This is a genomic window from Nesterenkonia salmonea (assembly GCF_005771525.1).
In the GTDB taxonomy this organism is placed as follows: domain Bacteria; phylum Actinomycetota; class Actinomycetes; order Actinomycetales; family Micrococcaceae; genus Nesterenkonia; species Nesterenkonia salmonea.
Map to the genome: position 1 here is coordinate 1 of NZ_VAVZ01000004.1, position 57,344 is coordinate 57,344.

At 60.6% G+C, this 57,344-nt stretch carries 54 protein-coding genes and 1 pseudogene (1 of these 55 running past the window's edge); 18 read left to right on the forward strand and 37 right to left on the reverse strand.

The annotated features are described in order from the left end of the window. Both FEF26_RS01930 and FEF26_RS01935 read left to right on the forward strand, forming a co-directional pair. The coding region (locus FEF26_RS01930) for a DMT family transporter (protein ID WP_138251857.1) at window positions 1–270 on the forward strand (270 nt) is incomplete at its 5' end. 10 nt (window positions 271–280) lie between these two features. Continuing rightward, window positions 281–904, forward strand: a complete 624-nt coding sequence (locus FEF26_RS01935) for a LysE family translocator (RefSeq protein ID WP_138251858.1) — start codon at window positions 281–283, stop codon at window positions 902–904. On the opposite strand, the gene FEF26_RS16305 is transcribed toward FEF26_RS01935, so the two are convergent. Then, window positions 897–2,270, reverse strand: coding sequence for an NUDIX domain-containing protein (locus tag FEF26_RS16305; protein ID WP_138251859.1), 1,374 nt, complete (start codon window positions 2,268–2,270; stop codon window positions 897–899). The genes FEF26_RS01935 and FEF26_RS16305 overlap by 8 nt on opposite strands. A 68-nt stretch (window positions 2,271–2,338) precedes the next feature. On the opposite strand from FEF26_RS16305, the gene FEF26_RS01945 reads away from it, so the two are divergent. Continuing rightward, window positions 2,339–3,184 (forward strand): LysR family transcriptional regulator, encoded by an 846-nt coding sequence (locus FEF26_RS01945; protein ID WP_138251860.1) that lies wholly within the window; start codon window positions 2,339–2,341, stop codon window positions 3,182–3,184. 25 nt (window positions 3,185–3,209) lie between these two features. On the opposite strand, the gene FEF26_RS01950 is transcribed toward FEF26_RS01945, so the two are convergent. The 6 genes from FEF26_RS01950 to FEF26_RS01975 form a co-directional block, all read right to left on the reverse strand. Further along, entirely contained in the window at window positions 3,210–3,713 is a 504-nt protein-coding gene (locus FEF26_RS01950) for an RES family NAD+ phosphorylase (RefSeq protein ID WP_138251861.1), read from the reverse strand. A 9-nt stretch (window positions 3,714–3,722) separates the two neighbouring features. Continuing rightward, window positions 3,723–4,610, reverse strand: a complete 888-nt coding sequence (locus FEF26_RS01955) for a DMT family transporter (protein WP_138251862.1) — start codon at window positions 4,608–4,610, stop codon at window positions 3,723–3,725. Window positions 4,611–4,638: 28 nt separating this feature from the next. Continuing rightward, entirely contained in the window at window positions 4,639–6,873 is a 2,235-nt protein-coding gene (locus FEF26_RS01960; RefSeq protein ID WP_138251960.1) for a heavy metal translocating P-type ATPase, read from the reverse strand. Between the two features lie 68 nt (window positions 6,874–6,941). After that, window positions 6,942–7,163, reverse strand: a complete 222-nt coding sequence (locus tag FEF26_RS01965) for a heavy-metal-associated domain-containing protein (protein ID WP_138251863.1) — start codon at window positions 7,161–7,163, stop codon at window positions 6,942–6,944. A 195-nt stretch (window positions 7,164–7,358) separates the two neighbouring features. Beyond that, the gene (locus FEF26_RS01970) at window positions 7,359–8,858 is read right to left on the reverse strand and encodes a hypothetical protein (protein WP_208012821.1); all 1,500 of its coding nucleotides are present in this window, start codon (window positions 8,856–8,858) and stop codon (window positions 7,359–7,361) included. 80 nt (window positions 8,859–8,938) lie between these two features. Then, window positions 8,939–9,862 (reverse strand): hypothetical protein, encoded by a 924-nt coding sequence (locus tag FEF26_RS01975; RefSeq protein WP_138251864.1) that lies wholly within the window; start codon window positions 9,860–9,862, stop codon window positions 8,939–8,941. 238 nt (window positions 9,863–10,100) lie between these two features. Here FEF26_RS01975 and FEF26_RS01980 point away from each other — a divergent pair, with 238 nt between their 5' ends. After that, window positions 10,101–10,424, forward strand: a complete 324-nt coding sequence (locus FEF26_RS01980; protein ID WP_138251865.1) for a winged helix-turn-helix domain-containing protein — start codon at window positions 10,101–10,103, stop codon at window positions 10,422–10,424. A gap of 51 nt (window positions 10,425–10,475) precedes the next feature. Here FEF26_RS01980 and trmB read toward each other — a convergent pair whose 3' ends face one another. The 7 genes from trmB to FEF26_RS02015 all read right to left on the reverse strand — a co-directional run bounded on the left by trmB (window position 10,476) and on the right by FEF26_RS02015 (window position 19,324). Continuing rightward, entirely contained in the window at window positions 10,476–11,309 is an 834-nt protein-coding gene (gene trmB / locus FEF26_RS01985; RefSeq protein WP_138251866.1) for a tRNA (guanosine(46)-N7)-methyltransferase TrmB, read from the reverse strand. An 11-nt stretch (window positions 11,310–11,320) separates the two neighbouring features. After that, the gene (locus FEF26_RS01990) at window positions 11,321–13,246 is read right to left on the reverse strand and encodes a penicillin-binding transpeptidase domain-containing protein (RefSeq protein WP_138251867.1); all 1,926 of its coding nucleotides are present in this window, start codon (window positions 13,244–13,246) and stop codon (window positions 11,321–11,323) included. Window positions 13,247–13,293: 47 nt separating this feature from the next. Next, on the reverse strand, window positions 13,294–13,713 hold the full coding sequence (locus tag FEF26_RS01995; RefSeq protein WP_138251961.1) for a heat shock protein transcriptional repressor HspR: 420 nt from the start codon (window positions 13,711–13,713) through the stop codon (window positions 13,294–13,296). An 82-nt stretch (window positions 13,714–13,795) separates the two neighbouring features. After that, on the reverse strand, window positions 13,796–14,755 hold the full coding sequence (locus FEF26_RS02000) for a DnaJ C-terminal domain-containing protein (RefSeq protein WP_138251868.1): 960 nt from the start codon (window positions 14,753–14,755) through the stop codon (window positions 13,796–13,798). Window positions 14,756–14,809: 54 nt separating this feature from the next. Further along, complete coding sequence (locus FEF26_RS02005) at window positions 14,810–15,634, reverse strand: nucleotide exchange factor GrpE (protein WP_138251869.1); 825 nt, start codon at window positions 15,632–15,634, stop codon at window positions 14,810–14,812. A 13-nt stretch (window positions 15,635–15,647) separates the two neighbouring features. Further along, entirely contained in the window at window positions 15,648–17,513 is a 1,866-nt protein-coding gene (dnaK, locus tag FEF26_RS02010) for a molecular chaperone DnaK (RefSeq protein WP_138251870.1), read from the reverse strand. 338 nt (window positions 17,514–17,851) lie between these two features. Next, entirely contained in the window at window positions 17,852–19,324 is a 1,473-nt protein-coding gene (locus FEF26_RS02015; RefSeq protein WP_138251871.1) for an NAD-dependent succinate-semialdehyde dehydrogenase, read from the reverse strand. 167 nt (window positions 19,325–19,491) lie between these two features. Here FEF26_RS02015 and FEF26_RS02020 point away from each other — a divergent pair, with 167 nt between their 5' ends. Then, entirely contained in the window at window positions 19,492–20,769 is a 1,278-nt protein-coding gene (locus tag FEF26_RS02020) for an aspartate aminotransferase family protein (RefSeq protein ID WP_138251872.1), read from the forward strand. Window positions 20,770–20,776: 7 nt separating this feature from the next. Here FEF26_RS02020 and FEF26_RS02025 read toward each other — a convergent pair whose 3' ends face one another. Together FEF26_RS02025 and FEF26_RS02030 are read right to left on the reverse strand one after the other, a co-directional pair. Continuing rightward, a complete protein-coding gene (locus FEF26_RS02025) occupies window positions 20,777–21,568 on the reverse strand; it encodes an SGNH/GDSL hydrolase family protein (protein ID WP_138251873.1) in 792 nt (263 codons plus the stop codon). A 129-nt stretch (window positions 21,569–21,697) separates the two neighbouring features. Continuing rightward, window positions 21,698–22,822, reverse strand: coding sequence for a glutathione S-transferase family protein (locus FEF26_RS02030; protein ID WP_138251874.1), 1,125 nt, complete (start codon window positions 22,820–22,822; stop codon window positions 21,698–21,700). A 73-nt stretch (window positions 22,823–22,895) separates the two neighbouring features. Here FEF26_RS02030 and FEF26_RS02035 point away from each other — a divergent pair, with 73 nt between their 5' ends. After that, a complete protein-coding gene (locus FEF26_RS02035) occupies window positions 22,896–23,684 on the forward strand; it encodes an MBL fold metallo-hydrolase (RefSeq protein WP_138251875.1) in 789 nt (262 codons plus the stop codon). On the opposite strand, the gene FEF26_RS02040 is transcribed toward FEF26_RS02035, so the two are convergent. After that, the gene (locus tag FEF26_RS02040; RefSeq protein WP_138251876.1) at window positions 23,681–24,103 is read right to left on the reverse strand and encodes a hypothetical protein; all 423 of its coding nucleotides are present in this window, start codon (window positions 24,101–24,103) and stop codon (window positions 23,681–23,683) included. The genes FEF26_RS02035 and FEF26_RS02040 overlap by 4 nt on opposite strands. A gap of 89 nt (window positions 24,104–24,192) precedes the next feature. Between FEF26_RS02040 and FEF26_RS02045 the strand changes: the two genes are divergently transcribed. Continuing rightward, window positions 24,193–25,017, forward strand: a complete 825-nt coding sequence (locus FEF26_RS02045) for an SDR family NAD(P)-dependent oxidoreductase (RefSeq protein ID WP_138251877.1) — start codon at window positions 24,193–24,195, stop codon at window positions 25,015–25,017. Between the two features lie 46 nt (window positions 25,018–25,063). Here the strand turns inward: FEF26_RS02045 and FEF26_RS02050 are convergent, their stop codons facing one another. Both FEF26_RS02050 and FEF26_RS02055 read right to left on the reverse strand, forming a co-directional pair. Then, window positions 25,064–25,834 carry an AMIN-like domain-containing (lipo)protein gene (locus FEF26_RS02050; RefSeq protein WP_138251878.1) on the reverse strand — a complete coding sequence of 257 codons (771 nt, stop codon included), beginning with the start codon at window positions 25,832–25,834 and terminating at the stop codon, window positions 25,064–25,066. A gap of 123 nt (window positions 25,835–25,957) precedes the next feature. Then, window positions 25,958–27,403: a mechanosensitive ion channel family protein gene (locus FEF26_RS02055; protein ID WP_138251879.1), complete on the reverse strand. Its 1,446-nt coding sequence runs from the start codon at window positions 27,401–27,403 to the stop codon at window positions 25,958–25,960. Window positions 27,404–27,505: 102 nt separating this feature from the next. Between FEF26_RS02055 and hisD the strand changes: the two genes are divergently transcribed. Beyond that, window positions 27,506–28,813 (forward strand): histidinol dehydrogenase, encoded by a 1,308-nt coding sequence (hisD, locus tag FEF26_RS02060; RefSeq protein WP_138251880.1) that lies wholly within the window; start codon window positions 27,506–27,508, stop codon window positions 28,811–28,813. Here the strand turns inward: hisD and FEF26_RS16340 are convergent. The 3 genes and pseudogenes from FEF26_RS16340 to FEF26_RS16345 all read right to left on the reverse strand — a co-directional run. After that, a complete protein-coding gene (locus FEF26_RS16340; protein ID WP_424991716.1) occupies window positions 28,810–29,286 on the reverse strand; it encodes a transglycosylase family protein in 477 nt (158 codons plus the stop codon). The two genes, hisD and FEF26_RS16340, sit on opposite strands and share 4 nt — an antisense overlap. Beyond that, window positions 29,273–29,521 carry a hypothetical protein gene (locus FEF26_RS16025; protein WP_243730365.1) on the reverse strand — a complete coding sequence of 83 codons (249 nt, stop codon included), beginning with the start codon at window positions 29,519–29,521 and terminating at the stop codon, window positions 29,273–29,275. Before FEF26_RS16025 ends, FEF26_RS16340 begins: the two co-directional genes overlap by 14 nt. A gap of 44 nt (window positions 29,522–29,565) precedes the next feature. Then, window positions 29,566–31,179: pseudogene (locus FEF26_RS16345) on the reverse strand (SH3 domain-containing protein); the annotation flags it as partial. Between FEF26_RS16345 and FEF26_RS16035 the strand changes: the two are divergent. From FEF26_RS16035 to FEF26_RS02075, 3 genes are all read left to right on the forward strand, one after another. Next, the gene (locus FEF26_RS16035; RefSeq protein WP_243730354.1) at window positions 31,133–31,399 is read left to right on the forward strand and encodes a hypothetical protein; all 267 of its coding nucleotides are present in this window, start codon (window positions 31,133–31,135) and stop codon (window positions 31,397–31,399) included. The pseudogene FEF26_RS16345 and the gene FEF26_RS16035 sit on opposite strands and share 47 nt — an antisense overlap. Before the next feature lie 534 nt (window positions 31,400–31,933). After that, entirely contained in the window at window positions 31,934–32,320 is a 387-nt protein-coding gene (locus FEF26_RS02070) for an RNA-binding S4 domain-containing protein (protein WP_138251882.1), read from the forward strand. A 15-nt stretch (window positions 32,321–32,335) separates the two neighbouring features. Further along, entirely contained in the window at window positions 32,336–32,683 is a 348-nt protein-coding gene (locus FEF26_RS02075) for a non-heme iron oxygenase ferredoxin subunit (RefSeq protein WP_138251883.1), read from the forward strand. 254 nt (window positions 32,684–32,937) lie between these two features. Here the strand turns inward: FEF26_RS02075 and FEF26_RS02080 are convergent, their stop codons facing one another. The 3 genes from FEF26_RS02080 to FEF26_RS02090 form a co-directional block, all read right to left on the reverse strand. After that, window positions 32,938–33,597, reverse strand: a complete 660-nt coding sequence (locus FEF26_RS02080) for a hypothetical protein (RefSeq protein WP_138251884.1) — start codon at window positions 33,595–33,597, stop codon at window positions 32,938–32,940. 128 nt (window positions 33,598–33,725) lie between these two features. Next, entirely contained in the window at window positions 33,726–34,664 is a 939-nt protein-coding gene (locus tag FEF26_RS02085; RefSeq protein ID WP_138251885.1) for an ATP-binding cassette domain-containing protein, read from the reverse strand. Further along, window positions 34,661–35,083 (reverse strand): GntR family transcriptional regulator, encoded by a 423-nt coding sequence (locus tag FEF26_RS02090; RefSeq protein ID WP_138251886.1) that lies wholly within the window; start codon window positions 35,081–35,083, stop codon window positions 34,661–34,663. The genes FEF26_RS02085 and FEF26_RS02090 overlap by 4 nt, the downstream gene beginning before the upstream one ends. A 108-nt stretch (window positions 35,084–35,191) precedes the next feature. Here FEF26_RS02090 and FEF26_RS02095 point away from each other — a divergent pair, with 108 nt between their 5' ends. Then, window positions 35,192–36,004, forward strand: a complete 813-nt coding sequence (locus tag FEF26_RS02095; protein ID WP_138251887.1) for an HAD-IIA family hydrolase — start codon at window positions 35,192–35,194, stop codon at window positions 36,002–36,004. Here the strand turns inward: FEF26_RS02095 and FEF26_RS02100 are convergent. Continuing rightward, window positions 35,956–38,889 carry an FAD-binding and (Fe-S)-binding domain-containing protein gene (locus FEF26_RS02100; RefSeq protein ID WP_243730355.1) on the reverse strand — a complete coding sequence of 978 codons (2,934 nt, stop codon included), beginning with the start codon at window positions 38,887–38,889 and terminating at the stop codon, window positions 35,956–35,958. The genes FEF26_RS02095 and FEF26_RS02100 overlap by 49 nt on opposite strands. Window positions 38,890–38,955: 66 nt before the next feature. Continuing rightward, window positions 38,956–40,338, reverse strand: a complete 1,383-nt coding sequence (locus FEF26_RS02105) for an anthranilate synthase component I family protein (RefSeq protein ID WP_166432875.1) — start codon at window positions 40,336–40,338, stop codon at window positions 38,956–38,958. 12 nt (window positions 40,339–40,350) lie between these two features. Here FEF26_RS02105 and FEF26_RS02110 point away from each other — a divergent pair, with 12 nt between their 5' ends. After that, complete coding sequence (locus FEF26_RS02110) at window positions 40,351–40,974, forward strand: TetR/AcrR family transcriptional regulator (protein ID WP_138251889.1); 624 nt, start codon at window positions 40,351–40,353, stop codon at window positions 40,972–40,974. Window positions 40,975–41,080: 106 nt separating this feature from the next. Next, window positions 41,081–43,855 (forward strand): MMPL family transporter, encoded by a 2,775-nt coding sequence (locus FEF26_RS02115; RefSeq protein WP_138251890.1) that lies wholly within the window; start codon window positions 41,081–41,083, stop codon window positions 43,853–43,855. Between the two features lie 38 nt (window positions 43,856–43,893). On the opposite strand, the gene FEF26_RS02120 is transcribed toward FEF26_RS02115, so the two are convergent. Together FEF26_RS02120 and cls are read right to left on the reverse strand one after the other, a co-directional pair. Next, window positions 43,894–44,775: a hypothetical protein gene (locus tag FEF26_RS02120; RefSeq protein WP_138251891.1), complete on the reverse strand. Its 882-nt coding sequence runs from the start codon at window positions 44,773–44,775 to the stop codon at window positions 43,894–43,896. 48 nt (window positions 44,776–44,823) lie between these two features. Next, window positions 44,824–46,332 (reverse strand): cardiolipin synthase, encoded by a 1,509-nt coding sequence (gene cls / locus FEF26_RS02125; RefSeq protein ID WP_138251892.1) that lies wholly within the window; start codon window positions 46,330–46,332, stop codon window positions 44,824–44,826. 57 nt (window positions 46,333–46,389) lie between these two features. On the opposite strand from cls, the gene FEF26_RS02130 reads away from it, so the two are divergent. The 3 genes from FEF26_RS02130 to FEF26_RS02140 all read left to right on the forward strand — a co-directional run bounded on the left by FEF26_RS02130 (window position 46,390) and on the right by FEF26_RS02140 (window position 50,546). Beyond that, window positions 46,390–47,322, forward strand: a complete 933-nt coding sequence (locus tag FEF26_RS02130; protein WP_138251893.1) for an aminotransferase class IV — start codon at window positions 46,390–46,392, stop codon at window positions 47,320–47,322. 175 nt (window positions 47,323–47,497) lie between these two features. Continuing rightward, window positions 47,498–48,145 carry an ECF transporter S component gene (locus FEF26_RS02135; RefSeq protein WP_138251894.1) on the forward strand — a complete coding sequence of 216 codons (648 nt, stop codon included), beginning with the start codon at window positions 47,498–47,500 and terminating at the stop codon, window positions 48,143–48,145. A gap of 1 nt (window position 48,146) precedes the next feature. Further along, on the forward strand, window positions 48,147–50,546 hold the full coding sequence (locus tag FEF26_RS02140) for an ATP-binding cassette domain-containing protein (RefSeq protein ID WP_138251895.1): 2,400 nt from the start codon (window positions 48,147–48,149) through the stop codon (window positions 50,544–50,546). A 6-nt stretch (window positions 50,547–50,552) separates the two neighbouring features. Here the strand turns inward: FEF26_RS02140 and FEF26_RS02145 are convergent, their stop codons facing one another. Continuing rightward, on the reverse strand, window positions 50,553–51,374 hold the full coding sequence (locus FEF26_RS02145) for a carbon-nitrogen hydrolase family protein (RefSeq protein ID WP_138251896.1): 822 nt from the start codon (window positions 51,372–51,374) through the stop codon (window positions 50,553–50,555). A gap of 91 nt (window positions 51,375–51,465) precedes the next feature. On the opposite strand from FEF26_RS02145, the gene FEF26_RS02150 reads away from it, so the two are divergent. Beyond that, complete coding sequence (locus FEF26_RS02150) at window positions 51,466–51,738, forward strand: DUF4235 domain-containing protein (protein ID WP_166432876.1); 273 nt, start codon at window positions 51,466–51,468, stop codon at window positions 51,736–51,738. A 2-nt stretch (window positions 51,739–51,740) separates the two neighbouring features. On the opposite strand, the gene FEF26_RS15645 is transcribed toward FEF26_RS02150, so the two are convergent. The 7 genes in view from FEF26_RS15645 to FEF26_RS02180 are tightly spaced (at most 9 nt apart) and all read right to left on the reverse strand, a layout consistent with a single transcriptional unit that may run on beyond the window. Continuing rightward, window positions 51,741–51,911, reverse strand: a complete 171-nt coding sequence (locus tag FEF26_RS15645; protein WP_166432877.1) for a hypothetical protein — start codon at window positions 51,909–51,911, stop codon at window positions 51,741–51,743. 9 nt (window positions 51,912–51,920) lie between these two features. Further along, window positions 51,921–52,307, reverse strand: a complete 387-nt coding sequence (mnhG, locus tag FEF26_RS02155) for a monovalent cation/H(+) antiporter subunit G (RefSeq protein WP_138251898.1) — start codon at window positions 52,305–52,307, stop codon at window positions 51,921–51,923. After that, window positions 52,304–52,858 carry an MrpF/PhaF family protein gene (locus FEF26_RS02160; RefSeq protein WP_138251899.1) on the reverse strand — a complete coding sequence of 185 codons (555 nt, stop codon included), beginning with the start codon at window positions 52,856–52,858 and terminating at the stop codon, window positions 52,304–52,306. Before FEF26_RS02160 ends, mnhG begins: the two co-directional genes overlap by 4 nt. Next, window positions 52,855–53,484: a Na+/H+ antiporter subunit E gene (locus FEF26_RS02165; RefSeq protein WP_243730356.1), complete on the reverse strand. Its 630-nt coding sequence runs from the start codon at window positions 53,482–53,484 to the stop codon at window positions 52,855–52,857. Before FEF26_RS02165 ends, FEF26_RS02160 begins: the two co-directional genes overlap by 4 nt. Next, a complete protein-coding gene (locus tag FEF26_RS02170; RefSeq protein ID WP_138251900.1) occupies window positions 53,484–55,238 on the reverse strand; it encodes a Na+/H+ antiporter subunit D in 1,755 nt (584 codons plus the stop codon). Before FEF26_RS02170 ends, FEF26_RS02165 begins: the two co-directional genes overlap by 1 nt. After that, entirely contained in the window at window positions 55,238–55,768 is a 531-nt protein-coding gene (locus FEF26_RS02175; RefSeq protein WP_138251901.1) for a Na(+)/H(+) antiporter subunit C, read from the reverse strand. Before FEF26_RS02175 ends, FEF26_RS02170 begins: the two co-directional genes overlap by 1 nt. After that, window positions 55,765–57,344 carry the 3' portion of a Na+/H+ antiporter subunit A gene (locus FEF26_RS02180; protein ID WP_138251902.1) on the reverse strand. 1,453 nt of this gene lie beyond the right edge of the window, so the window shows 1,580 of its 3,033 coding nt (coding positions 1,454–3,033); the start codon falls outside the window, past its right edge; the stop codon is at window positions 55,765–55,767. Before FEF26_RS02180 ends, FEF26_RS02175 begins: the two co-directional genes overlap by 4 nt.

Here is a 57,344-nt window from a genome sequence, read left to right on the forward strand (position 1 = left end):
TTTCTGGGGTTCTTCGCCTGGTACCGAGGCCTCGGCATCGGCCCCGTTTCCACAGTGAGCCAAGTACAGCTCGTGCAACCGATCATGAGCCTCACCTGGGCTGCGGTGCTGATAGGCGAGACTGTCACATCCGTCACTGTTATCGGCGCCGGCGTCGTCATCTCCTGCGCCGCAGTCGCGGTCAATTCAAGGATGTCGCAGATACCGGCCGGCAAAACACCTGCAGGGCGCCCAGCTGCTGTGCACCGCTCGGCCACAAAGAGGAAGTAGGTTATTCACAGTGACGACATTTCTGCCCATCATTATCTTCTTCGTTGCCGGGGCTGCTACCCCAGGGCCGAACAACACCATCGCGATGGCAGCGGGGGCGAACTATGGATTCAAACGCACCATTCCTTGCATAGCAGGGGTGAATGTAGGTTTTCCTGTCATGCTCATCCTGGTCGGGCTCGGGCTGGGAGGCGCTCTCACCCAATGGCCGTGGGCACTCGATGTCCTGCGCCCCATTGGCGTGCTCTATCTCCTGTGGCTCGCCTGGCATATTGCCACGGCGCCGACCGATGTCACAGCACGCGGGCAGGGCAAACCACCAGGCTTCACACAAATGGCACTTTTCCAGTTCGTCAATCCCAAGGCCTGGACACTTGTGGTCGCGGCCGTATCCACCTATACCGGGTTCTGGAACTCGTTCTTCGCGGAAGTTCTGATCATCTCAGCGTTAGCCCTCATCTTCGGTACCCCTTGCACCGTCTCATGGACTTTGCTTGGAGTAGGCGCTGGAAAAGTGATCTCCAAAGCGTCCCATATGCGAGTGTTCAATGTGGTCATGGCGCTGCTGCTGGTGGCTTCGCTGATTCCTGCCTTGGGGCAGATCTGGGAATCAGCTCAACCGCTGCTTAGCTGATCTCTTGGGCCATTCTCCGGGCGGTGTCAACGAGTGATACCCGGTCAAGACTGTCGATCTCTGCGGGAGTGAACCAGGCAACGTCGTCGGTGGATCCGTCTTGTTCCACAGTGAGTTCGCCGCCAATGATGCGGGCACGGTAGACGATCCGCAGGTTCTGCAGCGGGATCCCCTCCCGTCCAGAGGTTGGTGTGCGCCGATCACCTGGAATGACGAGATTGTCGATCCCCAGCAGCTCAGTCACGTGAACCCGGTAGCCGGATTCTTCGAAGACTTCGCGCACCACAGCGTCAGCGGGATCTTCTCCGGGATCGATTCCCCCACCTGGCATGGTCCATCCGGACCCGAACCCCTGCTCCATCCAATGCGGGAGCAGCATTCGTTTCTGATCGTCAGTAATCACAGCGTAGGCGGAGATGCGAATATCCATAGCTGTGACGGTATCAGCGGGATAAGCGGCTTGCCGGGCGGAACGACGACGCCCTCTGCGGAACCGAAGGCGTGGTGCTGCCCCGGCTGCCGAGCGGGTACCAGTGAGAGTGAGTCCATTGCTGAGCACGACCAACAGGATCCCAGACCAGGCAATCAGGGGCAGCTGCTGATTGAGCAGAAGCAGGCCGATAATTCCCGCGAAAAGCGGATGCAGGGACATGCCCACTCCGAAGATCAGCGGACTCACGTGGCGCAGCACCACAAGGTCGAAAGCATAAGGAATTGCCGTGGCCAGCAGACCTGCCACACATGCGAAGAGGTATGCCTCCGGGGGCGGCTGCGCATGCCAGATGATCACGACCAGAATCGGCAGCATTCCCAGAGAGGAGAGGACGGTCGCAGCCGCGGTGCCCTGGACTCCTTTGACTCGGCGGCCCACCACGCGGTTCGTGAGAATATAGCCGGCCCAGCACATTGCTGCGATCAGCGCGACGCCGATTCCTAAGAAATCAGTGGTGGGGCTGGGCTGGGTGAGCAGCATGACGCCCAACATGGCTAGAGCCACTCCCACAAAGTCTCTCCCTCGACGGGATGACCAGGCGGCTACGGCCAAGGGGCCCAGAAATTCGATAGTCACCGCGGTACCAAGCCCTACTCGGTCAATTGCGGTGTAGAGGGCTGCATTCATGACAGCGAAGAAGAATGCCAGCAGGGCGACTGCTCTCCATTGCGCGCCAGTGAAGCTTCGCAGTTTAGGGCGAGCAATGGCGCACAACACAAGAGCGGCGGCTATCTGGCGGATTGCCACGACACCAAGGGGACCCAATGTGCCGAATGCGAAGGACCCCACGGCTGCGCCGCTCTGGGTACTCAGTGCACTCGTAGCTATGAGGGAAAATCCGCGGCCCTTGCGTCCCTTGATCCAACTGCTCATAGCAGCATTCTCTGATGTCACGCGCGGACTCACTAATGCGCGCCCAGTACCTCATATACGCTTAACGCATGAAGTGGGGCCTCCGACATATTCACTGTTTGGTAGCAATCTCAGATACGGGGAGCATCACCGACGCGGCGATAGCCCTGGGTATTTCTCAGCCGCAGGCGTCGCGAATACTCCGCTCCTTAGAAAGGGCCTGGGGTGTGACTTTGGTGAACCGGGCCGCTCGCAAGACGGTTCTGACCGAACAAGGTCGTCGAGCAGTCGAACAGGGGCGGCACCTTCTGACTTTCGCAGAGTCTTTGGAGTCAACTGCCCGTGGAGAACGGCTCATGCGCTTAGGGTATGTCTCCTCGGCGGCGGGGCGCTATACACCGTCGTTGCAACGGAGATGGAGAGAGTCTGTGCCAGGAATTGATCTGCGACTCATTCACGCCAAGGGTCCTCTGGCCGGCCTGGCTGAAGGTCTGACTGATGTTGCCGTACTTCGCAGAACTCCGGATCCCGCCAAGTATCGCAGTACGGTGGTAGGCACCGAAGGCCTCATGGCGGCCTGCGCGGACAACGACCTCTGGGGGCGGCGCCGGAAGCTCACACTGGAGGCCTTTGCGGGACGTCCGCTGGTAGTCAACACTCAGTCTGACCTGGAAATGGACCTGTGGCCTGTTGGAGTCGGCCCCCTAAGGGCGTTCGACGTTGACAGCGTGGACCATTGGCTAGACGCGATCGCAGCGGGCCGTGGCGTAGGCGTCGCGACCCGAGCCACCGCAGATCAACACCGCCCGATTGGTCTGCGGTATGTGCCCATCGCGGATGTGCCAGACATTGAGGTCCGCCTGTGTTGGCCTCGGGGGCAGGCGATCAGTGGTCTGGACACGCTGGAGGACATTTTTCGGAGTCTCTACTCCTGATGGTTTCCCTGACGGGCTCCGCAGCTCACCAGGACACTCGCACCTGCGGAGCACCTTCACTGTTCCACTGAAAAAGAGCAAGATGCCACAGCCCGGGCTGTTTCCGACTGGGATCAATTACACCGTGAGCTCCGAGCACGTCGAGTCGCCTGCGGACTGCCCATGGCCGGGGCTGACCGCCTTCGGCGACGACCTCTTGCCACGGTGCGGTGGCATCGGCGCGCTTCACCCCAGCTAAGCGGCAGGCCGCTTCATCTCGAAGGTCAAGTATCTGATCAGCCTGGACCTCAACCTCAATAATGTGCAGCTGCGGTGAGCGCGCATCACTATGAGCAATCATCGCCGCCTGTACGCCTTCGACGGAGGAGCTCAGATACAAAGCCGGAACGTGGGGCGGCGAGTAACGGCCGGGTTGCTGAGAGCCGGAGAGCGCAGCCACTTGATGTGCTGGATGAACTGCCCGGTAGAAGGATCCCGACACCTGGCAGAAAAACTGCCCGCTTCTGACCACCACTGGTCCTGTTTCCATGAGCCCAGATTACCGGGCTCGGCGTTGGGCAGCAGCGGTCCACCAGGCGCCAGCGATGATGGTGGCGCAACCGATCAGCTGCCAGGCCGTGGGGGCATCTCGGAACAGAAGAAACCCTAAGATGATGGCGAAAATCGGGCCTGTGAGCATCAGCGTGCTCGCCATGACTTCATTGAGGCCGGTCATGGCAATGTTGAAGCATAGGTACACCACCACTTGTCCGATGAAGGCAAGAGCCAGCAGCCACAACCAGTCCGGGGCTTGGGTCGGGACCTCGAACCGTCCCGAGACGACGGCGCCGAGTCCTGCGGTCACTCCTGATGTGAGACAGACAATGCTGAGCACGGTGAAGGGAGCAGGGCGCAGAGTCGTGGGGGCAGTGCGGCGGATGATCGCCAAATACGTGGCGTACCCTGCCCCGGCAATCAATCCTGCCACGACGCCGAACAGGTTGAGTTCGGCGTCGCCAAATGCTCCCGCTGCTAGAGCTACACCGGCGACCATCACGGGCACGATGAACACCAGCTGTTTCATGGGGCGAGTCCCCTCGAGGACCCAGGCAATGAGTGGCAGAAACACGATCTGCATATTGATCAGGACCGTGGCCAGCCCGGGACCGATAAGCCCAATGGAGGTGTTGTAGAAGCTGTAGTCAATACCGATGGCGACGCCGCCCACCATCGCACCTATGACGGTGGCTCTGGGCAGCGCCTGCTTGTGATCCACCCGCCGCAGCTCCCACACCACGAATGGGAGGAGCATCGGGACTGCCAAGAGACACCGGAACGCGGCGACGGTCATAGGCTCAGCGTCGAGATTGAAGATGATGGAGGCGGAACCGGCCATGGCTATGCTGCCAAGCAGCATCAGCATCACACCGCGGGCAGGAGTTATCACCTGCACAGTGTAGAGCTGGGTGGCGCCGCTATCTGAAACGGCGAAGGCGTAGCGAGTTCCCCACCACACTCAGCGACGACAGCACCATTGCAGCACCCGCCAACATCGGGTTGAGCAGACCTGCTGCGGCAAGGGGGATTGCGGCCGTGTTGTAGAGAAAAGCCCAGAAGAGATTCTCGCGAATGGTCCGCAAGGTTCGCCGGGAGAGCCGTACTGCGTCAGCTGCGGAGCGGAGGTCACCACGGATAATTGTGATATCAGCTGCAGCGATGGCGACATCAGTACCGGTGCCCATGGCGATGCCCAGCTCTGCCTGCGCCAGGGCGGCGGCGTCGTTGACGCCGTCTCCGATCATGGCCACAGTCTTGCCTTCGGACTGCAGGGCTCTGATCGTCGCCACCTTGTCCTCTGGAAGTGCTTCTGCCACAACGCTCGTGATACCCACCTCATCGGCAACTCGATGAGCGGCTCCTGCGTTGTCGCCAGTCAGCAGGAGCGGTTCCATACCCAGTCTCACCAGTTGCTCGATGGCCTCGGCGGAGGTCTCCTTCACCGTGTCCGAGACAGTGATGACACCGGCGAATACTCCGTCAATCGCCACCAGCACCGCTGTACTGCCGCGCGACTCTGCTTCGGTGACGAGATTCTGCACTTCGCTGGGCAGCTCTACGCCAGCGGTTCCCATGAGTCTGCGTTTACCGATGAGAACCCGGTGACCGCTTACCTCCCCAGAGACTCCGGTGCCCGCGTAATTGCGAAAATTCTCCGGCTGAGGAAGCGAGCCGCTGCGGGACCCAAGGGACTCCCGGGCGGCGTTGGTGATCGCATGCGCCACGGGGTGCTCCGAGGCAGACTCAAGGCTTCCCGCCAGTCGCAACAGTTCGGTGTCTTCGTACTCCCCGCCCCATTGGCGGGCCGATAACAGCGAGGTGAGCTGCATGGCTCCTGTGGTGACGGTCCCGGTCTTGTCCAGCACTACGGCGTCGATCCCGGTGGAGGCTTCCAGCACCTCGGGCCCCTTGATGAGGATTCCTTGCTGCGCTCCTCGGCCCGTTCCGACCAGTAGTGCTGTGGGAGTCGCGAGCCCCAACGCGCAGGGGCAGGCGATGATCAACACCGCAACGGCCGCGGTGAAAGCGGCCTCGGCTGGTGCCCCAAAGAATAACCAGGCACCCAGCGTGATGAGCGTGATGACAAGAACAATGGGAACGAAAACACCAGAAATCTTGTCCGCCAGTCGCTGGACTTCTGCTTTCCCAGACTGCGCCTCTTCTACCAGTTTGGCCATCTGAGCCAACTGCGTATCCGCTCCGATCCTCGTCGCGCGAACTACAAGCCGCCCGGAGGCGTTGATGGTCGCCCCGACCACCGAATCACCCTCAGCAACTTCTACAGGTACCGACTCTCCCGTCAGCATGGACATATCGACTGCTGAAGCACCCGAGATGACCACCGCGTCCGTCGCGATCTTCTCGCCGGGGCGTATGACGAACTCATCGCCCACAGTCAGTTCCTTGACCGGGATCCTCACTTCACGGTCGTTCCTCAGGACCGCGACATCTTTAGCGCCCAAATTTACGAGTGATCGCAGTGCTTCTCCGGCAGAGGCCTTGGAACGCTTTTCGAAGTAGCGTCCCAAGAGCAGAAATGTGGTCACCGCAGTGGCCACTTCGAAATACACATTGGCGGAGCCCATGGAATGACCTGACATCCAATAGGGCTCATCAAAGAGGGAGAAGCTGTGCCTCATCGAGGGGTCCCCCGCGTGCCCGAAGGACAGGGCGTACAGGGACCATCCGAGAGCAGCCAGGGTACCGACCGAGATCAACGTATCCATTGTGGCAGTCCCGTACCGCGCATTAAGCACCGCCGCACGGTGAAACGGCCATCCCGCCCAGAGAACGACGGGAAGGCTCAAGACCAGGGATATCCATGTCCAATAGTCGAACTGGGTAGCCGGCACCATGGCCCAGACCACAACCGGGATAGTGAGGATGCCTGACACGATCAGCCTGGTGCGAAGGATACGGAGGTCGCGGGCGCCGACGCTGGTGCTTTCCTCGTCGTCGGGCTCCGGTGGAACTTCTGCCGTGTATCCGGTCTTCTGAACCGTGGTGATGAGTTGATTGACGAGTTGTTGACGATCGTCGAAGTTTTCGGCGCTCACCCAAGCTTTCTCGGTGGCGTAATTGACATTAGCCGTCACACCGTCGAGCTTGTTGAGTTTCTTCTCCACTCGCTGCGCGCAAGCGGCACAGGTCATGCCGCCGATGGCGAGCTCGATTCGTTCGGACTCGGCATCGCCGGAACGTCGGGGCGGGAGTGTTTGGGTCAACGGACGCGCTCTGCGGGGTATCCCGCTTCTTCAACGGCTTCGACGATTGTGGCATCTGGGATTTCCACGCCGTCGGCGATGCTGACTGTCAGTGAGCCCGTCGGGGCTGAGACTTGAACTTTTTCGATACCAATCAGTTCAGCGAGCTCACCACGGATTGCCGCTTCACAGTGGTCACAGGTCATTCCAGTCACGGTGTACTTTCGTGTTTCAGCCATAGTCCTCACAACACAGTTTGCGGCTCTCATCTTCCCGGTCTTGTGGAACAGGAAAGCGGCCTGGCAGCGCAGTCTGCACAAGTGGTCGCTGCCAGGCCGCCCTTTACTTCCCTGACCCGGCAGGCGCATCAATGATGCGCACACGCTCCGAACTCAGGGCCCCATCGCACCTGTGAAGGGGGTCCTGAGAGACGATCAGTGGTCATGATCGTCCTCGTCATCATCGTGATCATGGTCGTGATCATGATCATCATCGTCGTCGTGATCGTGATCGTCATGGTGATCGTCGTCATGATCGTGGTCGTCATGATCGTGACCATGGTCCTCGCCGTCGTGATCATGATCATCGTCGTGGTCATCGTCGTACTCGTCGGAGACACCTTCGACGGGGCGTCCTTCAACAACAACGATCTCGTTCGGCACGAAGTCGAGGTCACCGGTGACGATGACTTCGCCTTCGGTGAGATCGACGATGTGGATCTGCTGCGCGTCAGGATCGGTGACGTAGACCAGGTCGCCGCTAGTGCGGATCGCCGGGCGTGGTTCCTGCCATTCTTCGGGCTCGGTCCACTCGTCCAGGATCTGCAGGTGATCCAGGTGTTCGCCGGTCTCCTCATCAATGATGTGAAGCTGTCCGTCTTCGGTCAGAACCAGCGCTTCACCGTCGGGACCGCGCTGCAGGTTGCGGAAGTTGTACGGAGAGTCGACGCTGGAAGTGGTGATCTCACCGGACTCTGCGTTGACCAGCGCCACCTCGGTCATGGGCTCTTCGCCGTCCTCACCGGTGCGGTAATCACCGAGGAAGATGGGGGAACCTTCAGCGGGGAAGAGATTGCCGATGCGGGAGAACTCTTCACCCGTATCGATTTTCTCGAAGTCATCTCCATCCCACACAAGGACTCCGTCCTCGCAGCCTACAGCGATGATGCCCTCAGGACCGGCAGCTTCGCCGTGAACTCCGGGGCATTCCTCATTGCGAGCAACCTCTTCACCATCAGCGTCGATGAATCGCGCACCTGATCGGTCTTCCAGTGTTTCGAACCGGGAACCATCGTCGAGGACCACGGCGACCCCGTGGTGAGCACCTTCGGTTTCTGCAGACTCCGTTTCAATCTCGGACTCAGCATCAAGGTCTTCCAAATCGAACCAGTGGTACTCGCCGGACCCGTCGAAGAAGACGGTTCCGATACCGTCATGAGCCACGACGTGGGCTGGGGTGTCCCCGTCAACGGTGATGTCCGTCAGGAGCGGGTCGGTGGTGTAGTAGTGGTTGTGCTCGCCATGAGGCTCGCCCCAGGTGCCGGCGTCAAGCAGCCGGAAGCTGTCGCCCTCTGTCAGGAATGCATGACGGCCGTCGCCGGCCCCATTGACGCGGAGGAAGCCCTCAGCGTCAAAGTCACCAACAACTTCAGTGCTGACACCGTCCAGGACTGCAACTCCGCCGTCATAGGTGACCACTAGACGCGGCTGCGGACCTCCAGCCTCGTGGCTCTCGCGATCAGAGGGCTCGATGGCGTCCTCTTCGGCGTCGTCCCCGTCTTCAGTATCTTGGTCGGCACTATTGTCATCCGTCTCAACTGCCTCGGTATCGCCATCCTCAGGCTCCTCAGCGTCTCCGTTGTCATCCGCGCATGCGGAGAGCGCCAAGGCTGATATCAGGGCAAGTGAAGTAAGCGTACTCATCTTTGTGTTCATGTGAATTATTATCAACAGCGATAAGGCTCAATTGCAAATCGTTCGCAATTGAGTGAAGTTCTCCGCTGAGGACCCGCGATTCAGTTGACAGCCTGCTCCAATGCGTCAATCTGAGCGCTGAGGACTTCCTGCACCTCACCTGAATCCATCTCACCTTCTCCGACGAAGAAGACATGATTGTGACCGAGACTGGCCCCACCCATATGCACCTCCTCAGAATCACCAACCATGGTCATGTTCACTGTGAATCCGTCCAGATCCTTATAGGGCTCGATTCCTACGTGCAGAAGCGACTCTTCACCAATTGATGTGCCGCACTCCCGTACTATGGCGTCGTAGTAGCCCGTAAAGAGGTCCTGCTCCTGAGGAGTGCTGGCTAGAAACATGTACGCATCGGAGCCCTGCACCCCCAGCGGAAGCACGACCATATGATCAACATCCTCGTCGATGGCATCGAAGGCCTCGACAGCATCCAGGCAGGGCTCGGAAACTCCCAAGCCATCAAGAGTGAAGTTCTTCGTGAGACTTCCATCGTTCCCGGGCCCAGTGACCACAAGACCTTCGCTGGTGATGCGCAGATCCTCCAGCTCATCCGCCGTGGCGTCCAAATACGCATCCTCAAGCAGTCGAGGATTGAGTTCCCAGCCCACAGGAAGCTCATCCACGTCCACTAGAACGTCAAGGAATGCGGCTCCGCCCATCGGCACATCGACAGTCCACGCTCTGGAGCCAACGTCGTCGCGAATGTCTCGTTCATGCTCGGCTGCAAACTGACCTTCCTCCTCCGCATCGGACAGGACACGGACAAGCTCCTGGAGCCGACCGTTGGCATCAAGCTCCGATGCGAGCTCTTGCATAAAGGCCTCGAAGAACTTCTCTTCGATCGACACATCGACATCCGGATTAGCCTGAGCTGAGGCAGGTGCGGCACCCAGGGCCAGCCCCACGGCTGCACACCCGGCCACACACGCGGCCACCGCCCGAATCCGAGCGACTCGGGCCATTGCGGGAGTTCCTGATTGAGACTTGTACATGGTCTACACCTTCCAAATATTTGCTCTAGCAAACGCTTACATTGCTACTGTAAACACTTGTGTTTGCTATTGCAACCATTGCCGGTTCTCTGCCGATGCGTATGACAGGGAAGATTCCGCATAGTGAGAAGCAGGACATGCTGGGTTCACACGGCCGATAAAGCTGAGTAACCGCAGAGTTCTACGCTGATCAGCGAGGAGGTGGACGATGGCTGAGCTGGCTGAGGACGTACTAGGCGATGACCACTATCTGTGTGTCCGCACTCCCCGCGGCACAGTGGAGATCATTGGAAGTGTTGTGCACCTTCCTGGATCTGATCCTGTTCGCCTGGCACCGGGGCCTATGTCTGTGATGCGCGCGCTGGTCAAGGCCCAGGGGGCTGTCATTTCACGGGAACGGCTGCTGTGGGTACTACCTGACTGCGGGTCAGTGCATGGACTCGAAATGTGGATCTCGCGCCTACGCCAATCGCTGCCTAACCCAGACACTGTGCAGACTGTCGTCAAACGCGGATACCGGCTCGCCCTCTGAAGACCCGGACTCAATCCGTCACTCTTAGGCCCTCCGCGCACTGACGAATGGTCAATGCGGTGTGCGGACGTAGCTGAGGTCGAAGATGCGTCGTCCCGCCTCGAGTGCCTTGTACTCAAAATCGGTGACCACACGGGCTGCGAACCTCGGTGCCCATCCGCCCTCAGTATCGAGGGCATCTTCGAGCGGCAGCGGCTGTGTTTCTTTGCCCAGGCTTGCAGCGTCGAGGTCCCCCAGCCGAACCTGGGTCAGGGGAGAAAATTCTCCCGCGCGCTGCCCGCTATGAGGATTCCGAAAGCGGTCGGATGCACCAATCACCTCCCGCATCTGCACAGCGTAGTCTGACCAGTCCGTCGCCAAGCGCCAGACTCCGGTCGGAGCAATAACTCGCGCAGCTTTGTCCACGAACGGCGGTTGGATGAGCCGACGTTTCTTGTGCTTGGACTTATGCCAAGGGTCGGGAAAGAAGATCCAGAGTTCGGAGACTATGTCTGCCGGCAGGAGCTTATCCATGACTTCAACGGCGTCCAGGCAGGCCACGCGGACATTGGACAGTCCTTCTCTGCGTACACGCGCTGCGAGTTGCGCAGCACCGGGACGGTATACCTCGATGGCGAGAAAGTCAGTTTCGGGGTTCGCTGCCGCAGCTGCTGCAATCGCCTCTCCGGAGCCGGAACCGATCTCAACGATGAGCGGAGCGGTGCGGCCGAACTCAGCTCGCCAGTCGATGCTGAACCCCTGCGCCACTGCGGTGTCCCGTTCGCCGTGGGGGACATCAAGCAGTTCTTGTCCCAGTGACGCCTCCCAGGCTCGTTGATAGCTTGGTTTCAGGCGGTTGCTTCGCCGGACAAAGGACAAAGGCTTGCGGTAATGCTTCTCAGACATAGGGTGTGAGTTTAGCCGTCCTGGTCAGCTGATATTTCCCGGGCGCCGATGAGGAACTCGCGCATCAAGGGCCCGTTGGTCGAGGAACCCCATTCGCCTTCTTCCAAAAAGACTGCCACCGCGAGGTCCCCTTGGGCACCAATGACCCAGGTATGGGAGTAGGTATCGTCTCCTGAACCCGCCTCTGCAGTGCCGGTCTTGGCGTAGACGTGCGGACCCGGAATGGGGTCGAGGTCCCGCAGCGTCCCAAAGTCGACGGTTCCGCGCATCAGTTCGCGCAGTTGCTCGCCTTCCTCTTCAGTAAGCCCATCCCCTTCTGGATGGTCCTCACGTTCCACCAGCCAGGGGTGGACGGTGCGACCATCTGAGATCGAAGCCGCCGCAGCGGCCATTCCCAGAGTAGAAGTTTCCACGGTGCCCTGCCCGAAGAGGTTCGCCGCGTGGAGATTCCCCTCGGCGTCCTCAGGAATCTGAGCTTTGATGGCCTGGACGCCGATGCCTACGTCATTGTCCATACCCAAGTCCCTGGCTGCCTCGGCCAGCTCAGCGGAGGTGACATCATCCCAAGCCGCTGCGAAAGTCGTGTTACATGACACTGCCACAGCCGTGTTGAACGGAATGTTCCCCACATATTGGTCCTGGAAACCAGTCACATTCCGGAACTGCTGTCCTTGAACCGTCACTGAGTTCGGACAGGGAACGCTGGAGGTGGGCGAAAGCCCGTCACGCAGCATGGCCAAGGCGGACACCATCTTGAACGTGGAGCCAGGTGCAAACGTTGATTCCACAGCAGTGTTGACATGAGGGGCGTCCGGGTTATGCGTGGCTGAGGCGACGATAGCCCCGTCAGAGGGCCTAATCGCTACCAGAGCTGTGGTGACATCTTGATCATCAACAACCCCTTGGGCGAGGTCCTGCATTCTCGGCAGCAGGCCAGTGTGGACGTCCTCCCCGGGCTGCGGGTCCACCGAGTATTTCACTGTGTCACCGACGGTGATGTTGATTCCGGGGCTACCACGCAGAGTTGATTCGTGCACCGACTGGATACCCGAGAGGCCGACCATATCTCCGACACTGAGTGAAGGATCGTTCTCAAGGTGTTCTGCCGTGACGTCTCCGACCCGCCCCAGTAATTGGGGCGCGAAGTCAGAGCTTTCAGCCAGCGGCATCTCGTCGTAGACCAAATGGATGCCAGGGATGCTCTCCACGTCGGCAGCACTGACGTGTCCGCCGTCGGTGCGCACCACAATGGCTTCTACGAATGCTTCATCCCCGTATCCAAGGACTCGCTCCTGGAAGGAATCGGCATTGATTCCGACCACCTCTGCCAACTCCTGCGCTGCCTCAGTCTGCTCTTCCTCGGAAGCCAACTGGGACTTGTCCAACCCAATCCTGACCACATCGCGGTTGTAGACCATAGCCCGGCCATTGCCGTCCATGATGCGTCCGCGATCAGCGTTAGTCGTGGAGATGCTGACCGTTTCGTGACCTGCGTAGTCGGGAAGAATGATGTCCATCTCGCCGGCCAGAAGCCAGGTGTCGGATTCCTCGTCATAGGAGTAGTCAGCTTGTGTGGTGTAACCCCACTGCTCACCATCCACGCCGACCTCTTCGAGGTCCCAGCGGTGTTCAAAGCTGACCGCAGCCGTGGGAGGCCTCACCGAATCTTCAGCGGGCTCTTCGACCTCGGACTCCGTCACCTCGACCTCAGGCTCGATGTCGCCGAAAGGACCATGCAAGTTCTCCACCGCATCCGAAAGCGTCTGCGCTTGACCGGACGAAAGGTCAACAGCGGAGAAGTCTCCAGTGGTGATTGCCTCGGCGGTCGCTTCCGCGGCATCGGAGATAGCTGCCCGTTCTTCCTCATCACCGCAGGAAGTGAGCACACTAAGCAGGGCACACCCCGCGACGACGACGCCCCACCTGGAATTTTTCACCCGTTAAGTCTACGGGCCAGCGCCTCAGTGCCGTGGAGCGGCACAGGTTATGACCGGGACGACCGCCAGACGATCAATTCGCGCCCACTGGGTCGCGGACGCTGCCCGCGGGTCACCGTGACCACATCTCCGCGGGATCCCACGGCGAAGACCCTGGAACCCCCATGGGCTTCACGTAGTGCGTGACGGAGCTCCCCGACCTGCTCTTCGAGTTCTTCCACACGGTTCTGCAGAGCGATGATTCTGCGGATACCTTCTAGTGAGACGCCCTCTTGGCTGAGCTGTTGGATCTGCCGCAACTGCTCAATGTCGTAGGGGGAGTATCGCCTGTGGCGACCGCCCTGACGGCGTGGGGTCACTAGTCCGAGCCGGTCGTACTGGCGAAGAGTCTGCGGGTGCATATCTGCCAGTTCAGCAGCAACGGAGATGACGAACAGCGGGTCGTGGCGATGTGAGGCAGCCAGCATTCTGGGGTCGTCGCCGTATTCTGCGACGTTGTCGCGAATGCGCACTCTAGCGTATGACACGTGGTACACCTCCCTTCACCTATTACAACGCAGCTTTGGCCTCTAGACCTTCCCGAGGGTTGGAGCCGCGTGTTGCTTCAGCGAAGGCTCGAACCGCAGCTTCTGCCTCTTCGTTGAGTTCTTGGGGCACCACCACGTCGAGAACCACGCGCATATCGCCTGAACTGTTCTTCCGGCGGATGCCCTGCCCCTTAAGACGCAGGGTCTTTCCAGTGCTGGACCCGGCGGGAATCCGGATCTTGACCTTTTCTCCGTGGATAGTGGGGACTTCAGCTGTGGCGCCCAGTGCGGCCTCGTCGAATGTGACCGGCAGGTGAATGCGGATATGGTCGCCGTCTCGTTCAAAGAACGGGTGATCCTGGACAGAGACCTCGACCAGAAGGTCACCGGCCCCGCCTGGGCCCTGCTGACCCTTCCCCTTGACTCGGACCTTCTGACCTTCCTTGATTCCTGCCGGAATCCGGACGTCTATGACATTGCCTGAAGCCTCACGGAGCCCCACAGTGGTACCACGGACGGCACCTTTGAAAGAGATAGTGGTCTTGGCTGTCCGGTCGCCGCCCTTCGGCGAGGCCCCCCCGAATCGTCCGCCGAAACGGTCACCCATTCCACCGAAGATGTCCTCGAAGCCGCCACCGAAGCGACCTCCGGCTGTGCCTGGTGCCCCGCCCTGGCCGAAGAGCCCTCCGAAGATGTCCTCGAATCCGCCACCATCGCCTCCGGGACTGCCGGAGAAACGGGCCCCCGAGCCCATGGCTCGGATAGCGTCGTACTGTTGCCGGTCCTCGGGGTCTGAGAGGACCGAATGTGCCTCAGAGATGTCTTTGAACCGCTGCTCCGCGGCAGCGTCACCTGGATTCTTATCCGGGTGATGCTGCCGCGCCAGCTTGCGGTACGCTTTCTTTATCTCTTCCGCGGTTGCGTCCTTGGAGACGCCGAGGATGCTGTAGAAATCTTTATTGATCCAATCCTGTGAAGCCATGGTTCAGTGCGACCCCATACCTTTTCAGGCCGGCGTCTCCCTCCTCTCTCTTGCTTATTCTGCTCCAGCGGACACGATGACCTGCGCGGCACGAAGCAGCCGGTCGTTGAACCGATAACCGGCCCGCACCACAATAGCGATCCGGTCGGCCTCGATCTCCGGGTGCGGCTGCTGCATGATCGCCTCGTGCTCATTGGGGTCAAACTCTTCCCCCACCTCCCCGACTGGAGTCAGGCCCTGTTGAGTCAGGGTCTGCTCAAGCCGACTAGCGATATGAGCGAACGGGCCGTCTTCGAGGTCCCCAGCCTGCCTTGCTGCAGCGATGTCATCGAGCACTGGCATCAGCTCAGAGATCAGCTGCCCCTTGACCCGCTCCTTCTCAAGGGAGCGGTCACGCTCGACGCGTCGCCGGTAGTTGACGTACTCCGCCTGCACACGGCGAAGATCGTTCTCCAGTTCCGCTTCCCGGTCATAACCGGAGGCATCGAGAATCTGCTCGGCAGCCTCGATGTTCTCCTCCGGCTCCGTTTCGACACCGCCTACGGCCTCGTCGAGGGGAACTTCTCGCAGTTCTGGATCCTCAACCACATGTGGATCCTCGTTCAGCTCTGGATCGTGATCAGCGTCCTCACCGGCTGGCTCCTCATGCGCTTGAGGAGCCTCGAACGACTCGTCAGGGGCATCGGCCAGGATCCGCTCAGCCTCGGCCAGCGGGTCCGCTGACGGATCCGTTGCCGCGGCTTCACGATCCTCCGCTGTAGCTTCGCCCTCAGCCGGCTGCCGGGCCGCTCCAGTCTCTGGATCGAACCGACGCTTATCGGTGAAGCGAATAGGCTCGGCTGGTTCTGTCGCTTCGGGGTTGTACTTGTCCTTAGCCATTGACTAGGACTCCTTACTTCTTGTCGGCGTCGTCGTCCTCGTCCACGACCTCGGCGTCGACGATATCCTCGTCCTCGCCACCGGCCTCACCGGCTGGTGCCTCTTCAGCGCCAGGGGTGGACTCTGAACCCTGAGCATAGAGCGCTTCGCCGATCTTGACCTGAGAAGCCTGAAGCTTCTCGTATGCGGCATTGACCTCGTCCTCGTTGTCGGTGTTCTCAAGCGCCTGCTTGAGCGCGTCAACGTCGGCCTGGACTTCGTTCTTGACTTCCTCAGGGAGCTTCTCTGCGTTTTCCTTCAGCAGCTTGTCCACCGAGTATGCAGAGGCCTCAGCGGCATTGCGACGCTCGGCTGCTTCCCTGCGCTTCTTGTCTTCGTCAGCGTGCTTCTCAGCGTCCGCGACCATGCGGTCGATGTCTTCCTTCTCCAAGGAAGTACCGCCGGTGATGGTCATCGACTGCTCCTTGTCGGTGCCCTTGTCCTTCGCTGAGACGTGGACGATGCCGTTGGCGTCGATGTCGAACGTCACCTCGATCTGAGGCATGCCTCGAGGTGCAGGCGCGATGCCCGTCAGTTCGAAGGTACCCAGCGGCTTATTGTCGCGAGTGAACTCACGCTCACCCTGGAAGACCTGGATGGCCACCGACGGCTGGTTGTCCTCAGCAGTGGAGAAGACCTCGGACTTCTTGGTGGGGATCGCGGTATTGCGCTCGATGAGCTTGGTCATCACACCACCCTTGGTCTCGATGCCCAGGGAAAGCGGAGTGACGTCAATGAGCAGAACGTCTTTGCGCTCACCGGCAAGCACACCGGCCTGCAGAGCAGCACCGACGGCCACCACTTCATCCGGGTTCACGGACTTGTTGGCCTCTTTGCCGGCGAGCTGCTTGACCAGTTCTGCCACGGCGGGCATACGGGTGGAGCCACCGACCAGAATCACATGATCAATTTCCGAGATCTGGATCCCGGCTTCTTTGATGACGTCATTGAACGGCTTTTTGGTCCGCTCCAGCAGGTCGGAGGTCAGATCCTCAAACTTGGCGCGGGAGAGCGTCTCATTGACGTGGACCGGGGAGCCGTCATGCTGAGTGGCGTAGGGGATGTTGATGTTCGCAGTGGAGGTTGAGGAGAGCTCCTTCTTGGCGCGCTCCGCCTCCTCCTTCAGACGTGGCACGGCGATCTTGTCCTTGGACAGGTCAACGCCTTCCTTCTGCTTGACCTGCGCGACCAACCAGTCGATGATGCGCTGGTCCCAGTCATCGCCGCCGAGCCGGTTGTCACCGGCAGTGGAGCGGACCTGGATGGTGGAGAAGTCGTCCTCATCCTTGCCGACTTCCAGCAGGGAGACGTCGAAAGTACCACCACCGAGGTCGAAGACCAGGATCTGTTCGTCCTCTTTGCCCTTTTCCAGGCCATAGGCCAGGGCTGCGGCGGTGGGCTCGTTAACGATGCGGGAGACCTTCAGCCCGGCAATCTCGCCGGCTTCTTTGGTCGCCTGACGCTCAGCGTCGTTGAAGTATGCGGGGACGGTGATGACTGCCTCGGAGACATCCTCACCCAGGTAGGACTCGGCGTCGTGCTTGAGCTTCATCAGGGTGCGGGCCGAGATTTCCTGCGGCGTGTACTTTTTGCCGTCAACCTCGGTTTCCCAGTCCGTGCCCATATGGCGCTTGACTGAGGCGATGGTGCGGTCTGGGTTTGACACTGCCTGGCGGCGGGCTACTTCACCGACGAGCACTTCACCGGACTTGGAGAAGGCCACCACTGAAGGGGTGGTGCGGGCACCTTCAGCATTGGCGATGACAGTGGGCTCACCGCCTTCGAGGACAGTGACGACTGAGTTAGTGGTTCCGAGGTCGATTCCGACTGCGCGAGACATTCGGTCTCCTTTCGTGAGGATTTCCTTCAAAGCACTGCATCTTGCATTGAGCGAGTTCGACTCAAGTCTGAAACTTGAGCTGACCCTTGTCAAACTGACTTGAGTCGACTGCACTCAACTTTGCTTTTCAGGGATTTCAACGACGGCGCCCTCGGCTCTATTCCCGCCCAGTCCAGCCCACTCCCCTCCGACTCCAGACCTCCGGAAGACCACGTTGTGAGCTCCAACAGCCACCTGCAGCCGCCACCAATGAAGGAGCGTCTCAGGATGTGGGGAACTGGGGCAAAATGTGCCGAAGTTTCCAACATCCTGAGACGCTTTCTGGGGCGGCGGCGACCTTACATCGCGATGCCGATGTACTTGGTCTCGAGGAACTCATCAATTCCGGTGTCGCCACCTTCACGCCCCAGGCCGGACTCCTTCATGCCTCCGAACGGCGCAGCCGGATTGGAGACAACCCCTTGATTGAGGCCCACCATTCCGGATTCGATGTTCTCAGCGACGCGCAGTGCCCGCGTGAGGTCATTGGTGTAGACGTAGTTCACCAGGCCATATTCGGTGTCGTTGACCAGATCAACCACCTCAGTCTCAGTGTCGAAGGGCGTCAGCGGTGCCACCGGGCCAAAGATCTCCTCGTTCCACATACGCGCCTGCAGGGGGACATCCCGAAGAACTGTGGGCTGGTAGAAGAATCCTTCGCCTGGGCCCGCCTCGCCACCTACGACCACTTTGGCACCTGCTCCTACTGCGTCGTCAACCAACTCCTTGACCTTGTCGCGCTGCGTGGCGTCAACCATGGGTCCGACCTGAACACCTTCGTCTACGCCACGCCCTACCTTCAGCTGCCCCATTCGCTGGGCCAACTTCTCGGAGAACTCGTGCATCACACTGCGATGGATAAACATCCGGTTCGCCGCAGTGCACGCCTCACCTGAATTGCGCATCTTGGCCAGCATCGCACCTTCAACTGCCTTGTCCAGGTCCGCATCTTCGAAGACGACGAAAGCCGCGTTGCCGCCGAGTTCCATAGAAGTCCGGAGTACTTTGTCAGCACACTGTTCCAGCAGCTTCTTGCCCACGGGAGTGGACCCCGTGAAGGACAGCTTGCGCGCGATCCCGGAACGAATCAGGGGCTCCATCACCTGCCCGGCCGTCGATGTCACCACAATGTTCACCACACCAGGAGGCGCGCCAGCGTCTTCGAGAACCTGCGCCAAAGCCAGCATGGACAACGGTGTCAGTTCAGCCGGCTTCAGGACAGAGGTGCAGCCAGCAGCGATCGCAGGACCGATCTTGCGGGTGCCCATAGCCAGCGGGAAGTTCCACGGAGTGATGAGCAGCGACGGCCCCACCGGTTCCTTGCGGATGACGAACCGCGCATTGCCCGCTGGTGCAGTCTGGTATCCGCCGCTGATCCTCGTGGCTTCCTCTGCGAAGTGGCGGAAGAACTCGGCGGCATAGGCCACTTCTCCGGCCGCCTCAGCCAGCGGCTTACCCATTTCCAGGGTCATCAGCATCGCGAGATCATCCTGACGCTCGTGCATCAGCTCAAAGGCCCGCATCAGTATCGAGGCCCGCTTGCGCGGAGGCATCGCGGCAAAGTCCTTCTGCGCAGCCTGGGCAGCGTCGAGAGCATCGCGGCCGTCTTCCGGTGAAGCATCAGCCACTGTGCACAGCACACTGCCAGTCGAGGGGTCGTGCACATTGAGCACGCGGCCCTCCCGAGCATCGCGCCATTGACCGTTGATGTAGAGCTTCTTAGGCGCGGCATCCACCACGCGTGCCTCGTGCTCCTGGGACGCTGAGACCATTGAGATTCCTCCTGATAATCGACGACTGGCCCGACTCTGCGCAGCTGAGAACGATCCGCACCCATGGGGCGTCACTCTCCCTGGCCGAGCATCCTGTGACATTGCGGGCTTTGATGGGTAGCCTAGTCCAGGATGAAGATTGTCAACAATCCGAAAAGGAGTACTTTGTGGCTCAGCTCTCCCCACAATTGAAGCAGGCAACACCCGTTGTAGCTACCCATGGAGAAGGGGTCTACCTCTACGATGAGGCCGGCACCCGTCACCTGGACTTTACTGCAGGCATCGGCGTGACCAGCACTGGTCACTGCCACCCCAAAGTCGTTGAGGCCGCCCAGCGTCAGGTCGGGAACCTCATTCATGGTCAGTACACGACCATCATGCATAAGCCCCTGCAGCAGCTCACCCAGAAGCTCGGGGAAGTTCTGCCTCAGGGCCTGGACTCGCTGTTCTTCGCGAACTCCGGATCAGAGGCTGCCGAAGCCGCGCTCCGCCTGGCCCGCCAGGCCACCGGCCGGCCCAACATCATCGTGTTCCAGGGCGGCTTCCACGGGCGTACTGTAGCTGCTGCCTCCATGACGACCTCCGGCACTAAGTTCAAGGCAGGGTTCTCCCCGCTGATGCCCGGCGTCGTCGTATCTCCATTCCCCAACCCCTCGATGTACCGTGATCTGGGCTGGGGTCAGGAGCAGGTGACTGACTTCGCGCTGAAGCAGTTGGACTTAGTCCTCCAGACGCAGTCAAGCCCAGCCGACACTGCCGCCTTCATGGTCGAACCAGTGCTCGGCGAAGGTGGCTATGTCCCGGGCAACGAGAGGTTCTTCGCAGGGCTCCGCGAGCGCGCAGACAAGCACGGCATTCTGCTCGCGATCGATGAGGTGCAGACGGGCTTCGGCCGCACCGGGAAGTACTGGGGTCTTGACCACTTCCGAGGCGAAGACTCCGCCGTCACTCCGGACATTCAGATGTTCGCCAAAGGCATCGCGTCCGGATTCCCCATCTCTGGCATTGCGGCACGCTCGGAGATCATGGAGAAAGCCTGGCCAGGTTCTCAGGGCGGTACCTATGGGGCCAACGCAGTTGCCTGTGCCGCTGCGCTCGCCACGCTCGATGTGATCGCAGAGGAAAACCTGGTGGCCAACGCTGATGCCCGAGGTGAGCAGCTTCGTGCTGCGCTGCGCAGAATCGCGGCCGACTACCCGCATATTGTGGACGTGCGCGGGCTGGGCCTGATGATCGGAGTGGAGTTCGCCGACGCTCACGGGCAGCCTGATACCGCCACCGCTGCGGCCGTTCAGAAGGAAGCCGCCAAGCGAGGACTGCTGCTGCTGACCTGCGGGCCCTGGACCGAAGTGGTCCGGTTCATTCCCGCGTTGGTCGTCAACGAACAACAGGTCGACGACGCCGCGGAGATTTTCGCAGGTGCCGTAGCCTCAGTACTCGGCTAGGACCAGATCACCAGATGCGATGGGTGAGCTTGGGGTACTTATGAGACATATGGTCGCCGGAGGATTTACGAGTCACACGACGCTTAACCCACGGATACAGGTAATCCTTGGTCCACACAGCTTCGGCAAAGACTCGTTCCGGCAATGACGAGACCGGAGGGTCCTGCAACTCCGGCTCGGCGATCTCGTCTTTCTCCCCAAGCACCCTGAGCACTTCCTTGGCCATGAGAATGTGGCCTTCAATACTGAGGTGCATTCGGTCCGGGTCCCAGAAGCGCCAGTCTTGGAACTGCTTCATGTGCCAGAAGTCCACAAGGTCCAGGTCTAAGTCATCGACAAATTTGCGGATGTACTCGTTGTAGATGGCTGTTCTTCCGCGAGTGGCCCGGAACATGGGAGCCTTGCCGGAATCGAATCCGGTGAAGACAACCACCCGAGCACCGGAATCGACAAGTTTCTCCAGCGCCCAGCGGTAGCGTTCCATGATCCCGTCGAGGTTGACCACAGGCCGGAGGATGTCATTGCCTCCGGCGTAGAACGTCACCAGGGTTGGATTCAGAGCGAGCGCGGCGTCGAGCTGCTCATCCAGAACCTGTTGAAGCTTCTTACCGCGGATCGCCAAATTGGCGTATCCCCAACTGTCGTCATTCTCGATCAGCTGCGAGGCCACGCGATCAGCCCAACCGCGAACCCCATTGGGGCTGGAAGGATCAATATCACCCACTCCCTCGGTGAATGAGTCACCCAAAGCGACGTACCGCTTCTCAAACGGTCCGTCGAGCTCATCATGTGCTGCCATGACCCCGTATCCTCCTGCACGTCGACATCTCCGCCACTGTACCGCGCATGGGCAGTCCGGCTGAAGCTGAGGCTGAGGCTCTTGCACTCTCAACCTCTCCACGGCTATGCGAGTCGCAGCAGCCAGAGGTTAGGTGCTGAGGGGGTTCACTCCCGGGGGCTGCTCTTCCACTGATAATGGGCCAGGCGCTGTGCCCTCGCCGAAGGGTGAGCCTCCAAGGGAGTCACGGCCATGCGGCGACAGCCAGCTTTCGAGTTCAGGGCCAACTGGCACGATCTGGGTGGGGTTCACGTCTTCGTGCACCACGTAGTAATGGGCCTTGATCTGGTCAAAGTCGACGGTGTCGCCGAATCCAGGGGTTTGGAAAAGGTCCCGTGCATACGCCCACAGATTCGGGAACTCGGTGAGTTTGTTCCGGTTGCACTTGAAATGACCGTGATACACCGGATCGAACCTCACAAGCGTGGTGAACAGCCTGATGTCCGGCTCAGTGATGTGGTCTCCCATGAGGTACCGGCGGCTCTCCAAACGTTCCTCAACCCAGTCCAGAGCGGTGAAGAGCCGGTCATAGGCTTCCTCATACGCCGACTGGCTTCCGGCGAAGCCGGAGCGATACACCCCATTGTTGATCTCAGTGAAGATCCGCTTGATGACCGGCAGCATGTCCTCGACCAGATCCTCTGGAATCAGGTTGGGCGCTCCGGGGCGGTGAAATTCGGACCATTGCGTGGAGAAGTCGAATGTCAGTTGCGGGTAATTGTTGGTGACCACTTGGCCTGAAGGGACGTCCACCAAAGCTGGGACGGTGATGCCTCGTGGATAGTCCGGGAACCGCTTGAAGTAGTTCTCCTGCAGCCATTGGGTGTTCAACACCGGATCGCGTCCATCCGGGCTGAGGTCGAAAGTCCAAGAACGCACGTCGTGCACTGGTCCTGGGGTGGCTAGGGAGATCGCGTCTTCCAACCCGAGAAGCCGCCGGATGATGATGGTCCGGTGTGCCCACGGGCAAGCACGCGCGGCCACCAAACGGTAGCGGCCAGCCTCAACCGGCCAGGCCTCGGCGTCCTCAGTGAGTCCAGCGATCCGCGGGTCTCCAATAGTGGAGGATTTCTCGGCCGGTGCGCTCCGAACAGCGTCCACATCCGCCACCACACGGTCTTCAATGTAGTTGGTGTCGCGGGTGAACTCACCGCCGGTGACATATGCCCCTCGCGTCGAGTGTTCGGTGCCAGAAGTCTTATGCGGGTCACTCATGCTCAGCTCATTTCCGTCGTGGGACCACGTCGGATCAAGCCTAACGCCTCCGTCCGGGCATAAGCTGGAGAACATGACGACGCCGCCGCCGTTACCCTCATCAGTCCATGTACTCACCTGTGACAACCCCTCCCCTATGACGCTGGAGGGCACGAATACCTACCTCATCGGCGAACCAGACGCCGAGGACGTCGTCGTCGTTGATCCTGGTCCAGTGGGACACGCTGATCATGTGCGACACATCATGAAAGCGGCGGCCGGGCGCGCGGTGGCCCAAATTCTGGTGACTCATCGGCACAGTGATCACCTCGGGGCCGCCAAACTTCTGTCCTCCATGACTGGCGCTGAAGTCCGAGGACTGGACCCTGATGTGTGCCTGCCCGGTGGGGAGGGAACGGTCCTCCCTTTGGTCGACGGCGAACAGATCGGTGTGGGTCGCAGCACAGTGGCAGTGCTGCATACTCCGGGGCATACTTCTGACTCAGTGTGTTTCTGGCTGCCTGAAGCACACGCGATGATCACCGGTGACACTGTCTTGGGTCGGGGAACCACCATGCTTGACTTCCCTGACGGGACTCTGACCGACTATTTGGGCTCACTTGAGATGCTTTCCGGATACCAGGACGCCATGCTGCTGCCAGCCCACGGGCCCCTCCACGAGGAGCTGGGACCTGTGGTCAGGGCGTACCTGGACCACCGCCAGGAGCGTCTTGATCAGGCCCAGTCGTTGCTGGCTGAGCACGGTTCACTGACTGCCGAACAACTGGGACAGCTGATGTATGGCGACAAGACTGGTCTGAACCAAACGGTCATTACCCGAATTGCTGCGGCCCAGTTGGATCATCTCACCAGGACTCGCTAGAAAGGCCGCCTGATGTAGGGGTGTTCTTTCCAGCGGATTTCCTGGATTTCGATTCCTTCGGCTTTGAGTTCGTCCACCAGAGAGCGCGAGGCTTTGCCGAGACGTTCGAAAGCGTTGGGAGATGCTTCTCCCACGGGGCCTCCGGCGTAGAACCACACGCTGAGCGCCCTGCGGCCAAAGCTGTCAGTATCTGGGGACTGCGTGACGGCCAACTGCCCATCGGTCACACCTGTCAGAGGGGTCCCCTCAACGTCCTCGCGGAAATAGTCCATGAATCCGGTGAGCTCTTCGAGGACCCGCTCCACAGGATCCAAGTGAGTTGCCACGATCCTCGCCTCCAAAGGCGCCCACTGGTCTGGTTTGAGTCGGGGACCCCCGAAGAGCTCTGGTCCCCATTCGCCACGTCTGTTCCACCGCATAGCTTCTCCTCTGGCTCTCCCACACGCATCTGGACCTGGGCTGAGTGTTTTGGCCACAGGCTGTTGTCTTGGACCTCTACGATATTCCTATGGGAACCCACACCGCAGTCATTACCGGCTCCACCGCAGGATTGGGTGCAGCCTTTGCCCGTCAGTTGGCAGCTCAGGGCTACGATCTGGTGCTGGCTGCCCGGACAGAACACCGTCTGGAGGTCCAGTCAGAGTCTTTGGAAGCGCAGTATGGGATTCGCGCTGAGACGGTGGTAGCGGATCTGACCACCGACGATGGCGTCGGTGCGGTCCAGGAGAGGCTCCTCGACCCCTCCCACCCGGTCCATCTGCTGATCAACAATGCCGGTCATGGTCTGGCCGGGAACTTCCTTGACACGGATCTGCAAGACGAGCGCGATTTGCTGCGATTGCATGTGCAGACACCTATGGAGCTCTGCCACACTGCAGCGCGTGCGATGACCGCCCAGCGCGCTGGACGGATTATCAACGTGGCGTCAGTGGCTGGGTTCGCCGCCACCGGTACCTACTCAGCAGCCAAAGCCTGGGTGGTGAACTTCTCGAAGGCTCTGCACACTCAGCTGAAATCTGAAGGTCTCACCGTCACCGCCCTGTGCCCAGGCCTGGTGCGTACCGAGTTTCACGAACGCTCAGGGATCAGCATCAGTGGCGCGAAGAAGTGGATGTGGCTGGATGCTGAGGATGTGGTCCGTCAGGGTCTCACCGCGAACGCGCAGGGAGCATCGTTGTGCATCCCTTCCGCCCAGTACCGCGCATTGTCAGCGGGCTTGCGGTTCATGCCAGGTTCAGTGGTTCAGTGGGCGACTGACAGGCGTATTAGTGCGCCCGCCGACTTTGAGAATGCGGAGCCTGCAGTGACCGAGACTGACTCCTCCACCAAGTAGGGCCACCTGATGTGGGGTGCGGAGGGCTTATGCCAGCTTGGTGCGGCTAGACCAGCACGTCGATGATCAAGCGCGGACCATCAGGGTGCTCCCACACGGATACGCGGTAATCGCGTGCGGTGTCCAGACCGATGTAGTAGCTGGCGGACCCATGGTGAACGAAGGTTGTCACGGCCTCGGAGAAGACGGTGCCCTGAGTGTCGACGAGGTTCGACAATTCCAGGTGCCCGTCGGATTGCCCTGCATTTCCCGGTTCTAGTCCGACAACCCCAACGTAGAGGATCGCTTCGGAGCTCATATCGATCGGAAATCCTGATCCCGGCTCCACTGCCTCATCAACGTACTCAGCCGACCAGCCAGGCGCCCCAGCCCCTGAATGTTCGAAGACTATGCGGTGGTACTCCTCATGGATTCCGACTCGCACTTCCTGCAGAAGCAGGTGCGCATCTTCGGGTACATCAGTCAGAAGTTCGGGAAAGCCGTTGGATTCTTGGGGCTCAGCAGAGAACTCTGTGACATCCAGTACGCCGTTGGGAGAGTCGGATTCTGGCTCCGCATCGCCCTCGGGGGATTCAGGAGCGGCTTCATTCGTTTCGACTTCCGGCTGTTCGGCTTGTGCAGACTCCTCATCCGAGGCTGTCGTGACCGGCTCATCACGTGGCTCATCCAGCGGGGGCTGTTCTTCGGTCGCAGCGGCTTCCTGACCATCCTGCTGCGGTTCACTCGGGTCACCGACACAACCTGCGGCGAATAGGCACGCTGCCAACGCGGCAGCGAGTGCAGCGGGTGGCGTGGTCCTTCGCGGCACGTCGTTCACAGGCAGGTCCGTTTCATGTGGCTGACATAGGTCCGCCTGCCAACGGTAATGGCACTTTCGAGGAGTGAACAGCCAGATCAGCGACTGTAGCTACATTGCAACCTAAGCGTTGCAATGTTGTTATCAGTCGTTCTGACGGTCTTTCCGCTCCCGGTAGGCATTCTCTCCTGGGCCGGAGAACTCTCGGTTTCGCTCCACTGCGGAGATCGAGCCGGTGAATAGCCCTTCCTCCACTGGGAACTCAGTAGTGGGCACGGAAGCGTCCTGGGATGTGTGGGGACGGTCCTGCGCTGGGCCCGCGATGGGCTCTTCACCGTAACTAGTCTGAGGGTCGGCCGAGATGGTGTTGACCTGGCCGGTGGCAATGGACTCAGCTCCACCAGCCAGGGCTTCCTCATTGGTCATGAGCATCCGTTGGGTCAACACCGCGTAGGGATGTTCAGCGCGGAGGAAATTGACCAGGTCTTCGCGAATCAGACAGCGCAGGTCCCAGAGTTCCCCCGAATTACGTGCCGAGACGACCACGCGAGCCTGGACGTGCCCACCGGTGGCCTCCGTGATCTGCAGATTGGATGTCTGCCCATCCCACAGATCCGTAGTGGTCAGGAGGCGTTTCAGACGGCCGCGAAGCGCATCAGTTGGGACCCTCCAATCCACGTCCAGCTCGACGACGCCCAACAGCTCGGTGCCGACTCGAGTCCAGTTCTCGAAGGGAGTCGCCACAAAATGTGCGCTGGGGTAGATGAATCGGCGGCCGTCCCAGGATTTGATGACCACGGTGGACAGAGTGATCTCCTCCACGGTGCCAAAGTTCTCTTCAATGACCACCACATCGCCCACGCGGATGGAATCGGTGAAGGCGAGCTGGATGCCGGCGAAGAGGTTGGCCAAGGTCGACTGCATCGCCAGACCTGCCACGACTGAGACAACACCAGCTGAGGCGAGGAGACCTGCGCCCAGACCTCGGACACTTTCGTTGAGCAGAAGTACTGCCGCGACGGCCACTGTGATGATGACTGCTGCCAGGATGCGCCCAATCAGATCAACCTGAGTTTGGACTCTGCGGCCGCGGCGATCTTCTGCACCAAGTTCACCCTCACCTATGTACTTGGACAGGATCACTGCTTCAACGATCTTCACCACGCGAAGAGCCCACCAAGCGATGGAAATGATCAACGCGATGTTGAGAAGGACAAACAGTGGGCCCTGCCACCAGAGCTCAGCGTCCACGGCGTAGCGGACGCTGAGTGCGGTACCCGCCAGGAGCACAATGCAGAAGCCCGGGATCCGGGTGCGGTTGATCGATCGCTTGACGGCGGCGTTGCGGCGGAAGACCTGCTTCAGGGCCACGGAAAAAATAAGGGTGACGATCAACGCGGCAATTGCTGAGAAGGTCAGTCCGATGAGGACCCCCATATAGGGACCTGCCGCGGACACGATCGTTTCGAATTCCTGAGGAATATGGTCGTCCACATCAGTGGTGATGTCGGCCAAGGGCCCGGCACCCTCTTGTGAGGGGGGCCCAGACTCGGCGGAATCGTCCAATGTCTGAAAGGGGAAGCTGATCATGGCCGAAATTGTTCCACGCTAAGTTGTACGCCGGCCAGCTTTCCCGATGCGAGCTTCGTCATGAGTCGCCACTTTGGTGAATGACAGGGAAGAATAGTCTCCATGCTGACTACCACTGATCTTCGTGGCCGCGAATTGGATGTTGCTCAGGCTCTGCCTCGGGCGGAACACGATGTTTCGGCGACTATCGAGACTGTCACCCCCATTTTGGAACAGGTCCGCACTGGAGGGACCGAAGCTCTGCTAGACCTCTCCGAGCGGTTCGATGGGGTGCGACCAGCTGCTCTGCGCGTCCCCTCAGAGGTGCTCTCACGCGCGCTGTCTGCGCTGGATCCGGCGGTGCGCAAAGCGCTGGATACCCTCATATTGAGGGCCAGAGAGGTTCATACTGCACAACTTCCAGCGGCGTCTCAGGTCTCCCCCGGCCCTGATGCGCGGGTGACCAACAGGTGGGTGCCGGTGCAGCGTGTAGGTTTGTACGTTCCCGGCGGACAGGCGGTGTACCCCTCGTCTGTGGTGATGAACGCGGTGCCTGCCCAGGTCGCGGGAGTGCCACAGTTGGCGATCGCGTCACCTCCGCAGCGTGATTTCGGCGGATGGCCCCACCCAACGATCTTGGCGGCAGCCAAGTTGCTGGAAGTAGACGAGGTCTATGCGGTAGGCGGCGCCCAGGCTGTGGCCATGTTCGCCTATGGCGCCAAGGACTCTGATGGTGGCGTCGAAGTGCCTCCAGTGTCATTGATTACTGGCCCGGGGAATGTCTACGTGGCGGCGGCCAAACGGGCGGTTCAGGGCACTGTCGGAATCGATTCTGAGGCTGGGCCCACTGAAATTATGGTGCTGGCTGACGGGACAGCGCCGGCGAATCTCATAGCAGCGGATCTGGTGTCCCAGGCAGAACATGATGAGCTTGCCGCTGCGGTACTGGTCACCGACTCACCTGATCTTGCGGAACGTGTGATCACTCAGGTGAGCGAAAAGGCAGCCGCCACAAAACACACAGAGCGTGTCAAGCAATCACTTGCTGGACGCCAGTCAACGGTCCTTCTGGTCGATTCGATGGATGCTGCAGTTGAGATCGCCAATGCTTACGGAGCCGAGCACTTGGAAATCATGACACATGACGACGACGCTTTCGCTCATCGGATTCACAACGCGGGTGCAGTGTTCCTCGGCGCCTACACGCCTGTTTCCCTGGGCGACTACTGTGCCGGTTCCAACCACGTGCTGCCTACCGGTGGAGCTTCCAGGTATTCATCTGGATTGAACGTGACGAGTTTCATGCGCTCGCAGCAGGTGATCCGCTACGGCCGTGAGGGCTTGGCCCAGGTGGCCGACCACGTCACCGCGCTGGCCGAGGCCGAGGACCTGCCCGCACACGGCGACGCGGTGCGGGCAAGGTACCCCTAGACGTTCATCACGAAGGTGGTGTTGACCCACCCGACCACGCCGTCGTGCTCGACCTGCAGCCATGATCCTCGCCGTTCGCCGGTGCGCAGCACCTCGCCGCGAGGAATCTGGGCCAGCTTGTCCGCACTCGAGCTGGGGTCTTCGCGCAGCGGCACTGAGTAAGTGGCCCGCCAATCGCCTGCTGAGGTGACGGTGGAGCTTGTCTGGGTGCCACCATGAGCGTCAAAGTAGCTGTCTCCCCAGCCACCGGGGTTGCCACTGAGACCCAGACGCTGCGAGCACGCTGGCCACGCACCCCACCCCTGGCGTTGCCAGAGCTGGTATGCGCGTTCAATCTGTTCCTGCTTCGATGCCTGATGCGGCAGTCCGCTTCCGCCGACCCACCGCCATGATGACTCAGAGAACTGTAGTCCGCCGTAGTAGCCGTTGCCGGTGTTGATGGACCAGTTTCCTGAGGACTCACACTGAGCCAAACGATCCCAGGCGGAGCTGTAGGGTCCGCGAGAGCTCTGGGCGTGCTGACCACTTGTTGGACCGGTCCGGCCCGATGAGCTGCCCGACCCGGAACCTGAAGATCCGGAGGATGACGAGCCAGAAGAGGACGAACCCGATCCTGAAGATGAGCTGCCCGAGCTTGATGATCCGCTGGAACCTGAGGAACTGCCAGAGCCTGAGGATGAGGACCGGACGTCGAGGAAGTCTTCCCACACCCACCCGGTGTTGCCGTTGGTTCGCACCTGGTACCAACCTCCGCGGGAGCTCAGCACCTCAACATTGGTTCCAGCTGACAAGGTCCGGGCCACGCTGCTACTCATGCTCGGGCCCGACCTCATGTTCACACCCGATGTCACCCGCGCACCACTGGATGAGGAAGACGAACTGTTCGAACCCGACGACGACGAACCAGAAGACGAGCCCGAGGACGAGGAACCCGACGAAGAGGAACTGCCCGAGCCTGAGGACCCGGAACTTGATGAACCTGAACTTGATGAACCAGAGCTCGAAGAACCAGATGAGACGTTGAGGTACTCACCCCACACCCAACCGGTATTGCCACTGGCTCGCACCCGGTACCAACCACCACGCTGCTCCAGCACAGTGACGGACGTCCCAGCCGAAAGCACACGATCCACTCGGCCACTCATGCTCGGGCCCGACCTCATGTTCACACCCGAGGTCACCCGCGCACCACTGGATGAGGACGACGAACTGTTCGAACCCGAGGAGCTGCTCGCTGGGGAAGAACTGTTGGAGCTTGATGAGCTGTTCGATCCGGAAGAGCCGTTAGAACCCGATGACGAACCAGAAGAACTAGTGCTCAGGAAGTCCTGCCACACCCAACCGGTATTGCCATTGACTCGCACCTGATACCAGCCACCACGAGAACCCAACACATCCACACTGGTCCCAGCCGACAACGAACGCGCCACGTTATTACCCATACTCGGCGCCGAACGCATATTCACCCGCGACGTCACACGAGCCGAAGAAGAACTCGAACTCGACGACGAACCCGAGGAACTATTCGAACCCGACGAGCCACTCGAACCGGAAGAACCGTTAGAACCCGACGAGCCACTCGAACCAGAAGAACTAGTGCTCAGGAAGTCCTGCCACACCCAACCGGTATTGCCATTGACTCGCACCTGATACCAGCCACCACGAGTACCCAACACATCCACACTGGTACCAGCCGACAACGAACGCGCCACGTTATTACCCATACTCGGCGCCGAACGCATATTCACCCGCGACGTCACACGAGCCGAAGAAGAACTCGAACTCGACGACGAACCCGAGGAACTATTCGAACCCGACGAGGAAGATCCACCAGCCGGACCAGTGCCCCCGGACCCGGAGGATCCGGAACAGACACTGGGGAGGAACACCCGTGCTGCGGCGGCCCGCATGTCCACTCCGCGTTCGGCCAGGAAAACCTGAGGGTCCAAAGCGGTGCCGGAGTACCAAGCACCCTCCCAGATTTCGAGATGCAGGTGAGGCGTGCTGCTCACACCGGAGTTGCCCACCAGTCCGATCGTCTGGCCGGCGCGGACTGAATCTCCCACTTGCACATGGGTTGTGCCGCTCCAAACGTGAAGATACCGGGAGTGGTACGTCTTGCCCCCGATATTGTGCCGGACCATGACATGTCCAGCGCGGCTGGATGTGCCCGTCTGAGTACTGACCACCGTGCCTGCTGCTATAGAGCGGAAGGGCGTGCCGTCGGGTGCCACGAGGTCTTGACCCAGGTGGAACGACGATGCCCCTGGGGTCGAGCTGCAGCGTGGCCCGAATCCACTGCTGTAGGTGAAGGTGCCGGTGAGCGGCTGGACGAACTGCCCAGAACTTCGCGAGGCAGTAATCACGGTCCCCTGGGACAACGACGACGATCCTGCGGCCGCTGTGCCCGCCAAGGGCTCAAGCTGCGGAGAATACGGGGCAGCTTCTGCTGCTGCGGCGGTGGTGAACGGCAACGTCAGTCCGGCGGCTAAAGCGCCAACTGCAGCCGCTGGTAGTTTTTTCGGCACGGGTCAATCCTCACTAGTCGAATGCCACGACTCCTTGCGCACATCACCTGGGCGGTGACGCGTGTGGGACTGTCCGGGGCCGCCCACAAGTGGGGAAGCATGCGATGGGAAATCTGAGCGAATCCCCCGGTCAGCTCGCGCCCAGGTTAACAAGTTGGTTACGACCCACGGCAGGGCGGCGTTCGACCGGAGGTTGAAGCTGTGCTCAACCTGTGACCCTTCGAATCTTGCTGGCGACGGAGGAACCTGCGTCTGTGAGGTCAGGGGGCAGGACAGGATGAACGGCGCGATGCCACTACCGCAGGACACCTTCCGAACGCTGCACTGCCCCCTGAGTTAGCTACTCTTTCAGCGATTACTCAGGGTTTGACTGCACCAACGCCGAGGGACACACATTGTGATCAGACCGTTACCCGGCTGAGCCCAAAAATTCATAGGAAACGTCCAGCCGTTATGGGGTGTTCCGTTCAGAATGATGAGTACCTTGGATAGTGCCTCTTCAAGGTGCGAGTGATTCAAGCTCCCCGGCTGGCCATTATGCGTCCCCCTCACGCGGCCACCGGGGAGCTTTCTCGTGTCTACACTGGTCAACATGACAGATGCAGCGCTATCGCCTGTGCGCGTGGACGCATGGCTGTGGTCTGTTCGGATGTTCAAAACACGTTCTGCAGCAACGGACGCATGCCGTGCAGGGAAGGTCAAAATCGGAGGAGACCCGGTCAAGCCCTCACTGAAAATCAGTCCCGGCACACGGGTGAGCATCAGTAGGCCCGGCCATGTAGTGATTCTGGAAGTGGTATACACCCACGCCAAGCGTGTAGGGGCCCCAGTCGCGCAGATGGCTTATCGGGATCTTTCCCCCGAGCAGATTAAGCCCCGTGACGTTGGTCTTCCGATGCGCGAACGCGGGGCCGGTCGGCCCACCAAACGGGAACGCCGTCAACTGGAGCAGCTGCGCGGTTACACGAAGAATGAGTGACGCTAGGCTAGTGATATGACACATCGCGTAAATCTCGGCCCAGCTGACCAGCTTCCCGAGCGCCAGGTAATGCAGGTGACAGCCAAAAAGGCTGGCACTAAGGGAGACATCGCCGTAGTCCACGCCGAAGATGGCGGGTTCTACGCGGTTGACGATGAGTGTTCCCACGAGGCCGTTTCTCTCTCCGAAGGTTTTGTCGAGGACGAGACGCTCGAATGCCCCATGCACGGTGCCGCTTTCTGTTTGCGGACCGGAGCAGCGGAGACTCCGCCAGCATTCGAGCCCATTAAGACTCATTTGGTCACTGTGGAGGATGGAGACCTCGTTCTTCACCCAGGCGTCCCCCACCCTGAGGCTGAATAGTCTTTCCAGTGCTGGGGTCCAGTGACGGTGAGCATCAGTTCACGAGCTGGTAAGACCCAGTTCACCGGTTGTTGAACCTCGCAGAGACCTTGCGAGAAACTCACAGATAATGTTCAGCAAATACCGGGTTGTTCTCCAAGGTAGGTCCCTATATTAGGTACTACCTCATCAAGGTGCGAGTGATTCAAGCTCCCCGGTTGGCCATTATGCGTCCCCTCACGCGGCCACCCGGGGAGCTTTCTCATGTCCGGGCTTTAGGCGGGGGTCGCCCTGCGAATCACTCCGTAGTTGAGTCCCGCCAACCCGACGGCGAGAATCGCTAACCACCCGGTTAATGAAAGAGCGCTTTGCTGCATGATCCACTCCCAGATGACGGGCCACCCATCATTCTGAAAAATGAGCATTGTCCCGGCAAGGCCCACGACGGCGAGTCCCAGGATAATCACCCATAGGGTGAACAAACCGGCCCGGAGATACAAGATCGCCCAAAAGAAGCCCACCATCATGAGTACCAGGCAGAGTGTTGCGGCCAACGCTCCGGCAGCCACGATCCCTCCCGAACCCTGAGTGAGGTAGGGCAGGTTGAAGGTGTAGAAGTGCATGCCGAATCCGTCGGTCACCCGTTCGATCCATGCTGCCAGTATGAATGCTGCGCCGAAAGCCACCGAGACTAATCCGAATGCCAGAATCACACCCAGCATGAAGGTCCGCCGGCTATAACTCAGCGCCATCGAAAAGGGAAAGGTGTGCGAGGCGGAATAGGCTGCCACAAAAACCAATGCCCATAGCGGAGCCTGCGCGGCTCCGGTGAACATGGGCTCGCCTGACGAGTCGCCGGACCCCTGCATAGTGTGAATCCACCACCCAATACCCACGGCGATCAGCCATGCGGCAAAGAAAACCGAAAGTGGCACACCGATGAGTGTGACCGCCGGTGAAAACTGAAGCCTCACGGCCGAAGGGACCCGGGCAAACGCGGATCGCTTCCCGCGGTGGGGTTCCTGAGGCTGGAGGGTTCGATCAGTGCGTCCCGTTGGGGTTGTCATTTTTCTCCCTCCCCATGGCCATGGTTGCTGTCATTGAGGTCTCGGGCAGCTGACTGACGCGTCGTGAGGCGCACGATCAACTGCTGTAAAGAGACCGGCTGCAGGTCAAGGTCCAGGTCGCGGACGCGCTGGTGCTCCTGTTCACTGAGCCGACCCAAAACAGTGGTGCGAGTGATCCTGCCCATACTCTCCTGGTTCAGCACTTCACGCCCTGCGGTGACTTCGGCAACAGCGTCGGATCGTCCCACTAACGTGACGGCACGATCACGCAGGTCCTCCACCGGTTCATCAAGCAGCACCCGGCCGCTGTCGATCAGCACCACGTTTTCAATCAGGTGCGCAATCTCATCGATGAGATGCGAGGACAGCACCACGGTGCGGGGATGCTCGGAGTAATCTTCCAGGAGCCGGTCATAGAACAGCTGCCGAGCCACGGCATCCAACCCCATGTACGGTTCATCGAAGAAAGTCACTTCAGCACGGGCAGCCAGCCCAATAATCACGGCCACAGCTGACTTCTGACCCCGGGACATCTTTTTGACCTTCGTCTTCTCTGGGACCCTGAAGTCGCGAATAAGCCGGTTGGCAAATTTCCAGTCCCAGTTCTCATAGGCAAGCGAAGCTGCCTTGAACGCGTGTTTTGCCTGGGCGTCGTCGGGATACCGCTGATCCTCTCGGACAAAACACATCATCGGCAGCACTTGTTCGTTCTCATGCGGGGTGTGACCCAGCACTCTGACCTGTCCCTCGGTGGGCCAGTCCTGGGCCGCAATGATCGACATCAGGGTCGTCTTGCCCGCACCATTGCGTCCCAATAGTCCGTGGATCTGATCCTTGGCGAACCTGACCGTGACTCCATCCAATGCAGTGGTGTTGCGATACCGACGACTGAGGCCGGCGACCTCTATAGCAGCTGGGGCGGTGTTGACGCTCATCGGCTTTCTCCTCTCACTTCATGATTCGGTGTCTGCTGCGCCCGCTCACGCAACAGATCAATGACGGTGTCCACCGAAAGCCCAATATTCTGAGCTTCGGCAAGCATCGGTGTGAGGTAGTGGTCGGCGAAGCTCAGCTTCCGCTCTGTCCGCAGCCTTTCGGCGGCGCCTTCCGCGACGAACATGCCGAGTCCGCGGCGTTTGATGAGTATTTCCCGGTCCACCAGAAGGTTGATGCCTTTGGCTGCCGTCGCTGGGTTAATGCGGTGGAATGCCGCTAGCTCGTTGGTCGAGGGAGCACGCTCGCCTTCAGCCAAAGAACCATCCAGCACAGATGCCTCGATCTCCTCAGCGATCTGCACAAACAGCGGTCGGCCTTCTTCCACGAGGTCACCTCTTTCAGCGGTTACAGGAACCATCTCATCCTATTCGACTCCACTACCTAAGTGGTTCATTACTTTACTAATGAACCATAGAACGACGACGGCGTCAAGGTTTCTTTGTGCGAGGCCACCTAAGATGGGGTCATGAGCCCTGAGAACATCGAATGCTGGCTAACAGACATGGACGGCGTGCTGGTGCGCGAACACGAGGCCCTTCCTGGGGCTGCCGAACTTCTGGAGCAGTGGCGGCGCCAGGATCTGCCTTACCTTGTGCTGACGAACAATTCGATATACACCGCGCGGGATCTCTCGGCTCGGCTACGCCATTCAGGGCTTGTTGTGCCGGAGAATCGAATCTGGACTTCCGCGCTGGCCACTGCCACCTTCTTGGCGCAGCAGGTCGACGTTGACCAGGGCAGTGGTAGCGCTTATGTGGTGGGAGAAGCTGGCCTGACCACGGCGCTTCATGAGGCTGGGTTCATCATGACCGAGACAGACCCTGACTATGTAGTGGTGGGAGAAACCCGCAACTACAGCTTCGAGGCCATTACCAAGGCAGTACGTCTGATCAATTCGGGCGCACGCTTCATTGTCACCAATCCGGACGCGACCGGCCCAAGCCCAGAAGGTGTCCTGCCGGCCACCGGCGCCATCGCGGCGCTGATCACAAAAGCCACCGGTTCAGATCCCTACGTGGTGGGTAAGCCCAACCCCATGATGTTCCGCTCAGCTCTGAACCACCTAGGGGCCCACTCGATGCAGACGGCGATGATCGGTGACCGGATGGACACGGACATTGTCGCCGGTATGGAGGCTGGAATGCACACCATCTTGGTGATGTCCGGAGTCTCGTCCCAAGCAAACATCTCGCACTATCCGTTCCGCCCGAACCGCATTATTGACGGTGTCTATGAGCTCCTGGATGAACCGTGGGAAGCCGATTCTGAGGAAGCCTGAGCCAACAGCTCAGCCAGGTGGATGGCCGGAACGTCAGCCAAGTCGTCCAACTGAATTCGGCATGACATCCCGTCAGCCAAGACAACGCTCCTCCGGCCTTCATTGCTCTCGGCTGACTGTTGCCGGCGAACTGCGGGCATGAGGTTGGTCTCAGACACGGCCACCGAAACCTCGTAGTGGCCCTTCTCCACCCCAAAGTTCCCAGCCAAGCCGCAGCACCCGGCGACCTTCGTCACCGACGCTCCCGCCATGTCCAGCAGAGCCTGATCAACATCCCATCCCATGATGGAGGACTGGTGACAGTGCGGCTGGGCCACAACATCCACGTCACTGAGGTCGGGAAGGTCAATGCGTCCTTCGTCCACCAGGCGGTTGACCAGCTCCGCGAATGTCAAGACTCCATCCGCAACTGTCCGAGCGTCTTCCTCCGCAGAAAGCTCTACGGCGTCGGAGCGCAGCGTGGCCAGACAACTCGGCTCAAGGCCGATTACCGGCACCCCTGAGCTGACGTATGGGGCGAGCACCGACGTTGCTTGGTTGATCAGCTTCTTGGCTTGGTCCAACTGGCCGGTGGTGATCCACGGCAGGCCGCAGCAGCCCTGCTTGCCGATCACCCGGACATCCAGGCCCTGCCCACGCAGGAACTCCAGCGCGGCGAGCCCTGACTGTGGGAAGAAGTGATTCGTGAAGGAATCCGCCCACACCCACACATCAGGATCACCCGTCTTCGACTGGGGGTCCTTGGCGGAACGCCGAAGCGTCTTGGCTGCAAATTTGGGCACGCTGCGCCGCTGGTCAATACCAGCAACCCATTTGGCCAAAGCCGCCACAGGAGGCAGCTTCATGGTGGCATTGGCCACTGGTGCCATGGGACTTGCGAGCTTGGCCCAGAACGGAAGCCTGCCGAGAATGTAGTGACTTCGCGGGCGCAGGCGACGCTTGGGCTGTCCGTCCCGGTCCCGGTCATAGGTTTGGTAGAGAGCCTCCGCCTTGTACGCGGCCATGTCTACTCCGGCCGGACAATCACTCGCGCAGCCCTTGCAGGACAGGCACAGGTCCAGTGCTTCATGGACCGCCGGATCGGACAATCCCTTGACGAGTGTGCCGTCCATCGCTTCCTGGAGTATTCGTCCACGTCCGCGCGTGGAGTCCTTCTCCTCCCGAGTCGCCAGATAGGACGGACACATCACTCCATTCGTCTTCGGCGCCACGCAACGTCCGACTCCCGAACACCGATGAACAGCAGCTCCAAAGTCTCCAGCATCGTGGGTCATGAGCATCCCAGGCCACGGCAGGTCCTGCTTGGGTTGAGTGGGCTTGATATGCGCGGTTTGGGAAGCTGTGGTTCCACCATCAGGTGCGGTAATGATGCCGGGATTGAGGAGGTTGTCTGGGTCACAGATGGCCTTCGCCTGCGCGAACAGCGCCATTGACGTCTCGTCGTACATCATCGGCAGCATTTCCGAGCGGGCACGGCCATCACCGTGCTCCCCCGACAGTGAACCTCCATAAGTGGCCAGTCGCTCGGCGCAAGCAGTAAGGAACTCTTTGAACACTCCTGTGCTGTGAGGGTCCCCGTGCTTGAACGGGAAGTCGATGCGGCAGTGAATGCAGCCATCACCAAAATGTCCATAGGGGTAGCCCTGGAGTCCGAATTCCGTCATGAGGGACTCGAACTCACGCATCCACCGACCCAGGTGCTCAGGTGGAACTGCAGCGTCCTCCCATCCAGAATGGGCAGGGGTGGGCAAGCTGATTCCGGCAAGCCCTGCGCCGTCCTCACGAATCTTCCACAGCGCGGCGGCCTCCTCTGAGGCCTCAATCATCCGATGCCCTATGGCTCCGGAGGCTCGCTTGACCTCGTCAAGGATGCTCAGGGCGTCGTCGCCCGCTGTTTCAATGAACAACCATGACTCGCCGTTAGGCAGCGTGGGCACGCGTCGGCCAGCTCCACGGACCAGGGCGACGAGCCGGGAGTCCATTCCCTCGCAGGCGATGAGCTTCCCGGATCCTGCTGCCAAAATATCAGGAACAGCATCGGCAGCCTCTGCCACCGAAGGGAAACCTAGGACCATGAGGCGTCGGCTTGGATCATCGCGGACCAGATTGACCGTAGCTTCCAGAGTGGTTCCCAGAGTCCCCTCTGTTCCTGCCAGGAAGCGTTCAATGCGCCCCCTGTTCTCCGGCAGAAGATGCTCCAAGCTGTATCCGGAGACCTGTCTGCCGAAGAGTCCGAAGTTCGTTCGAACATGACCGAGATTCTGCTCTGCCAAGGCCAAGAGCTGGCGTGCTGTGGTGCCCGAGCCCCGACCGGAGCGCGCATCAAGACGAGCCGTTTCTCCGTTGCCGAAGAGGACTTCGACCGCCTCAATATTGTCTGCGGTGCGGCCGTACCCGAGGGCGCGGGAACCGCAGGCATTGTTTCCGATCATCCCGCCAATGGTGCAGCGCGAATGGGTGGACGGGTCCGGTCCGAACCTCAACCCGTGTGGTGCCGCCGCACGCTGCAGATCCGCATGGACGACGCCGGGCTCCACGCGTGCGGTTTGTGCCTCTGGATCAATGTCGAGGATGGCCTTCAGGTCACGAGTGTCGAGGACAATGCCCTCCCCCACGGCGTTTCCGGCGATCGAAGTGCCTGCACCTCGCATAGTCAAGGGCACGGCCAGTTCTCGGGAGACTTGGTGGGCGGCGTGGAGCTCGTCAATGTGTTGGGGCCGAGCCACAACTTGCGGCACGACGCGGTACAGGCTGGCATCGGCGGAGTACATGCCACGAGCGAGCTCAGAACCGTCCACACCGGACACCCCGGCCCGGCGCAGCGCGGCGACCAGATCCCCGGAGTCACCGAGCGCGGTCGCAGCGGAATCGGACGTGATAGTCACCTGGAACGACCTCCCACATTGTCAACAATCTGCAATCCTGGTGTGACTTGCACTGTACCGGGAGGCTTAGTCCTGCGGAAATTCCGCTCCGAGCGAGTTCAGAACTCCGCGGGACTTGGTGATGATCTCATCCCACTCCGCATCGGGAACCGAATCTGCCGTGATGGCGCCACCGAGGCCCAGGTGGAAGGACCAGGTGTCGGTTGCCTCCGACCCGCCGCGGTCCGAACGCAGCACTGCAGTGCGAATCAACACCGAGAGATCGCATGATCCGGTGGAGCTGAACCACCCGGCCACTCCTGAGTAGGGCCCACGCTCACCCGTCTCGAGACGAGCAAGAATATTCATCGTTGAGCCCTTGGGCGCCCCGGTCATAGATCCCGGCGGGAAGGCATCTTTGAGCGCCCTGGCGCGCCCAGCTTGAGCTGCTAACCGCGCACTGATCGTGGACACCATTTGGTGCACAGTGGCGTAGGTTTCCACCGCGCACAGTCTCTCGGTGCGCAAACTTCCCGGTTCGGCATGAATTGAAAGATCATTCCTCACCAGGTCTGCAATCATCACGTTTTCGGCACGGTCCTTCGGATGTGTCTGAAGATCGAATAGTTGCGAGGCATCATCCTCCGCGGTCATTCCCCTGGGCCGTGTTCCCTTGATCGGCTCAGAGAGAATTGTGCCGTCGGAAGTGATGGACGCGAACCTTTCCGGTGAGGTCGACAGAACCGCCATGGCTTCCTGTGCGGAGCCAGGAGGGAAATGCAGATACTGTGTGAAGGGTGCGCGGTTGTGTTCGCGCAGCCGTCTGTAGGCCTGCCACGGCGATCCCCGAAACTCGCCGTTGACCGCCGTGGTGAGACAGACCTCGTAGGAGTTGCCTTCGCGAATCTCGGCCTGCGCGGCCTGGATCTTAGCCAGGTACTGAGCCCGAGAGTCTCGGGCTGTAAGTGCACTGAGTTCTCCACCGATGGGACCAGGCTGCTCCTGATGCAGCGCGTCGAGCTCTTCAAGGACCACTTGCTGCCACCAGGCGTCGCGATGAGTGGACTGAATCTCGGCGGTACCGAGGTGGTGGTCCACCACGACCGCACGGTGGGCAGCGAACAGGCGAGCCTGGCCCTCGTAGCCGATCCATCCCACCCACCCCAGCTGGAAAGGAGAAGGCGAGATGGCGGCGTCGCCCTGGTGTGCTGCGCCTTTGTGCCGCCAACGCTCCGCCAGCCAGTCAAAAGCTGCAGCATCGACACTAGTGCCGAGATCCTCAGCGGATGAGAAGGCAAGGATGCTGTACCGGCTGCGTTGAGGTGCCGTCGTCCGGGCATGGTCGCTACTATCCAGAAACGCAGCAGCGACGTGTGCGCCGAGCCGACCCCAGAGAGCAGCGAACAGCTGGGCGGCTGCGTCCTCTTCTTCGGGGAACGGAACGGAAGTCCAGCAGCGGCGTGACGGCATGGAGATCATCCTATGAGCCGTACCATAGTGCCCATGGCAGATGATGCAGAGTCACGGAGGGGCCGGCCTCGCAGCGAAGAGGCTCACCAGGCTGTTCTCGACGCTGTGGCCCGACTGCTCGATGACTATGGCCACAGTTACGAGGAGCTCACCGTGGAGCGCATCGCAGCCGAGGCGGGGGTCGGCAAACAGACCATTTACCGCTGGTGGAAGAACAAGGCAGCTGTGGTGCTCGAATCCCTCATGACCGGGCGCTTGAAGCTCAGCTTCGAACGCGTGCCGAACACCGGTGACCTGCGGGCTGACCTCACTGCATGGCTGGACTGCGAGCTTGAGAAGTCCGAGATGGATGACACGGTCGTGATGGCGCGCAGCCTCATGGGGGCACTTGTCACCGGGGGTGAGCAGACGCGGCAGCTCTTCCAAGACCGTTCGGTGTGGGATGACATGGAACTGACCGAACGCATCCGCCAAGAGGCCGCCGCGGGAGGCCTGCGCGATGGCGTTGACCCCGCAGCTGTGGCCTCGGCCATTATGGATCCCTTCATCATCCGGCTGCTGACCGTGGGTCAACCTGACCGGCAGTGGCTGCAGGCGCAGATCGACATTGTCCTCACGGGAACCCTTCGCAGGTAGTGTGATCTTCCTCTCAAAAAACTCTGGCATAATAACGAGACGCAACGTTCCATATATGATGGCCGTGTCGCCTGCACTCTCCTGACTCCCGAAGGACCACTGATTCATGGCCACGATGCTTTACCGCCTCGGTACGCTCGCCGCTCGCCGCGCCAAGACAGTCATCGCCGCATGGTTTGTCCTACTGCTGGCGGCCGTAGCGGCCTTTGCAGGATTCGGCGGACAGCTCACAGATCAGATCACCGTGCCGGACCTAGAGACGACTCGGGTTGCCGATCGGCTGGCTGAAGAACTGCCAGACATGGCCGGCGGGTCCGCCAACACCGTCTTCCGCACAACTGACGGCGAGCCGTTCACTGATGAGCAGATCACCGCAGTTGAGGACCTACTCGGCGAGGTCGAAGAGCACGGGGCCGTTGACTCAGCGACGAGCCCTTTTGAAATGGAAGACGAGCTCTCCGAAGGCCGCGAAGAGCTCAATGAGGCCCGGGAGCAACTCGATGAGCTGCCCGAGGACTTCAGCGTCGAAGAGGCTCGCCAAGACATTGATGACGGCCGCGCCGAGCTGGAACAGGCACAGGAGGAACTCGACGCCGGATGGGCGGAGCTGGAGGGCGGGCTCGAAGCCGGCGGGCTGAGCGTGGACGAGCTCTCAGAAACACGCCAGGAAATCGAAGGCGGGCTGGCAGCACTCGACGATGCGGATGCTGAAATTGACGCCCAAGTTGAAGAAGCACTGGCAGGGGGCTTCTGGCCCGCAGTAGAGGAAGAACTCAACAGCGCTCGCGCAGAGGTCGTAGCAGAACGCGAACAGCTTCAGGCAGCTCTGGCTCAGGTGGAGCAGGCGGAGCAGGGCGTTGCAGAACTTGAGGCCGCCGAGGCCGAACTCGATGAGGGGCGCGCTGAACTCGACTCTGCCGATGAGGAACTGAGCGAGCTCGAGAACAGCCTAGACGGCGACGACCCATTTCAGGCAGTCGAACGCGGTGAACGCGCACTCGACCTCGCAGCGGGCGCCAGCATGGTGTCCGAAGATGAGGGCACTGCGATCGGCATGATCACTTTCGGCGTTCCGCTTGAGCAGGTGGGCATTGAGGACCTTGAGGACGTCGCCGGTGAGCTCACCGCTGCAGATATTGACGGGGTGGAAGTCCTGCCCTCAGGCGATCTCAACATGGAATTGCCACACTTATTCTCCGTTGCCGAGGCTATCGGGCTGATGATCGCTGCCGCGGTGCTGATCATCATGCTGGGCACCCTTGTCGGAGCCGGCTTGCCGCTTCTGAACGCCGTGGTCGGAGTGGGCATCGGCGTGGCCGGAGCAATGTCGCTTTCGTCAGTTGTGGAAATGATGTCCATCACTCCGATCCTCGGACTGATGCTTGGTCTTGCTGTGGGCATCGACTACACACTGTTCATCATCCACCGCCACCGTCGTCAACTGAAGGATGGCATCCCGCTGAGGGAATCCATTGCCATGGCCAACGGCACAGCGGGCAATGCCGTGGTCTTCGCTGGGGCGACCGTGGTGATCGCTCTGCTGGCGCTCAACGTGTCCGGGCTTCCATTCCTGGCGTTGATGGGGACCGTCGCTGCTTTTTGCGTGACGATCGCCGTCCTGATTGCTGTCACGATGACCCCCGCCCTGCTGAGCCTGGTGGGGACCCGGATCTTGCGCCGCCGTGAGCGTCGGTACGTCGGCATGCAGCAGCTCAAGCCCATCACCACACCTATGCACACGGGCAAGGCCGTGCTAATCGCCGCAGGTGCCCTGGTACTCCTAGCCGTGATGGCGATTCCAACCTTCTCCATGCGTTTAGGGTTGCCGGATGCAAGCTCGGAAGCCGAGGACTCCACCAGCTACCAGGCCTATGTGGCGACGGAAGAAGCCTTTGGAGAAGGTATGAACGGCCCCCTGATCGTTGTAGCAGATTTGGCTAGCGACCTATCATCCGATGAGGCCGAGGACTTCCAACTCGACGTCGCCGAGGAAATGACCGATCACGAACACATCGACACTGCTGTGCCTGCCGGGATGAATGACGACAACACCGTCGCGGTGTATCAGGTCATTCCACTAGAGGGGCCAGCTTCTCAATCGGTGGAGGAACTGGTGCATGAGTTCCGCGATGGGGCAGTTCTCACTGGCGACCTCGCGGAGCAGACCGAACTGTCCGTGGCCGGGTTGACTGCGGCCAACATCGATGTGTCGGACCATATCGCAGACGCGATGCCGCTCTACCTAGGACTCGTTGTTGGGCTTTCACTGGTGCTGATGGTGATGGTGTTCCGCTCGCTGCTGCTGCCAATTATTGCCACCCTAGGGTTCATCGGCTCAGTATCCGCCGCCATGGGTACTGTGGTGGCCGTCTTCCAATGGGGATGGTTCTCCGATATCTTCGGCATTTCCAATCCGGGCCCTGTCCTCACCTTCTTGCCAGTGATCCTCATCGGCATCCTGTTTGGGTTGGCAATGGATTACCAGCTGTTCACCGCATCGGGAATGCGGGAGGCCTATGTCCACGGTGCTGCGCCCCGTCTGGCGGTGCGCCAAGGCCTCCACGCTGGGCGGTCAGTCGTCATTGCTGCAGCGCTGATCATGACGAGCGTGTTCGCAGGGTTCATATTCACCCCCGACCCCATGGTCGCTTCCATAGGTATGGGTCTCGCGGTCGGTGTGCTGCTGGACGCTTTCGTCGTGCGGCTGCTCCTCGTCCCAGCGTTGCTTCACCTGTGCGGGCCCGCTTCATGGTGGCTGCCGAAGTGGCTGGATAAGATCCTGCCGAATGTTGACGTCGAAGGTGCAAAACTGGAACGCACACCGGATCCAGAAATGGATCAGGCTGACGCTGCACCGGCACCAGAGCTTTCTAAGGTGTGAAGGCAGGTGCGGTACGCGAGCGCGGCTTCCCGAGGGAACTAGGTGTCGCCGGCCTGGGAGTCCGCGTAGTCAGCCAACTTTTGAGCTTGGACTGCGGCTAGCTCAGCGAACTCGCTCTCACTAAGGCCTACGGCGGAGAGCATCACAAGGTTGTCACCAAAGTCGACCGTCATAGAGTGCCGCACAGCGGCTGCGGAGTCGATGGGAGCGCCATCGCGGTGGATGACCATGGATACTCCGTCGGTGCTGAGCTCGGCACTGTCCCCAAGAGCGAACGGTTCGATCTCTACCTGCTCGGCACCGGACTGCAGTTGTCCTGCTGTGCAATGTTCGTGGACGTAGCTCCACACGCTGGAGGTATCCACTTCCCGGTCATAGCTGAGCATCCACACATAGACCTGGGGCCGGTACTCATCGTCTGATTCTTCCTCAGGCGGCAGCGTGTAGGCATGCGCCAGGCCGCTCTGCGGATCTTCGCCGATCAAGTCAACGTTGATGCGGTCCATAGCTGTAGCGCATTCAGTCTCCTGGAAAGTTTCCGTGTAGTGGGTGTACTCCACCGCAATGCTCTCTTGAAAGTACGAGAGGCCATCGTGGGTGGCATGTCCCTCCGGGGAAACCGGCAAATCAGCGGAGCTGAGCAGAACGTCGAGCTTCTCATCATGAGACAGCGCGCCGGGATCCATCTCCTCGGCCTCATCCTCAGCAGAGGCCTCCTCAGAGCCTTCCGGGGCATCGGCAGGCCCTTCGGGTGCCGCCGTCCCAGTCTCGGGAGCCTCAGTTTCTCTCGGCGTGAGGTTGGCTGCACCTCTGCCAGAATCACCGCATCCCGTCAGCAAACCCAGCACGGTGACGGCAAAAACTGATACCACTGCCCGGGAGCTGTTCCGGGTTGGGGACCACCGCCAGGGGGAGTGCACGCGAACAAGGATAGTTGAAATTTTCAGAACTCGGCAGTGAGTTGACACTCATTGAAGTGCAGAGGTAAGCCGGAACACATTGTCCAGGTACCGGGTTCGCCACGGCCTGGAGGCCCATTCTTCCAGTTCAAGCTCATGCGAGATGCTGCGATACTGCTCGAAGATCTCGTTCAACTCAGCAACTTTTGCGTCGTCAACGAGCATCATTGTGACTTCCAGATTCAGGGAGAACGATCGCATATCCATGTTTGAGGAGCCGAGAACTGCCACGTCATAGTCCACAATCATGAACTTCGAGTGCAGGACATATGGTTCCGGGTAGCGGAAGATCCTTACCCCCGCCTCTAACAGTGCTTGGTAGTAGGACTGCTGAGCGTGCTGAACGGTGAACTGGTCAGCCTTGCGGGTCACCAGCACTACAACGTCGACATCACGGTGAGCAGCGTTGGTGACTGCGTAGAGCAGCGAATCGTCCGGGACGAGGTACGGGGTGCAGATGATGAGCCGATGTGTGGCTTGGTAGATGAGGTCATTGAACAGCCGAAGGTTGTTCTCCTCAGGAAAGCCGGGCCCGGAAGGCACAATCTGCACCAACGAACCACCACCGGACTCCTCGTCAGCTTTCAAGTCGACCAAGAGCTTCTCCCCCAGGTTCTCACCGGTCTCGGCGTACCAATCTGAGGCGAAGACGATGTCCAAGCCGGTGACAACAGGCCCGGTGACCTTGGCGTTGATCTCGACCCAACGCCGTCCCATGCGTTGGGCCGCCGGACGCTGGTAGTGCGGTTCAATCAGGTTCGCCGAGCCGGTGAAGGCCAGACGAGAATCCACCACGACAATCTTGCGATGATTGCGCAGATCCAAACGTGAGAATCGTCTTCGCAACGGACGGATGGGGAGCATCCGACGCCATTGGAACTGCGGCCATGTCTGGCTTGCCTCCTTCAGCCGCCGGCGCAGTCTGCCATAGCCGCGCACGCGCATCGTGCCCAGGTGGTCGAACAGGAACCTCACTGTCACGCCCCGTGCGGCCGCGCGCTCCATCGCGTCCAGGACTGGCCCTGCGTACTCGGGGTCCTCCCCCACGATGTAGAACATGACGTGTACGTATTCCTGGGCGCTGTCGATTTCAGCGGCCAAACGGATGAAGAACTCCTGGTAACCGGAGATCAGCGTGATGTGGTTTCCCTCTTGAATGGGGAAGGCTCCGAGGTTGCGATTAAGCGCCGCGGTCGCACCGAGTTGCTCGTCGTAGTCGCGCAGTTGGTCCGAGAGGTCCATATGGCTGGTCGCTTCCAACAATGCCTTATTGATGGCACCCTGCCGCTGCTGCCGCCGAGCCGAGAGTTTGTTCCGTCCAATGAGGAGGAACAGCGGCAACGCAATAAGCGGCATAAAGAAGATGGCCAGGAGCCACGCCATAGCCGTGTTGGGCCGGCGTTTATCGGGAATGATGCCAATGACAGCTACCCGGATACCGATCTCTATGACCACAACAATGATCACTATCCAGATCGGGAGTGCATCAATGCCCAGCCCACTCAGCGGCCACAGCATATTGCACCTCCCTTCCTGTCCACCTTTCCAATCCTATGCTGGGTATAAGCTAAGCGTATGGCTGAGCGTTTTGATGAAGAGGCCCTGCGTGCCGTAGGAGTGCGGATCGACGCTGAACACCCGGAAGGGATCGTCTTTGACCCCCATCAGCCGCAGCTGAGGGTCACCGATCTCAGTGCGGTGCGCGGCGACGGAATCTTCGAGACCATGCTTGCTGAGCGTGGACACGTCCGGAAGTTCGCCGCCCACCTGGACCGGCTGCAGAGCTCGGCCGCCATCACAGACATCGGCATTCCGCCTCAGGATGCATGGCGTGCTGCCGTTGAGCTGGGCTTGGATGAATTCCGCAGCCGCGGAGGGCTGCCGGATGAGGTGGCCGTTCGCATCACTGCCTCACGCGGGGTTGAGGGTGAGCCTGCCAGCGATGACCCCGCGTTCTCCGGAACGTATTGGGTGCTGCTGACTCCCGTCACCGAAAAGGTGAAGACATCGCGGGGCCGCACCATAAGCGTCACTCTTCTTGACCGCGGATATGACTCCGGAGCTTCTGAACGCGCGCCCTGGCTTCTTCTGGGAGCCAAGACCCTCAGCTATGCGGTGAATATGGCCGCACTGAGGTGGGCTGCCAAGCACGGGCACGATGATGTCATTTTCACCTCCTCAGACGGCAACGTTTTGGAAGGACCGGTCTCTTCGATTCTGCTCGGGCGTCGCTCAAGCGACGGCCGGGTGCATCTGAGGACGCCGAGTCCGGACGCGGGCATCCTGCCCGGCACGACTCAGGCTACGATCTTTCGCGCCGCCGAACAGGCTGGTTGGGAAACTTCTGCGGGGCCCGTCACGACTGAGGATCTCCACAGTGCCCAGTTCTTGTGGCTCACGGGATCAGTGAAACTCGTCTCGCCCATCGGCCGAATCGACGATCACAGTGTCGCCGTTGACGATGAGCTGACAGCGGCCCTGCTGAGTTTTCTCAACGAGGCCGGCTGAACAGAGGGCGCCCCTCCTCAGCGGTGCTAGGATGACGCCGAACAACTGAATACGGTAACCCGTCCGACAGGGGAGCGTCCGCAGCTGAGCCGTTACTGGCTCCCAGGCGCTGAGAGTGGGCTAACGGCCCAGACCCTTGAACCTGCACAGGCTAGAACCTGCGAAGGAAGTCGTCATGAAATCATCTGCACCTGCGCCCATCCGTCAACGCTGGACGGTGAGCGATATTGTTGTCGCATCCACGCTGGCAGTCGCCTCGGGAGTGATCTTCTGGGGATGGAACCTGTCCTATCACGCGGTCAGCACCCTCTTCATCGCTTATCCCCCCGCTGCCTCACTCGTGGCAGGGATGTGGCTGTTCCCCGCAGTGCTGGGGGCACTGATCATCCGCAAACCGGGTGCAGCCATCTATTGCGAAATGGTGGCCGCCGCGGTGTCTGCGCTTCTCGGCTCTCAGTGGGGGCTCGGCGTGCTGCTCTCAGGGTTCGTCCAAGGCGTGGGAGCAGAATTGATTCTCCTGGTCTTCCTCTACCGGAGGTTCACAGTGGATGTCGCTGTGCTTGCCGGGGCTGCCGCGGGCCTGGCGGGAGGCATCAACGAGAACTGGATCGCCAGCTACTACCAGTACGACGCCATCGGAACCTTGACACATATTGCCGGTTTCGCCATTTCTGGTGCGGTCATAGCTGGCTTCATCCCCTGGCTTGCCACCCGAGGTCTGGCCGCGACCGGCGCACTTGCGCCACTTCGCTCCCGCAAGGCCCACCGCGAGTCTGCGTTCGGCACGGGGTCCCGCGAGGCTCCTGCGGCGCCCTCATCCTGAAATGGGCACGACGACGCCTGGTCAGCCTTCAACGACCACCAGCACCGCATATGTCGGCGTTCATGTCACTGCAAGCGGCTTCACCTACCACCACGCTGATCGTGAGCGGCCCGCCTTCGCAGGCATAGACCTTGATATCGCCGCCGGTGAGAAGGTTCTGCTCGCGGGCGCCTCAGGTGCGGGCAAGTCCACTCTGCTGCACTCCATCGCAGGAGTACTTCAAAACGACGACGCCAGCTCCACCGGAGACCTGCTCCTGAACGGGCTCCCTCCGGAGCATGCCCGCGGACGCGCCGGTCTGATGCAGCAGGACCCCGAATCCCAAGTGGTGCTCTCCCGCATCGGCGATGATGTGGCCTTCGCCTGCGAAAACCTCGCGGTGCCCCCAGCTGAGATACCGGGTCGGTGCCAGCAGGCGCTCCAAGCGGTGGGGTTGGACTACCTCCCCCTTGAGCACCCCACAGCTGCACTCTCAGGGGGGCAGAAACAGCGGCTGGCCCTGGCCGGCATCCTAGCGATGCAACCGGGGCTGCTCCTGCTTGATGAACCGACGGCAAACCTTGATCCAGATGGCGCTGAGCAGGTGCGCAATTCAGTAATCACGGCAGCGCAGTCCACCGGCGCCACCCTGATCGTCGTCGAGCATCATCTGGGCAGGTGGCTGGACCAGGTCGATACGCTGATCGTGCTCGAGCCCGGTGGCGGCGTTCGGCACCGTGTCTCTGCCAGCACCCTCCATCATGACAAGGCGCTGCGTGCGGAATTGATCGCGGCTGGGTTGTGGGTACCCGGTCACGATGTGTTGGAGACATTGCCAATGTGGTTCTCCCGCGAAAGGGAGCCCGGGGCACCTGCTGATCACACTTTGCTCACCGGAACCGGACTGGCGGTCAGCCGTGAGAGTCCTCACCGATCGTGGCGAAAAACGCCCCCGTCACAGCCTGTGCTCAGCGGAGTCGACATCACTCTCCACAGCGGAGTCGCAACAGGTATTACTGGGCGCAACGGAGCAGGGAAATCGACACTCCTGCTGACTTTGGGCGGGCTGCTGGAACCCCACGACGGCGTCATCACCGCAAGCTCCGTGCTCAAAGGAAAACACGGTGCCCAGCTTCACGAGTCCCCGCACCAGTGGCGTTCAGCGGATCTGACCTCGCGCATCGGCACCGTTTTTCAGGAACCGGAGCACCAGTTCGTGCGTCACACGGTCAATAGCGAGCTCCGACTCTCGGCGGAGCAGGCAAAGGTCCCAGGAACCAAAGAGTCCCTCTTCACTGAGCAGGAGGTGGCAACACGGGTTGCTTCACTCCTGGATCGGCTGCGGCTGACCCATCTGGCCGACGCAAATCCCTTTACGCTCTCCGGTGGAGAGAAGCGCCGACTCTCCGTGGGAACCGCTCTCGCGGCCGGTCCTGAAGTCCTGATGCTCGATGAACCGACCTTCGGCCAGGACGCGCATACCTTCGCGGAGCTTATCGGGCTGCTGAGGGAACATGTGGACGCAGGGGGGACTGTGGTGGCTGTCACCCACGATCAAGACTTCCTACGGGGACTGAATGTGGATCTTTTCGCACTCTCCTCTCCTGAGGTGCGGCAGACCCCGGGGGACGATCCAGCGCCACCCGGGTCGCGCAGCACCCCGCTGCTCTCTGCAGTTCGGGACGCATCCTGGCTCGGCCAACGTGGTCCCCTGGCGAAGCTGATCGCACTGAGCTTCATCACCCTGGCGCTGATCTCAACGATCGATCCTGTCTCGGCTGCCGTCGTTGCCGCTGCGAGTTTCGCGCTCCTGCCAGTGGCGAACATTCGCTTGGGCACCTTTCTGAAACGGATATGGATCTTCGCAGCTGCCGCTGTCATGGCAGTGTGGGGGGCAGCCGTCGCCGCCGAAGAATCAGGCCGGGTACTGCTCGATCTGGGACTCACCACTGTCTCCACCGGTTCCCTTGAAATGGGGCTCTCGCTCGGCGCCCGCGCGTTCGCGATCGTCTTACCGAGCGTACTCATCTTCTCTACGACTGATCCGACCGACCTAGCGGACGCCCTGGCACAGCAATTGAAGCTCCCGGCCCGGTTCGTCCTGGGCGCTCTGGCGGCCATGCGCCTGCTGGGTCTGATGGCGGCGCACTGGACAACTCTGGGACACGCGCGGCGCGCTCGGGGCCTGGGCACCCGGTTCTTCTCTCAGGCTTTCGGCCTGCTCGTTCAAGCGATCCGGATCGCCACACGGTTGGCGGTGACCATGGAGTCACGCGGCTTCGGGGCAGGGCAACGCACCTGGTCTCGCTCAGCGGACTTCACCCGGGCCGACGGCGTCGTCGTCCTCGGCGGGCTAGTGATCGCCGTATCGGCCACCGCTTTGGCAATTTGGGCTGGAACGTGGAACCTTGTGTGGATGTAGCCTCCCTCAGAGTCTGAGGTCCTGACGCGCGTTGGCGAGCACCGGTAGTACTTTGCGGGCTTCCTGAACTGTCTCGGCGTCGATATCGGCGACTAACAACTCAGGCGCTTCACCGGCAGCTGCCAGGATGTCGCCCGTGGGAGACACAATCAGGGAGTGACCTACCCCGGTCGGCGCACCCTCTGGAGCGTCAACGCCGGCAGCGGCGGGAAGACCCTGTCCGCAGGCAATCACATACTGCGTGGAGTCCAGCGCTCGGGCCACTGCGAGAGTCTTCCACTGCTCGACTTTCCCCGGACCTGCAGCCCAGGAGGCAGGCAGGATCGTGGCGTGGGCGCCGTTGAGCGCATGGGACCGGAAGAGTTCGGGGAACCGGATGTCGTAGCAGGTGGCCAAACCGAAGTGCAGGCCCCCAGTGCTGAATCGGACCTGCCGCTGACCAGGTTCTACCGTCCTGGATTCTTGGAATCCGAACGCATCGTAGAGGTGGAGCTTGTCATAACTGACGAACACGGAGGGCCCGGCGGCCAGGAGAGTGTTCTTCACCCGCTGACGGTTCTCGTCCTGCGTCGGCTGGCCCGGAGTGAACATTCCCACCACAACCACGACGCCGTACCGCTGACCGATCTTGTGCACCTCATCCCCCCAAGGCCCTGAGACATCCTCCGCAATGGGAGACAGGGAGTAGCCGAAGGCGCGCTGGGTGGCCTCCGGGAAGATCACGAGTTCGGCGCCGACCTCGGCTGCTCGAGCAGTCCAGGTCTCTACCAGGCGCAGATTCTCTTGGGTGTCCTCACCTGTGACGATCTGTGCGACAGCAATTCTCATATCTCAACTCTACGGGGGTCTAGGCTCTGTTCAGCGGACTCCGATAGTGTTGAGCCATCTTTGAAAGTTTTTGAGCTATAGGAGCCGCACCGTGGACAAACTGATCGAGAAGGGCCTCACCCTTGGCATTTCTTTGGGAGCCGGCTTCGTGGCGTCCAAAGTCTTCGACTTCGCATGGGAGCAGGTCACCGGCGAGGCGCCCCCGAAGAATGATGAGGTGGATGCAGTCGACATCAAGCGCGCCCTGGTCTTCGGCGTCACCTCTGCGGCAGTCAGTGCTGCAGTTCAGGTGCTGTCCCAGCGTGGAGCCAAGGCGAGTGTGCGCAAGATGAGCAGCTCTTTCGGAGCTAAGTCCGAGGTCTGAGGCTAGAGAGCCTTTTTGCCGTCACGGCCTAACAGATAGGCCAGGCTGATACCGGACAGCACAGCGCTGCCGAAAGCGAACGCCGAGGCGACCGCTGGTTCACCAGTGATCGCAACGATTCCGGCCACGGTTGCCAGAATGGCAATTGCTCCAAAGGCGAGTTTCAGTATCATGTCTCTACCTTAGTCGTCTTTGACTTCCCGGCGCACCCCACGTTGTCGAGACAGCCGGTCCACTGCGCTGGCCAGTTCGTCATCTGCAAGCAGGTCAGCCCGCATGTGCTTAGTCCGGTAACCTGCCCGGCCTACGACGTGGGCGCTGACTGGAGCGGTGAGGATCATCAAACCCCAGGCCAGCAAGGCGATGGCGACCCACGACCAGGAGCGCCACATAATCGCCGCAGACAACACCAGCATCAGCAGGCCGAGCACCTGAGGTTTCGTGGCGGCGTGCATGCGCGAATGCAAGTCGGGGAAACGCACGAGGCCGATTCCGGCGGCCAAGGACATCAGACCGCCGACGAGCATGAACACTGCCGCTGTTCCGTCGAGCACGGTGTCGAGAGTCATTGAGCACCTCCTGGTCCTGGCTTGTTGTCCGTACCGTCATCCGGGCCGTCGGGGCTGCTGCCAGGTGGAGGTTCGGTGGCGTCGTCGTCCTGTTTGCGTTTGGGGACAAAGCCGGAGCGTGCCAGGGCAGCGAACCAGGAGGTTGATTCGTCCTCCAGCAGGGTTCCTCCATGGGGCAGCGCGCCGGATCCCCATGGAGACTTGGGGGTTTCGGGTTCCGAGGCAGGTTCATCGGTGAGGGCTCTGGCTTGTTCCTCCGTGCGGCGGATCAGGTCTTCGGAGTCCGGTTGGCGGACTGCCACGTAGCGGGCAATTGCCACCGCACCGAGGAAGCCGATCACAGCGGTGACCACCACAAACAGGATGTAGTCCGTTGAGCCGCTGTAAGCCATCTCTACCAACATCACGGATCCAACGATAATGAGGATGACGTCAACGCTGATGACCCGGTCCAGGACTGAGGGTCCCTTATAGACCCTGTAGACCGCGCAGAGCACGCCAAGCGCCAGCAGAAACTGGGTGATCCAGTACGAATAGTCCAGTAGCGTCACTGTGTTTCCTCTCCTCGCGGCTCGCTCGTCGGAGCCGCGAAGGGAGTGTCTCGCTGAGTCTTCGAGAGTCCCGCTACTCGGCCCAATCGTGTTTCAGCCTTCACCACGGCCAGATCCGAGCGGCTGCCGGCCGTCCGGATAAGCAGCGCCTCAGTCCGCAAGGCATCCTGCCTGATTCGCTCTGCTGCATGGTCGTCGGTGACGTTGAGGGCATGGAGGTACAGCGTGGCTGTGGTGCGGTCCACGTCGATCACCAGCGAACCGGGAACCAAAGCCAGCGCGTGACCAGTCAGGGTGATCATGAGATCGTCATGGCTGCGCAGCTGGATGGCGATGATGGAGTTGCGGATTCGTGGGCCCTTCACCACCGCTAACCATGAGACCTGGAAGCTTGCGAGCACCATTTTGGAGAGGAACCGCACTAGGAACACCGCGCCCCAGAAAAGGTTCACTCGGCCGGTCCCGCGCAGGGGCGGCAGGTAGAAGACCCGCACAAGAATTGTGGCGTAGACCAGGCCGATCAGAAAGGTGCCGATCTCAAAGCTCTGCCAGACTGCCATCCAGAACACCCCGAGGAACAGGATGAGAGGAAGGTCCAACATGAGCGGGGTCTTGGGCCGGCGCACTACTGATCCCCTCCTTCGGCGGGGTCGGCCTGCTCGTCGATCTCAACCCTGGTGAAACCTCGATCATCGGTCTCCATATCCGGCTGCAGGGAGGTCCGCACCGGGGCGAATTCAGCTGCACCGTCGTCGTCGGTGTCTAGGTCGATCACATAGCCGGTGGTGAATTCTACGAGCTCGTCACGCACACCATCGACACGGTCCTCCCCCAGAACCGCCTCCAGGTAGGGAGTCCGTTCGTACATGTCCTGGGCGGCGGCGCGGGAGAAGTTCATCAACGGTCCGGCGAACACTGTGAATGCCAAGCTCATCGCCACCAGCAGAGCGGTGGGGGCGACCATCGCGGCGGGTAGAAGGCGCTTATTCGCCGCACGGGCGTGGGCGAGTGACTTTTGGATCAGGATGCGTTCGGGCTTCTCCACATCTTCTGCCTTGCGCCAGAACCCACGGGCCCAGATGCGGGCCACCGCGAGGAGCGTCAGCAGAGACGTCAGTACGGAGGCGAACACCAGGGTCCAGGTGATCCACGTGTTCTCCGCAATACCGCCCTGCATCATCCCCAGTTTGCCTACGAATCCTGAGAACGGCGGTATCCCGGCCAGGTTCATAGCAGGTAGGAAGAACAGGATGGCCAACACCGGGGAGATGCGCGCCAGCCCGCCGAGCTTATCCACATTGGAGGTCCCGGCGCGCCGCTCAATCAGCCCGGTGACCAGGAACAGCGTGGTCTGGATGGTGATGTGGTGGGCCACGTAGTAAATGGTGGCGGCCATCCCGATCACACTGCTCAACGCCAGTCCGAACACCAGATAACCGATATGGCTGATCAGGGTGAAGGAGAGCATACGTTTGATGTCCGACTGCGCCAAGGCACCGAGAATGCCGACGATCATGGTCAGCGCGGCCACCACCATGAGCACGGTATTGATCCGCTCCCCCGGGAACAGCAGCGTCTCGGTGCGGATCATGGCGTAGATGCCCACCTTGGTGAGCAGACCGGCGAACACTGCGGTGACCGGCGCTGGCGCGGTGGGGTAGGAGTCCGGCAGCCAGAAAGCCAGTGGGAAAACAGCCGCCTTGATGCCGAAGGCCACCAGGAGCATGACGTGGAGCATCAGTTGCGTGCCGTGATCGAGTTCGGTGATCTTCAACGCCAGGTCGGCCAAGTTCACTGTGCCCGTCGCGGCGTACATGAGCCCGATGGTGATGAGGAACAGCATCGAGGACAGGATCGAGACCACCACGTAGGTCACCCCGGCCCGGATACGCGCCTCACCGCCACCGAGGGTCAGCAGAACATACGACGCCGTGAGGAAGATTTCGAAGCCCACATACAGGTTGAAAAGGTCACCAGCGAGGAACGCATTGGAGACCCCAGCTACCAGGATCAGGAAGGTCGGGTAGAAGATCGAGACGGGGCCCGAGTCGTTCTTCTCCTCGGCGGCGCCTTGTCCCACGGCGTAGAGCAGCACTGCCAGGGTGATGATCGAGGAGACGACGAGCATCAGTGCGGCGAACCGGTCGATCACCATGGAAATGCCAAACGGGGCGGGCCAGCCCGCCAGCTGCACGGCGTGGGTGCCTCCGTGCCACACCTCAGACAGTAGGACGATCTCCAAAACAACGGTGATGATGAGGGCGCCGATAGTGATGGCCTTCTGAGTCGCCTGGTTGCGATAGAACGCAAAGGCGAAAGCCGCACCGAAGAACGGAATGAGCACCGCCAGCGGGACGAAGTTGACTACATCAAACTGCATCAGCTCTCACCCGCCTGATGCGCATCACTGCTGGAGGTCGGCTCCTCGGACGCCTCACGATTCCGCTCAGCGGGGTTGACTGCGCGCACGGATCCGGTGACTGGGTCAACGGAGTCAATGAACTCTGAGGTTTCGGTGCCGACGTCGTCGTCCTCTTCGGGGTCATGAGCACCGATTGTGGTGGCCACCCGGCGATCCTCCTCGTCATCGGTCACCTCATCCTGGCGGGCGATCACCCAGGAGCGGTAGATGAGCGCCAGAAGTATGGCGACCATGGCGAAGGCGATGACGATCGCCGTCAGCAGCAGCGCCTGCGGCAACGGGTCCAGGTATTCTTCTGCACCCAATCCGTCCCTGACGATGGGACTTTCACCGGCGCGCCCGGCAGTCTGGAGGATCAGCAGGTTCACGCCGTTGGAGATCAGAATGATGCCGAGTAGGACACGTGTCAGCGATCGTTCCAACATCAGGTAGATGCCGATGGCCAGCATCGCGCCCATCACGATCAGCAGAGTGAGGTTGATGGTCACCGTGCCACCCCCAGTGAAGTCTGGGAGTGGATACCGTGGCCCAGCGAGGTGTCCCTGCGGTGGTCCTGCTCGCTGCGGACATCGATTTCGGAACCGAGACTGCGCAGTACGTCAACGATGAGACCGATCACCACAAGATAGACGCCGACGTCGAACAGCACAGAGGACACCAAATGATGCTCGCCCAACACGGGGAGGTAAAGATCGATGATAAAACTCTGGAAGGCCTGACCACCGAAGATCAGCGGCATCACACCGGTGAAGCAGGCCACCGCCAAGCCCCACCCCATCAGCGCTCCGGCCGAGAAGGGAATAGCGGCTTCCAGCTCGTAGCGGCCACCTGCCAGGTATCGCAACACGAAGGCTAGTCCTGCCAGCAAACCTCCGGCAAAGCCGCCGCCCGGTGTGTTGTGGCCAGCCAAGAGAAGGTAGACCGAAAGCAGGATGATCGCGTGGAACATGAGCCTGGTGACGACTTCGAAAATAATCGACCGGTGCTCGGGCGCCAGGGTCCGCCCAGCCACCAGCCAGGCCTCCCGGGCCACGGTGGCGAAGCTGCGTGCGACCTGAACCTCTTTGGCTTGTTGCGGAGACAGAGCCCTATCTGAGAGCACGCGCCCGACTGAGCCAGTTGGCACCTCATGCAGCTCTCGGCGCTGCACATCACGGCGTTTGACGAAAATAAGGCTCGCCACGCCAGTGGCAGCCGCGGCAATGACAGTGATCTCACCAAAGGTGTCCCAGACGCGAATATCGACCAGGGTGACGTTGACGATATTGGCGCCGTGGCCGACGTCGTAGCTCATCCACGGGTACTCCACGCTGACGGGATTCGCTACGCGACGGTCCATCGCAATTGCCGTTGCGATCATGACGATCAGCCCAAATCCTGCACCGAGCAGCGCCCTGCCTGCCCGGAATCGGGTGGGGTTCTGAGTCCAAATTCCTGCAGGTAGTGTGCGCAACGCCAAGACGAACACCACAAGGATGATCGACTCTACGAGGAGGAGGGTCAGTGCCAGGTCTGGTGCGCCTTGGAGCGCAAACTGGCCAGCGATCCCCCACCCACAGAGACTGACCATGAGCACTGCCATGAAACGTTTTGGAGCCCACACCGCACCGAGACCGCCGGCGATGATCAGCGCCCCGAGCACAACCTGCATCGGGCCTTCGGCGAGAATGATGTGATTCGGGATGGTGTGGCCAGTGAAGGCCACCACTCCGGCCGGGACCCCAGTGGCTACGGCAACGATAATGAAGAGGTACCAGCCGAGGGATCCACGTTGGGTCTTGGATGTAACCCATGCGGCTAAGTTGTCGAGGCCGCGGATGTTCGCACGGTAGAGCCGTTCAGCATCCAACGCTGACGGAAGTGACCGCATCACGCCCTCACTCCGGCCGCGCAGCCAGAATAGCCCCAGACCTAACCCCCAAGTCAGCACTGACAGGGCTAGCACTGGGGTGAGGCCGTGCCACAGGGCGAGGTAAGTCGGCTCCACGGCGGGGTCGGCTGGATCGAACATGGCGGCGAACGGCTCGATCAGGTGCTGCAGGGGCTGCGGGGCCACCGCGAACA

Excerpts from the sequence above, each read along its gene's own strand:
- FEF26_RS02045 (WP_138251877.1), top strand. The coding sequence starts at position 24,193 with ATGGGAACCCACACCGCAGTCATTACCGGCTCCACCGCAGGATTGGGT.
- FEF26_RS02145 (WP_138251896.1), bottom strand. The coding sequence starts at position 51,374 with ATGAGAATTGCTGTCGCACAGATCGTCACAGGTGAGGACACCCAAGAG.
- FEF26_RS01980 (WP_138251865.1), top strand. The coding sequence starts at position 10,101 with ATGGCTGAGCTGGCTGAGGACGTACTAGGCGATGACCACTATCTGTGT.
- FEF26_RS02140 (WP_138251895.1), top strand. The coding sequence starts at position 48,147 with ATGGGCACGACGACGCCTGGTCAGCCTTCAACGACCACCAGCACCGCA.
- FEF26_RS01965 (WP_138251863.1), bottom strand. The coding sequence starts at position 7,163 with ATGGCTGAAACACGAAAGTACACCGTGACTGGAATGACCTGTGACCAC.
- FEF26_RS01950 (WP_138251861.1), bottom strand. The coding sequence starts at position 3,713 with ATGGAAACAGGACCAGTGGTGGTCAGAAGCGGGCAGTTTTTCTGCCAG.
- FEF26_RS02135 (WP_138251894.1), top strand. The coding sequence starts at position 47,498 with ATGAAATCATCTGCACCTGCGCCCATCCGTCAACGCTGGACGGTGAGC.
- FEF26_RS01995 (WP_138251961.1), bottom strand. The coding sequence starts at position 13,713 with ATGCTGGCTGCCTCACATCGCCACGACCCGCTGTTCGTCATCTCCGTT.
- FEF26_RS02000 (WP_138251868.1), bottom strand. The coding sequence starts at position 14,755 with ATGGCTTCACAGGATTGGATCAATAAAGATTTCTACAGCATCCTCGGC.
- FEF26_RS02110 (WP_138251889.1), top strand. The coding sequence starts at position 40,351 with ATGAGCCGTACCATAGTGCCCATGGCAGATGATGCAGAGTCACGGAGG.
- FEF26_RS02030 (WP_138251874.1), bottom strand. The coding sequence starts at position 22,822 with ATGAGTGACCCGCATAAGACTTCTGGCACCGAACACTCGACGCGAGGG.
- trmB (WP_138251866.1), bottom strand. The coding sequence starts at position 11,309 with ATGTCTGAGAAGCATTACCGCAAGCCTTTGTCCTTTGTCCGGCGAAGC.
- FEF26_RS15645 (WP_166432877.1), bottom strand. The coding sequence starts at position 51,911 with ATGATACTGAAACTCGCCTTTGGAGCAATTGCCATTCTGGCAACCGTG.
- FEF26_RS02130 (WP_138251893.1), top strand. The coding sequence starts at position 46,390 with ATGGCTGAGCGTTTTGATGAAGAGGCCCTGCGTGCCGTAGGAGTGCGG.
- FEF26_RS02055 (WP_138251879.1), bottom strand. The coding sequence starts at position 27,403 with ATGATCAGCTTCCCCTTTCAGACATTGGACGATTCCGCCGAGTCTGGG.
- FEF26_RS02105 (WP_166432875.1), bottom strand. The coding sequence starts at position 40,338 with ATGCCGTCACGCCGCTGCTGGACTTCCGTTCCGTTCCCCGAAGAAGAG.
- FEF26_RS02035 (WP_138251875.1), top strand. The coding sequence starts at position 22,896 with ATGACGACGCCGCCGCCGTTACCCTCATCAGTCCATGTACTCACCTGT.
- FEF26_RS02025 (WP_138251873.1), bottom strand. The coding sequence starts at position 21,568 with ATGGCAGCACATGATGAGCTCGACGGACCGTTTGAGAAGCGGTACGTC.
- mnhG (WP_138251898.1), bottom strand. The coding sequence starts at position 52,307 with ATGACTCTCGACACCGTGCTCGACGGAACAGCGGCAGTGTTCATGCTC.
- cls (WP_138251892.1), bottom strand. The coding sequence starts at position 46,332 with ATGCTGTGGCCGCTGAGTGGGCTGGGCATTGATGCACTCCCGATCTGG.
- FEF26_RS02170 (WP_138251900.1), bottom strand. The coding sequence starts at position 55,238 with ATGCAGTTTGATGTAGTCAACTTCGTCCCGCTGGCGGTGCTCATTCCG.
- FEF26_RS02090 (WP_138251886.1), bottom strand. The coding sequence starts at position 35,083 with ATGGTTCCTGTAACCGCTGAAAGAGGTGACCTCGTGGAAGAAGGCCGA.
- FEF26_RS01960 (WP_138251960.1), bottom strand. The coding sequence starts at position 6,873 with ATGACCTGTGCCGCTTGCGCGCAGCGAGTGGAGAAGAAACTCAACAAG.
- FEF26_RS02070 (WP_138251882.1), top strand. The coding sequence starts at position 31,934 with ATGACAGATGCAGCGCTATCGCCTGTGCGCGTGGACGCATGGCTGTGG.
- FEF26_RS02085 (WP_138251885.1), bottom strand. The coding sequence starts at position 34,664 with ATGAGCGTCAACACCGCCCCAGCTGCTATAGAGGTCGCCGGCCTCAGT.
- FEF26_RS16305 (WP_138251859.1), bottom strand. The coding sequence starts at position 2,270 with ATGAGCAGTTGGATCAAGGGACGCAAGGGCCGCGGATTTTCCCTCATA.
- FEF26_RS02040 (WP_138251876.1), bottom strand. The coding sequence starts at position 24,103 with ATGCGGTGGAACAGACGTGGCGAATGGGGACCAGAGCTCTTCGGGGGT.
- FEF26_RS02115 (WP_138251890.1), top strand. The coding sequence starts at position 41,081 with ATGGCCACGATGCTTTACCGCCTCGGTACGCTCGCCGCTCGCCGCGCC.
- FEF26_RS02015 (WP_138251871.1), bottom strand. The coding sequence starts at position 19,324 with ATGGTCTCAGCGTCCCAGGAGCACGAGGCACGCGTGGTGGATGCCGCG.
- hisD (WP_138251880.1), top strand. The coding sequence starts at position 27,506 with ATGCTGACTACCACTGATCTTCGTGGCCGCGAATTGGATGTTGCTCAG.
- FEF26_RS01970 (WP_208012821.1), bottom strand. The coding sequence starts at position 8,858 with ATGAACACAAAGATGAGTACGCTTACTTCACTTGCCCTGATATCAGCC.
- FEF26_RS01975 (WP_138251864.1), bottom strand. The coding sequence starts at position 9,862 with ATGGCCCGAGTCGCTCGGATTCGGGCGGTGGCCGCGTGTGTGGCCGGG.
- dnaK (WP_138251870.1), bottom strand. The coding sequence starts at position 17,513 with ATGTCTCGCGCAGTCGGAATCGACCTCGGAACCACTAACTCAGTCGTC.
- FEF26_RS01945 (WP_138251860.1), top strand. The coding sequence starts at position 2,339 with ATGAAGTGGGGCCTCCGACATATTCACTGTTTGGTAGCAATCTCAGAT.
- FEF26_RS02005 (WP_138251869.1), bottom strand. The coding sequence starts at position 15,634 with ATGGCTAAGGACAAGTACAACCCCGAAGCGACAGAACCAGCCGAGCCT.
- FEF26_RS02075 (WP_138251883.1), top strand. The coding sequence starts at position 32,336 with ATGACACATCGCGTAAATCTCGGCCCAGCTGACCAGCTTCCCGAGCGC.
- FEF26_RS02095 (WP_138251887.1), top strand. The coding sequence starts at position 35,192 with ATGAGCCCTGAGAACATCGAATGCTGGCTAACAGACATGGACGGCGTG.